This window comes from Myroides profundi (assembly GCF_000833025.1).
Lineage (GTDB): Bacteria > Bacteroidota > Bacteroidia > Flavobacteriales > Flavobacteriaceae > Flavobacterium > Flavobacterium profundi_A.
In genome coordinates this window covers 2,537,542-2,595,212 of record NZ_CP010817.1, presented here as the reverse complement: position 1 = coordinate 2,595,212, position 57,671 = coordinate 2,537,542, and the positions used below count along the sequence as shown (strand labels likewise).

62 protein-coding genes (2 of these 62 only partly in view) are annotated in these 57,671 nt (G+C 33.8%); 50 read left to right on the top strand and 12 right to left on the bottom strand.

Going from position 1 to position 57,671, the window contains the following annotated elements; genetic code table 11:
- Positions 1-158, top strand: the 3' end of a protein-coding gene (locus MPR_RS11420; protein ID WP_041895448.1) for a CPBP family intramembrane glutamic endopeptidase. It extends 571 nt beyond the left edge of the window; only the last 158 of its 729 coding nucleotides appear in the window; the start codon falls outside the window, past its left edge; its stop codon occupies positions 156-158.
- A 477-nt stretch (positions 159-635) separates the two neighbouring features.
- Here the strand turns inward: MPR_RS11420 and MPR_RS11415 are convergent, their stop codons facing one another.
- On the bottom strand, positions 636-2,765 hold the full coding sequence (locus tag MPR_RS11415) for a TonB-dependent siderophore receptor (protein ID WP_041892717.1): 2,130 nt from the start codon (positions 2,763-2,765) through the stop codon (positions 636-638).
- Positions 2,766-2,986: 221 nt separating this feature from the next.
- Between MPR_RS11415 and MPR_RS11410 the strand changes: the two genes are divergently transcribed.
- The 9 genes from MPR_RS11410 (at position 2,987) to MPR_RS11365 (ending at position 10,839) form a co-directional block, all read left to right on the top strand.
- Entirely contained in the window at positions 2,987-3,469 is a 483-nt protein-coding gene (locus MPR_RS11410) for a hypothetical protein (protein ID WP_041892714.1), read from the top strand.
- 12 nt (positions 3,470-3,481) lie between these two features.
- Positions 3,482-4,042 carry an SMI1/KNR4 family protein gene (locus MPR_RS11405; RefSeq protein WP_041892712.1) on the top strand — a complete coding sequence of 187 codons (561 nt, stop codon included), beginning with the start codon at positions 3,482-3,484 and terminating at the stop codon, positions 4,040-4,042.
- 193 nt (positions 4,043-4,235) lie between these two features.
- The gene (locus MPR_RS11400; RefSeq protein WP_041892709.1) at positions 4,236-5,096 is read left to right on the top strand and encodes an alpha/beta hydrolase; all 861 of its coding nucleotides are present in this window, start codon (positions 4,236-4,238) and stop codon (positions 5,094-5,096) included.
- Between the two features lie 154 nt (positions 5,097-5,250).
- Positions 5,251-5,949 (top strand): hypothetical protein, encoded by a 699-nt coding sequence (locus tag MPR_RS11395; RefSeq protein WP_235280441.1) that lies wholly within the window; start codon positions 5,251-5,253, stop codon positions 5,947-5,949.
- A 55-nt stretch (positions 5,950-6,004) separates the two neighbouring features.
- Positions 6,005-6,898 carry an AraC family transcriptional regulator gene (locus tag MPR_RS11390; protein WP_041892705.1) on the top strand — a complete coding sequence of 298 codons (894 nt, stop codon included), beginning with the start codon at positions 6,005-6,007 and terminating at the stop codon, positions 6,896-6,898.
- Between the two features lie 128 nt (positions 6,899-7,026).
- Positions 7,027-7,335 carry a hypothetical protein gene (locus MPR_RS11385; RefSeq protein ID WP_041892702.1) on the top strand — a complete coding sequence of 103 codons (309 nt, stop codon included), beginning with the start codon at positions 7,027-7,029 and terminating at the stop codon, positions 7,333-7,335.
- A 73-nt stretch (positions 7,336-7,408) separates the two neighbouring features.
- Positions 7,409-7,783, top strand: coding sequence for a hypothetical protein (locus tag MPR_RS11380; RefSeq protein WP_041892699.1), 375 nt, complete (start codon positions 7,409-7,411; stop codon positions 7,781-7,783).
- Positions 7,784-9,765: 1,982 nt separating this feature from the next.
- On the top strand, positions 9,766-10,290 hold the full coding sequence (locus tag MPR_RS11370) for a DinB family protein (RefSeq protein WP_041892695.1): 525 nt from the start codon (positions 9,766-9,768) through the stop codon (positions 10,288-10,290).
- Positions 10,291-10,350: 60 nt separating this feature from the next.
- Positions 10,351-10,839, top strand: coding sequence for a MarR family winged helix-turn-helix transcriptional regulator (locus MPR_RS11365; RefSeq protein ID WP_041892693.1), 489 nt, complete (start codon positions 10,351-10,353; stop codon positions 10,837-10,839).
- Positions 10,840-11,083: 244 nt separating this feature from the next.
- On the opposite strand, the gene MPR_RS11360 is transcribed toward MPR_RS11365, so the two are convergent.
- Positions 11,084-11,686, bottom strand: coding sequence for a nitroreductase family protein (locus MPR_RS11360; RefSeq protein ID WP_041892691.1), 603 nt, complete (start codon positions 11,684-11,686; stop codon positions 11,084-11,086).
- Between the two features lie 94 nt (positions 11,687-11,780).
- On the opposite strand from MPR_RS11360, the gene MPR_RS11355 reads away from it, so the two are divergent.
- Both MPR_RS11355 and MPR_RS11350 read left to right on the top strand, forming a co-directional pair.
- Positions 11,781-12,149, top strand: a complete 369-nt coding sequence (locus tag MPR_RS11355; protein WP_041892689.1) for a winged helix-turn-helix transcriptional regulator — start codon at positions 11,781-11,783, stop codon at positions 12,147-12,149.
- A 99-nt stretch (positions 12,150-12,248) separates the two neighbouring features.
- Positions 12,249-12,926: a hypothetical protein gene (locus MPR_RS11350; protein WP_041892687.1), complete on the top strand. Its 678-nt coding sequence runs from the start codon at positions 12,249-12,251 to the stop codon at positions 12,924-12,926.
- 190 nt (positions 12,927-13,116) lie between these two features.
- Here the strand turns inward: MPR_RS11350 and MPR_RS18760 are convergent, their stop codons facing one another.
- On the bottom strand, positions 13,117-13,263 hold the full coding sequence (locus MPR_RS18760) for a hypothetical protein (RefSeq protein ID WP_006258234.1): 147 nt from the start codon (positions 13,261-13,263) through the stop codon (positions 13,117-13,119).
- Complete coding sequence (locus tag MPR_RS11345; RefSeq protein WP_041895445.1) at positions 13,241-13,834, bottom strand: ATPase; 594 nt, start codon at positions 13,832-13,834, stop codon at positions 13,241-13,243. The genes MPR_RS18760 and MPR_RS11345 overlap by 23 nt, the downstream gene beginning before the upstream one ends.
- A 542-nt stretch (positions 13,835-14,376) precedes the next feature.
- Here MPR_RS11345 and MPR_RS11340 point away from each other — a divergent pair.
- The 9 genes from MPR_RS11340 (at position 14,377) to MPR_RS11300 (ending at position 23,650) form a co-directional block, all read left to right on the top strand.
- The gene (locus MPR_RS11340) at positions 14,377-14,724 is read left to right on the top strand and encodes a hydrogenase maturation nickel metallochaperone HypA/HybF (RefSeq protein ID WP_006258232.1); all 348 of its coding nucleotides are present in this window, start codon (positions 14,377-14,379) and stop codon (positions 14,722-14,724) included.
- Positions 14,725-14,734: 10 nt separating this feature from the next.
- Positions 14,735-15,442 carry a hydrogenase nickel incorporation protein HypB gene (gene hypB, locus MPR_RS11335; RefSeq protein WP_006258231.1) on the top strand — a complete coding sequence of 236 codons (708 nt, stop codon included), beginning with the start codon at positions 14,735-14,737 and terminating at the stop codon, positions 15,440-15,442.
- Between the two features lie 7 nt (positions 15,443-15,449).
- Positions 15,450-15,899 (top strand): urease accessory protein UreE, encoded by a 450-nt coding sequence (locus MPR_RS11330; protein ID WP_041892685.1) that lies wholly within the window; start codon positions 15,450-15,452, stop codon positions 15,897-15,899.
- Between the two features lie 130 nt (positions 15,900-16,029).
- Positions 16,030-17,037 (top strand): ABC transporter substrate-binding protein, encoded by a 1,008-nt coding sequence (locus tag MPR_RS11325; protein WP_041892682.1) that lies wholly within the window; start codon positions 16,030-16,032, stop codon positions 17,035-17,037.
- A 7-nt stretch (positions 17,038-17,044) separates the two neighbouring features.
- Positions 17,045-18,043, top strand: coding sequence for a FecCD family ABC transporter permease (locus MPR_RS11320; RefSeq protein ID WP_041892680.1), 999 nt, complete (start codon positions 17,045-17,047; stop codon positions 18,041-18,043).
- Entirely contained in the window at positions 18,040-18,807 is a 768-nt protein-coding gene (locus MPR_RS11315; protein ID WP_041892678.1) for an ABC transporter ATP-binding protein, read from the top strand. The genes MPR_RS11320 and MPR_RS11315 overlap by 4 nt, the downstream gene beginning before the upstream one ends.
- Before the next feature lie 8 nt (positions 18,808-18,815).
- Positions 18,816-19,322: a GNAT family N-acetyltransferase gene (locus tag MPR_RS11310; protein ID WP_041892675.1), complete on the top strand. Its 507-nt coding sequence runs from the start codon at positions 18,816-18,818 to the stop codon at positions 19,320-19,322.
- Between the two features lie 212 nt (positions 19,323-19,534).
- Positions 19,535-21,961: a TonB-dependent receptor gene (locus MPR_RS11305; protein WP_041892673.1), complete on the top strand. Its 2,427-nt coding sequence runs from the start codon at positions 19,535-19,537 to the stop codon at positions 21,959-21,961.
- Between the two features lie 162 nt (positions 21,962-22,123).
- Complete coding sequence (locus tag MPR_RS11300) at positions 22,124-23,650, top strand: Fic family protein (protein ID WP_041895443.1); 1,527 nt, start codon at positions 22,124-22,126, stop codon at positions 23,648-23,650.
- Positions 23,651-23,819: 169 nt separating this feature from the next.
- On the opposite strand, the gene MPR_RS11295 is transcribed toward MPR_RS11300, so the two are convergent.
- The gene (locus MPR_RS11295; protein WP_175469364.1) at positions 23,820-24,290 is read right to left on the bottom strand and encodes an OsmC family protein; all 471 of its coding nucleotides are present in this window, start codon (positions 24,288-24,290) and stop codon (positions 23,820-23,822) included.
- 158 nt (positions 24,291-24,448) lie between these two features.
- On the opposite strand from MPR_RS11295, the gene MPR_RS11290 reads away from it, so the two are divergent.
- The 10 genes from MPR_RS11290 to MPR_RS11245 all read left to right on the top strand — a co-directional run bounded on the left by MPR_RS11290 (position 24,449) and on the right by MPR_RS11245 (position 32,021).
- The gene (locus tag MPR_RS11290; protein ID WP_025125060.1) at positions 24,449-24,835 is read left to right on the top strand and encodes a hypothetical protein; all 387 of its coding nucleotides are present in this window, start codon (positions 24,449-24,451) and stop codon (positions 24,833-24,835) included.
- 130 nt (positions 24,836-24,965) lie between these two features.
- On the top strand, positions 24,966-25,268 hold the full coding sequence (gene ureA / locus MPR_RS11285) for an urease subunit gamma (RefSeq protein ID WP_006258220.1): 303 nt from the start codon (positions 24,966-24,968) through the stop codon (positions 25,266-25,268).
- A 16-nt stretch (positions 25,269-25,284) separates the two neighbouring features.
- Positions 25,285-25,659 (top strand): urease subunit beta, encoded by a 375-nt coding sequence (gene ureB, locus MPR_RS11280; protein WP_006258219.1) that lies wholly within the window; start codon positions 25,285-25,287, stop codon positions 25,657-25,659.
- Positions 25,656-27,377 carry an urease subunit alpha gene (gene ureC, locus MPR_RS11275; protein WP_041892670.1) on the top strand — a complete coding sequence of 574 codons (1,722 nt, stop codon included), beginning with the start codon at positions 25,656-25,658 and terminating at the stop codon, positions 27,375-27,377. The genes ureB and ureC overlap by 4 nt, the downstream gene beginning before the upstream one ends.
- An 88-nt stretch (positions 27,378-27,465) precedes the next feature.
- Positions 27,466-27,963 (top strand): urease accessory protein UreE, encoded by a 498-nt coding sequence (locus MPR_RS11270; RefSeq protein ID WP_041892668.1) that lies wholly within the window; start codon positions 27,466-27,468, stop codon positions 27,961-27,963.
- A gap of 3 nt (positions 27,964-27,966) precedes the next feature.
- Positions 27,967-28,659 (top strand): urease accessory protein UreF, encoded by a 693-nt coding sequence (locus tag MPR_RS11265; RefSeq protein ID WP_041892665.1) that lies wholly within the window; start codon positions 27,967-27,969, stop codon positions 28,657-28,659.
- 12 nt (positions 28,660-28,671) lie between these two features.
- Positions 28,672-29,310: an urease accessory protein UreG gene (ureG, locus tag MPR_RS11260; protein ID WP_041892663.1), complete on the top strand. Its 639-nt coding sequence runs from the start codon at positions 28,672-28,674 to the stop codon at positions 29,308-29,310.
- Between the two features lies 1 nt (position 29,311).
- Positions 29,312-30,100 carry an urease accessory protein UreD gene (locus MPR_RS11255; RefSeq protein ID WP_041892661.1) on the top strand — a complete coding sequence of 263 codons (789 nt, stop codon included), beginning with the start codon at positions 29,312-29,314 and terminating at the stop codon, positions 30,098-30,100.
- Positions 30,101-30,141: 41 nt separating this feature from the next.
- Positions 30,142-31,053, top strand: a complete 912-nt coding sequence (locus MPR_RS11250; RefSeq protein ID WP_041892659.1) for an urea transporter — start codon at positions 30,142-30,144, stop codon at positions 31,051-31,053.
- A gap of 80 nt (positions 31,054-31,133) precedes the next feature.
- Positions 31,134-32,021: a helix-turn-helix domain-containing protein gene (locus tag MPR_RS11245; RefSeq protein WP_041892657.1), complete on the top strand. Its 888-nt coding sequence runs from the start codon at positions 31,134-31,136 to the stop codon at positions 32,019-32,021.
- A gap of 73 nt (positions 32,022-32,094) precedes the next feature.
- Here the strand turns inward: MPR_RS11245 and MPR_RS11240 are convergent, their stop codons facing one another.
- Positions 32,095-32,724, bottom strand: coding sequence for a TetR/AcrR family transcriptional regulator (locus tag MPR_RS11240; RefSeq protein WP_041892655.1), 630 nt, complete (start codon positions 32,722-32,724; stop codon positions 32,095-32,097).
- Positions 32,725-33,869: 1,145 nt separating this feature from the next.
- Between MPR_RS11240 and MPR_RS11235 the strand changes: the two genes are divergently transcribed.
- The 9 genes from MPR_RS11235 (at position 33,870) to MPR_RS11195 (ending at position 42,245) form a co-directional block, all read left to right on the top strand.
- A complete protein-coding gene (locus MPR_RS11235; protein WP_041892653.1) occupies positions 33,870-35,150 on the top strand; it encodes a T9SS type B sorting domain-containing protein in 1,281 nt (426 codons plus the stop codon).
- A 189-nt stretch (positions 35,151-35,339) separates the two neighbouring features.
- Positions 35,340-36,107 carry a sulfite exporter TauE/SafE family protein gene (locus MPR_RS11230; RefSeq protein ID WP_041895441.1) on the top strand — a complete coding sequence of 256 codons (768 nt, stop codon included), beginning with the start codon at positions 35,340-35,342 and terminating at the stop codon, positions 36,105-36,107.
- A 6-nt stretch (positions 36,108-36,113) separates the two neighbouring features.
- Positions 36,114-37,253: a hypothetical protein gene (locus MPR_RS11225; RefSeq protein WP_041892652.1), complete on the top strand. Its 1,140-nt coding sequence runs from the start codon at positions 36,114-36,116 to the stop codon at positions 37,251-37,253.
- A gap of 11 nt (positions 37,254-37,264) precedes the next feature.
- Complete coding sequence (locus MPR_RS11220; RefSeq protein ID WP_041892650.1) at positions 37,265-37,954, top strand: SMI1/KNR4 family protein; 690 nt, start codon at positions 37,265-37,267, stop codon at positions 37,952-37,954.
- A 113-nt stretch (positions 37,955-38,067) separates the two neighbouring features.
- Positions 38,068-38,664, top strand: a complete 597-nt coding sequence (locus MPR_RS11215) for a GrpB family protein (RefSeq protein WP_041892647.1) — start codon at positions 38,068-38,070, stop codon at positions 38,662-38,664.
- A gap of 153 nt (positions 38,665-38,817) precedes the next feature.
- Positions 38,818-39,300 (top strand): DUF7000 family protein, encoded by a 483-nt coding sequence (locus tag MPR_RS11210; protein WP_041892645.1) that lies wholly within the window; start codon positions 38,818-38,820, stop codon positions 39,298-39,300.
- A gap of 343 nt (positions 39,301-39,643) precedes the next feature.
- Entirely contained in the window at positions 39,644-40,360 is a 717-nt protein-coding gene (locus tag MPR_RS11205; protein WP_041892642.1) for a hypothetical protein, read from the top strand.
- Between the two features lie 4 nt (positions 40,361-40,364).
- Complete coding sequence (locus MPR_RS11200; RefSeq protein ID WP_041892640.1) at positions 40,365-41,078, top strand: YwqG family protein; 714 nt, start codon at positions 40,365-40,367, stop codon at positions 41,076-41,078.
- A gap of 138 nt (positions 41,079-41,216) precedes the next feature.
- Positions 41,217-42,245 (top strand): NAD(P)-dependent alcohol dehydrogenase, encoded by a 1,029-nt coding sequence (locus tag MPR_RS11195; protein ID WP_052472728.1) that lies wholly within the window; start codon positions 41,217-41,219, stop codon positions 42,243-42,245.
- Positions 42,246-42,453: 208 nt separating this feature from the next.
- Here the strand turns inward: MPR_RS11195 and MPR_RS11190 are convergent, their stop codons facing one another.
- On the bottom strand, positions 42,454-43,068 hold the full coding sequence (locus tag MPR_RS11190) for a DUF3267 domain-containing protein (protein ID WP_041892638.1): 615 nt from the start codon (positions 43,066-43,068) through the stop codon (positions 42,454-42,456).
- 146 nt (positions 43,069-43,214) lie between these two features.
- Between MPR_RS11190 and MPR_RS11185 the strand changes: the two genes are divergently transcribed.
- Positions 43,215-43,508: a thioredoxin family protein gene (locus MPR_RS11185; RefSeq protein ID WP_041892636.1), complete on the top strand. Its 294-nt coding sequence runs from the start codon at positions 43,215-43,217 to the stop codon at positions 43,506-43,508.
- Positions 43,509-43,681: 173 nt separating this feature from the next.
- Here MPR_RS11185 and MPR_RS11180 read toward each other — a convergent pair whose 3' ends face one another.
- The 4 genes from MPR_RS11180 to MPR_RS11165 form a co-directional block, all read right to left on the bottom strand.
- Positions 43,682-44,518, bottom strand: coding sequence for a hypothetical protein (locus MPR_RS11180; RefSeq protein ID WP_041892634.1), 837 nt, complete (start codon positions 44,516-44,518; stop codon positions 43,682-43,684).
- A 6-nt stretch (positions 44,519-44,524) separates the two neighbouring features.
- A complete protein-coding gene (locus MPR_RS11175; protein ID WP_041892632.1) occupies positions 44,525-45,127 on the bottom strand; it encodes a hypothetical protein in 603 nt (200 codons plus the stop codon).
- A 205-nt stretch (positions 45,128-45,332) separates the two neighbouring features.
- Entirely contained in the window at positions 45,333-45,938 is a 606-nt protein-coding gene (locus MPR_RS11170; protein WP_041892631.1) for a hypothetical protein, read from the bottom strand.
- Positions 45,939-45,988: 50 nt separating this feature from the next.
- Positions 45,989-46,615, bottom strand: coding sequence for a hypothetical protein (locus MPR_RS11165; protein WP_041892629.1), 627 nt, complete (start codon positions 46,613-46,615; stop codon positions 45,989-45,991).
- 249 nt (positions 46,616-46,864) lie between these two features.
- Here MPR_RS11165 and MPR_RS11160 point away from each other — a divergent pair, with 249 nt between their 5' ends.
- The 7 genes from MPR_RS11160 to MPR_RS11130 all read left to right on the top strand — a co-directional run bounded on the left by MPR_RS11160 (position 46,865) and on the right by MPR_RS11130 (position 54,131).
- Complete coding sequence (locus MPR_RS11160) at positions 46,865-47,428, top strand: YqiA/YcfP family alpha/beta fold hydrolase (RefSeq protein ID WP_041892627.1); 564 nt, start codon at positions 46,865-46,867, stop codon at positions 47,426-47,428.
- Between the two features lie 316 nt (positions 47,429-47,744).
- On the top strand, positions 47,745-49,322 hold the full coding sequence (locus MPR_RS11155; protein WP_041892626.1) for a calcineurin-like phosphoesterase C-terminal domain-containing protein: 1,578 nt from the start codon (positions 47,745-47,747) through the stop codon (positions 49,320-49,322).
- Positions 49,323-49,556: 234 nt separating this feature from the next.
- Positions 49,557-50,399, top strand: coding sequence for a nuclear transport factor 2 family protein (locus tag MPR_RS18185; RefSeq protein WP_052472726.1), 843 nt, complete (start codon positions 49,557-49,559; stop codon positions 50,397-50,399).
- Positions 50,400-50,500: 101 nt separating this feature from the next.
- Positions 50,501-51,337 (top strand): helix-turn-helix domain-containing protein, encoded by an 837-nt coding sequence (locus tag MPR_RS11145; protein WP_041892625.1) that lies wholly within the window; start codon positions 50,501-50,503, stop codon positions 51,335-51,337.
- 65 nt (positions 51,338-51,402) lie between these two features.
- A complete protein-coding gene (gene rclC, locus MPR_RS11140) occupies positions 51,403-52,005 on the top strand; it encodes a reactive chlorine resistance membrane protein RclC (RefSeq protein ID WP_041892623.1) in 603 nt (200 codons plus the stop codon).
- Between the two features lie 324 nt (positions 52,006-52,329).
- On the top strand, positions 52,330-53,304 hold the full coding sequence (locus MPR_RS11135) for a 3-oxoacyl-ACP synthase III family protein (RefSeq protein ID WP_041895433.1): 975 nt from the start codon (positions 52,330-52,332) through the stop codon (positions 53,302-53,304).
- A gap of 119 nt (positions 53,305-53,423) precedes the next feature.
- Entirely contained in the window at positions 53,424-54,131 is a 708-nt protein-coding gene (locus MPR_RS11130; protein ID WP_041892621.1) for a carboxylesterase family protein, read from the top strand.
- Between the two features lie 135 nt (positions 54,132-54,266).
- Here the strand turns inward: MPR_RS11130 and rhuM are convergent, their stop codons facing one another.
- Positions 54,267-54,485: a RhuM family protein gene (gene rhuM, locus MPR_RS11125; protein WP_052472724.1), complete on the bottom strand. Its 219-nt coding sequence runs from the start codon at positions 54,483-54,485 to the stop codon at positions 54,267-54,269.
- A 488-nt stretch (positions 54,486-54,973) separates the two neighbouring features.
- On the opposite strand from rhuM, the gene MPR_RS11120 reads away from it, so the two are divergent.
- Both MPR_RS11120 and MPR_RS11115 read left to right on the top strand, forming a co-directional pair.
- Positions 54,974-57,388 (top strand): TonB-dependent receptor, encoded by a 2,415-nt coding sequence (locus MPR_RS11120; RefSeq protein ID WP_041892619.1) that lies wholly within the window; start codon positions 54,974-54,976, stop codon positions 57,386-57,388.
- Positions 57,389-57,551: 163 nt separating this feature from the next.
- Positions 57,552-57,671, top strand: partial view of an RNase H family protein gene (locus tag MPR_RS11115; protein WP_041892617.1) — the beginning only. Its footprint extends 831 nt past the window's final position; the window shows 120 of its 951 coding nt (coding positions 1-120); its start codon is at positions 57,552-57,554; its stop codon lies beyond the right edge, outside the window.

Sequence of the window (57,671 nt, the reverse complement as noted above, 5' to 3'; positions counted from 1 at the left end):
AGTATGTAGTGTCTTTTGATACAGTTTATTTTGTACAGACTGCTTTTGCAGGGTATGTTTATGGATGGATAGTTATCAAGAGTAGAAGTGTGCTGTTTCCTATACTAGCACATAACGGGAGTAATTTTTTTGGGACGTTGACGATGATGATAAAATAGGTATGGCGTATTAATTAAGAATTTAAAATTAGGAATTAAGAATTGTTTGCCTTCGGCATGGGGTATACACGGCACAGATTACAAATCTGCGCCAACGCAGTAGAGACGTCAATATTTTGCGTGTCACATTCTGTTGGCACACAACGTTATGTACATGGCACGGATTGCAAATCCGCGCCAACGTAGTAGAGACGTCAATATTTTGCGTGTCACATTCTGTTGGCACACAACGGTTATGTATATGGCGCGGATTGCAAATCCGCGCCAACGCAGTAGAGACGTCAATATTTTGCGTGTCACATTCTGTTGGCACACAATGTTATGTACATGGCACGGATTTCAAATCCGCATCAACGCAGTAGAGACGTCAATATTTTGCGTCTCACGTTCTGTTGGCACACAACGGTTATGTACATTGCACAGATGACAAATCTGCGTCCATACAAGTTACAAATCTGCGCTAACACAAGGAGTCTCTTAAAATATTTTATAGTTTAGAGATAATGATACAGTTCTTAGACCTTGAGGGTTAACTGTGGAGTTGCCTGTGAAATGTTTTTTGTTTGTAAGATTGTCTATTTTTAATATTGCATTGAATTTTTTCCAATCATAACCGATGGCTGTATTGTAGATCGTGTAACCTGGTAACGTGAATACTCCTAGGGTAGAGCGGTTGATTGTTTTTTGTTCGCTTACTGAGTTTACTCCTATTCCAAAGCTTAGGTTTTTGAATATGCCTGATTGTAATTTATAGTTGGTCCATAGGTGGAATAGATTAGCAGGTCCTGCTTCTTCTGGTCTGAAACCAAGGTTGCCATCAGCAGGTAAGGATTTGGTTACTACATTATAGTTATGACTAAATCCTGTGATAATATCCCATCCTGGAAGAGGTGTTCCTGTCAAACTAAGTTCTATTCCTTCACTTTTGACTTTCCCGCCTTGTGTAAAACTGTTTAAAGAGTTTAGGTCTGTCATTAGTTTATTGGTCACTTTTATGTGGTAGTAGCTTATCGTTGCAGATAATTTATCACCTAATAGATTTGTTTTTGCACCTATCTCGAATTGGTTTGCTTGTTCTGGATCAAAAGGTTGAATGGTTTTATTGGTTCCGTCTGGATCAGAGATAATAGCAGGATCTAGGAATACGAAACCATTTAGATAGTTAGCAAAAAGTGCTAGTTTATTTTGGATAGGTTGATAGACTAATCCAAATTTAGGAGAGAGGGTAGTCTGACTCGTCTTTTGATCGTTTACTGTTGAAGTACTTCCTTCTAGATAGTCAAATCTTAAGCTTGCCATGAATGAGAAGTTAGGAAGAATATTAGTTACATTAGATACATAAGAACTGAAGGTCTGCGTCTTCGCTTTGTTATGTATATAATTACTCGTTGATAGAGCATTGTCAATAGCTGTTTTCGATAAATCTCCTGTGTCAGACTGATTGATTAAGGAGATGATACCGTGCTCTATATAATCACCATCTATACTAGAAAATTCTTTAGATAAATAGTCTAATCCGAATAATATAGTGTTGTCTAATGAACCAATATTATACTTACCTGTTATATTCTGTTGGATACTAAATATATTGGTTTTTGAGTCTATTTTAGAGACATAACGAGCGAACTCATCTGTGGTACCAATGTCTTCAAATAGTAGGTCATATCCCTTACTCTGTGCGTTGTTTTTATTGATAATGGTATTGGATGTCCAGTTGTTATTGATTTTATATTCTAATTTGGCTTGTGCTGTAAATGTTGGATTTTTTAAGGTTAATTCGTTACTAGTGTATGCTTTTTTGTAATTAGCCTCAAATAGGTCTAATGATTCAAAACTTACAGGCATATATCTAGATATAAAAAACATCGGGGTATTAGCTCCTTCATTAGCCTTGTACTGAAAGTCAACGTATAGTTTTAGTTTTTCATTAATATTGTATTGGACAGATGGGGCTACAAAGAAAGACTCTTTATAGCCAGCATCTTGAAAAGCATGTTGTTTGTGATATGCTGTGTTTAAACGTATAAAAAGCTTTTTATTAATAGGGGTATTGATGTCTAGTGCTACTCGATTAAGATTATTTGACCCACCAATATAGTTGACTTCACCCCCTAATTGTTCGTAAGGTTTTTTGGTTATTACATTGATTAATCCACCATAAGAGACCACATTACCTCCATAAAGTGTTCCGTTCGGACCTTTGACTACTTCGACTTGTTCAATATTAGCAATGTCTAATGTGTTATTAGTAAAGCTAGGCATACCATTAAGTAAGTTAGGCTGGAATGCAAACCCTCTCATCGTATAATATTCTCCTCCAGTGACTCCTACACCTGTTGATTCCCATACTCGCACTAGTCCTGTAGCATTCTGTAATACGTCTTTTATGTTAGTCGCTACTTGGTCTTTAGCTGTCTGATATTTGATAATGTCATAAGACTGAGGGTTCTCAATATAAGTGAGGGGCATTTTAGATGAAAAACCTTTTTGTTGTTGGGTAGTGGTGATCACTACTTCATTTATTTTTTGGTTGCTTAAAGTGTCATTTGACTGTGCAAACAAGGATGTATAACAGCATAGTGATGCTATTAAAAAAAGGTGTTTCATTACTTAAGTGTTGTGTTGTTTTTGGCGTGTAAATATAAGATAATAAAAGAGTGTACAAATTGAGAATAACTGATTTAAATATATTTACTAGATATTTAGGTTGATTCTATGGTCTCCAGCGAGCGCAATATTGTTTTTATACTATAAATAAGAGTTGAGATGGATGTATTGTATTGATAAAAAGCTAATTTTGTCATTAGAAGATAATGTGAATAGATATTATGGAAAAAGAAAGTAAAGTGAATGTTGTTCTTTTTGATCAGGCAGTTGAGCTGTTAAGCAAAGAGCATGAACTAATCAAATGGCCGTTAACAAAGACAGCGGAAGGTAATTTTATCAAGAACTTCGGTGAGGAGATAGGGGCTTTTTTTATTAGTCATTCATATCGTTCAGGGTGGCGTTTTGGTATCAACACTTTTGATCAGGTATTTCATTTACATAAAGTGAACTTCAAAAAACACAATAGAGACATCTATAAGCAAGGGTACTATATTATAGGTACAGGTCTTCACGAGGATTTGATTGTTCTTAATCTGAATACTGCGACACTAGGATATGTAAGTTCTGAAGCGTTCTACAGAGGAGAAGCGGAGGTAGATATTAATGTATTGTTTAAAGATACAGGATTAGATATTGGGACATTTTATTATCGATCTATAACTGAGGAGGATAGTTTTTATCGCTGTGCAGAGGATGTAAGGTAAATTGTTTGTAATATGAAATTGTTTGAAATAGAAGAAGTAAGTGTCTTTCTCGAAAAGAAATTTGCTGATGTTGATAAAGATATTATCTCAGAACTATTATTAATACCTTATAAAGGAAGTAAAGAAGAAGTTTTAAGGTTAAAAGAGTACTTAAATATTGCTATTTTGCCAGAAGAATTTGAAGATTTTATAATGAGATATAATTTAGGAAACTTAACCTTGGCTAATATACAATTTGGTAGTGGAGGAAATTATATTAATAGGTTAATAAACCTCAATAATAAAGATAACTATTGGTATCAAGATTGTTTAAGTATAGATGCTATGGTTGTTGGTTTGGGAGATCCTTATACTATACTTCTATCTTTAAAAGAGGGAGTTGTTTATGTTGTCTCTTCTGAAATATCTTTTGATGATAAAGTTATAGTAGCCCCTTCATTTGATAGTTTTATTCAAGGGTTAGGTACTTCTGTATATGTTAAAGAAAGTGGTAAGGAAGAGTCTTTTTTATCTTTAATAGAAAATGAATTTGGTGTTAATACACGTTTTTTTTGGGAAGAAATACTTTATTAAAGCTTTTACATAGAGATTATAAATTTAGTAATTGTCTTAATTATACTAATAGATGTTCTAATAATACAAAAAGATAAATAATCTTCATTTTATCTTGTTAATACTATACTGTTTAAGGGTGTTTTGGTATAAAAAAACTTTTGTAGCTCAATGATTTATTTATCTTTGAAGCCAACAAATTAACTAACCAAACATGATAAATATAAAAGCATTATTAGTAACGGGTATGTTACTACTAGGCGTATCTGGTATTAGCCAAACGAATAGTAAACCTCTTACATTCGGAACAACAGATCAACTACATTCTACTATCCTAAGTGAGGATAGAACGATTAATATCGTTTTGCCACCAGATTATAATGCGAATGATACTATTAAGTATCCTGTCGTATATATCTTAGATGGAGGGGTGGAAGAGGACTTTATACATCTGGCAGGGTTAGTGCGTTTTAATTCATTACCTTGGATAGCGCGTTTTCCTAATTCTATTATCGTAGGGATAGAGACGATCAACCGTAGAAAGGATATGACTTTCGCAGTAGATAATTTAAACTTCGTGGAGAAAGCAGGCTTTAGTAAAGATATGTTTCCAGAGTATGGTAGAGCAGAGGCTTATACGGCATTTTTAGAGTCTGAATTGATTCCATATATAGAGAAGAATTATAAAGGAAGTAGTACTCGTACTGTGATAGGAGAGTCGCTAGCGGGGTTGTATTCTACGTATGTATTAGAATATCATCCTTATCTATTTACAAACTATATCATTATCAGTCCTAGTCTATGGTGGGGTGATGAGAAACTATTAGACAAGACACATACGTGTCTGATAGAGAAGATAAAACAACCTGTGAATGTATATGTAGGGGTGCCTAATAAGGAAGAGGATGTGAAGATGTATGAGTATGGGGAACAACTATATAAGACACTTCAAAAGAACAAGAATATCAAGTCTCACTTCGATTATCTATCTCAAGAAATACACTCAACAGTGATCCATCAGGCGGTGAATAACGCATTTCAAAAGTTATATCCAAATACGTATTTCTCTAAGTAAGAGCATATAAATAGACTAAAGCTACTCGATAAGGGTAGCTTTTTTTATGGGATATTGTGTTGAAATACTTATCTTTAGTTTTTTGTAATTGATAGTAATTATGGTGAGATATTGTTTTTTAGTTTTATTTGTGTTGGTGGCGTCTGGCAATAGTATGGCTCAGAGTTACGACAAAGTATATATAGAAAAAAAGGATGTAGATGTAGACAATACTATCTATAAGGTGGGACGTACTTTTTATTATTCTTATAAGATTCAAAACAAGGAAGGAGATAGTTTATTTATAGATGCAAAGGATGCAGAGAACTTGACTTCTGTTAAAGATGAGGCACTGCCTGATCAGTTTAAAATGGAGGTTATAGCTCCTGAAAAGGGTAAAAGAACGAATAAAAGACAGACTGAAATAAGATATAGCTTTGAACCTATGACTGATTTTAGATCTTCAACAGGATTGGTAGAGAATGAACAGAATGTATGGTTACACCCAATACGTTCCCATTTCTTTAAAGCATTAGAGACAGCTCCATTTCCTTATGTTCACTTAGGTAAGTCTGTAGGTTATACTTGGTCAGATCAGATGATTATAGGTGATTCTTGGTCTAATCCAGTGTGGGGAGAATGGAAAGGAAAGCTCTTGTTAGACTATACTTACAGGATAGAAAAACAAGAGATGGTTTCTACAGCTTTAGGAGATTTGTCTTGTCTTAAGGTGGTTTCTACAGCTAAGTCTACTTTAGGGGAAACAGAGTTAGTGTCTTATTTTTCTGAACAATATGGATTTGTGAAGATGGAGTATAAGTTGCTAACTGGGCTAAAAATAGTAATAGACTTAGTAAAAGTAGATGGCTTCTAATGGGATAATAGAGCGTATATCAAGTAGGATTTCTCTATTTTTGTAAATAAAAAAGATGAGTAATGCTGATCAGATACACGACTATACCATAAAAGATATCCTCCGATTATTAGATCAGGAGTATCAGGATAGTGGTATCTATGTAGATGTACAGACTTCTTTTACAGATAATCCTTTAAAACATCCTTATCGCAATGAGAATTATACTTTGCTCTTTGTGACTCAAGGAATGATCACCGTACAGGTAAATCTGATAGAGTATCGATTAGAACCTGGCACTATAACGATTATTCCTCCACAGATGGTTATTCTGTTTAAGGAATTTAGTCAAGACATTAACTTTATTGCTATTAGTTTTGATCGGGCTTTTGCGATAGAGAATACACATACCCAAAATGAGAAGAGTACTTTCGTCTTATTGACCCCCAATACAGTGACTAAATTAGTGCTGAATCAAGAGCAACAAACTTCTTTATTAAGTCTGTGTACTTTACTCAATCATAAGAATATCCAAAAAGGGAAGTCTGCTAATCAAAAAGAAGCTATTAAGCATTTATTTGCTTTGTTTTTATTGGAATTAGTAGATGCAAGTCATTATAATTATAAGGAGTTGAAGAGTAATTTGTCTCGTAAGGAAAGCCTGACTATTCAGTTCTTAGAGCTTCTTCAGCTTCATTTTAAATCAGAGAAATTGGTTCGCTTTTATGCTGATAGGCTTTGTGTCTCTGAGAGTTATTTAGCCAAAGTGATAAAGGAGATTACAGCTAAGACTATTGGTGAGTTAATAGATGATGCTGTAATAGTTGAGGCACAGTTACTTTTAGCTAACTCGACATTGAGTATATCAGAAATAGCAGAATCACTTCACTTTAATACTACTTCATTCTTTGGCAAGTTTTTTAAACGAAAAGTAGGTTATTCTCCTCGAGAATATCGAAAGAGAGTTTGATTATAATATACAATAGGAGTGAATAAGAACAGTTTTGGGTAGTAAATGTTCTTTTTTAAGCCTTTAGTTTGTTTGAACTTTGTCCTGTTTTTATAACATAGGAACGTTTATTGATAAAACAAACTGAAATGAGTAAGCATTATATCACTTGTCAAAAGTGTAAAACAGAGAATGTCAATAGTGATTATTGTACGAATTGTGGAGAGATAATCAATGTGGTTTTACGCCGTCAAATGGAACAACAAAGAGTTGTCAATGAAAGAATACAAAAAGAAGTAAATAGGGAACTTACTAGTTTTGAGAAATTTACTCGTAGAATGTTCAAGCATCCTAATCCTTTTATCAGAGTACCAGCTATGATAGTCAATGCTATATGGGTGGTAGGGGTATCTATTATGGCTGGGATAGCTTATCTTATTGGATTTATAGCAGCATAGTAAGTTGTTTATTTTTTTAAATTAGAATTAGAGGAGCTGTTACAACTTGTAATCGTTCCTCTTTTATACTTGTATGAAGAAAACACTTTTTTATATAGCCTTTGGTATTTCTGTTGTTATCTATGTTTTACAGAAATCTCATATTGTTTTGCCTGCTTGGGTTAATAATTATGTCAATGATTTTCTGACTCTACCGTTGGCATTAAGTATTTGTCAATACATATTGAGGAAGTTAAAGAAGCAGGCAGATCTTCTATTATCTCTATCGCTTATCCTTTTTGTGGCTTTATACTATAGTGTTTACTTTGAGTGGTATTTACCCCAGCACAATCCTCGTTATACGGAAGATTGGTTAGATTGCGTGATGTATTTTAGTGGAGCAGGTGTGTTTTATCTTCTTAATAATACTGTTTTATTTCGCTTTCGAAAAGAGAAATGCTATAAATAGCTAGCTATTATATGTGGATATTTCTTTATTTTGTATAAGTAATAGTTGGGATAAATTCCTAAACATTGATATCTATAAATTCGTCAGTATGTTTTATTATCTCAATCCATTAGTGACCATTATTTCAGTCTTAGTAGTTCAAATATTAGGGTATTTAATCTTCTATAAAAAGGGGATTAAGAGGTGGAGATATGCATTATTTGCTCTTGTTTTTTTCTTATTTCTGATTGTTTTTCCTTCTGTATTTGTCTCAAAATTATATCCAATAGATGAGCTCTCTGGCTCTCGATGTGGTATGGTTGACCTAGGTGTATACCTGTTTTTTTGGTTTATAGGGATAGGAGGAATGCTAGTAATTCATCTGTTATTTTGGGCTTCAAACAAGTTTTTTTGTACTAATAAGGGCTAGAAACTACGCCAAACTAACCTTTCTTTTAACTAGCTTTACTTGTGTTAGTTATCTTTTTTTATATTTAGTTGTATGCTGTATTTTTCTTATTTACAGTGTTTTGTGTAAGTGTGTTGTTTTGATTATGGAATGACTACTCTTAATGTATTTAGAGCATTTTAAAGCCTTCTAATGAAAGATTTTCATTATTACACTTCCTAATAACTCTTGTGAGGTGTGGTGCTTTTAGTGTTCTTTATAATACTTTTTACTGTTTTGTTAATCGTTTTGAGAAGTAAAATGAGGTGTTTTGAACCTCTTTTAATACTATAATAGCTGTCTTAGTATGGCTTTTTAATACAATCACACTTCCTTTTTTGCGTCTCCTTTATGTTTTAAATAACCCTTTTTTGGTAGAGTAGCTAGAGGTGCTTTACACTTTTTTGTACTTCTATTTAGCAAAATTATAGTTGTAGTATAATTCCTTTTTCATCTCTGTTTACTTTATCAATTAGGAGAGGTCTATTCATTTTACTAAGTTGAGAATTGTTGTTTTTTGTCATTTTATATTTTCTTGTTTAGGTCTTTATATGTTGTTTATACTATGAGTCTTTTTTACAATATAAGTGAGTCTTATTTTATATGCCTTGTTGTTTTGTTTTTTAGTGTAATAAAGACATCTTGTTTTATGTCGGTGCTGTTTTTATCAATAAATTATTCTGTTGAAATTGTTATTGATGATTTGTGTTGCCCCTTTAGTGTTTGTGTAAAATAGAATATATATAATTTGTTTTGTTGTGTAAATTATAACTATTCTATTTGATGTATTGGATGTTTTTTTATTGTATAAGGTGGCTAGTTAAGGTGAGTTTAAGCTTTTTAGTCAGGTAGTTTCTTTGAGGTATTAATTTTATGTGATGGTAATTCGGTTGATTTGACTTGCTTTTCTAAAGATTGTTATTTTCTTTTATTGTGGTAAAAAGTACTATTTCGTTGCTAGATCTGTTGTGTACTAATCGTAGTTCTTTTTATTTGATGAGCTTTAGCGATAAGCAATAAAGAAGGAGGGAAAGTATGTTTTTTTTTGATACATATATATAAGAGAAGAGTGGAGATTGTGTCTGGTAGTTTTGTGAAAAAGAAGGTGTTTTTGTGTTCTTATACCAATGCTTTTTTGTGTTAGATAAGGAGGTGTTTTGTACTCTATTTAAGAAGGGGAGTGAGTGATTTGGTTTATTGATTTACGTTGATTATATAAAGTATTACTTTAAGTATTGTTTGGCTCAAGTGAAGCTTGATGCGTTTTAGGGGAGTGGCAAATGTCTTGTTTTTAAGGAAAAGGGTTTTTGTCAAAATGGCAGTCTTTTTATGAGATATTTTAATGTCATTTTTACTTGTTAAAAATGCTATTTTTAAAGTGAAAATATTTTTTGTTTGAATAAATAGGTATTTAAAGTAATATGATTTAAAACTTTAGATAATTGTTATAAGTATCTGAATATTAATAATTAATAATTTATTATTTTGTTTTGTTTGTTTTTGTGTTTGATATTGTTGTTGTGATTACTATATTTGTAACAACAATATTTAAGTGATGAGTAGTATAGAGAAGAGTTTTAGGGACTATGAGAAGGTTTCAAAAGTATGGAAAAAAGCATTAGAAACATATTCTGAAGGGGAAATTTCTAAAAATGGATCAGTAGATCATTGGTCTTTAGGGCAGATTTATTTACATCTAATTAATTCTACATTGTATTTTCATGGCAAGCAAATTGAGTGTTGTGTGAAGACAAGAAGTAACTGTGATAAGAGAAAGAATTTTAAGGGATTTATGGTCTATACTATATTAGGTAAATTTCCTCCTGTGAAGATAAAAGTACCTGCGTCGGATGATTGTACTCCTATTGCTCCACTTAGTAAAAAAGAAGTCGAATTAGGATTACAGAAGGTTGATGAGATGATGTGTGTTTGGAAGGAATTATTAAAAGATGATTTGGGTGGAAAAACACCACATCCCGGCTTTGATTATTTAAACGCTAGCGAGTGGTTTAGATTAATACCGATGCATTGGACGCATCACTTAAGACAAAAATCAGATAGAGATAAAGAATCTGTTTAGTGTTTTAAGTGCTTTTATGTTTTGTAAAAAAATGTAATAATTATTAATGATTAAAGTAATATGAGTGATCAAGTAAGCTTCCCGTTTAATACTCCTGAAGAAAGTTCAGGATATTTATTGTGGCAAGTAACGATGTTATGGCAACGTACTATGAAAAGAGAATTGGATAAAATAGACATTACGCATACTCAGTTTGTTTTGATGTCTGCTTTGGGGTGGTTGTCAAAAGAGGGTAATAGTGTTACACAAATAGATATTGCTAATCACAGTAATACGGATCGTATGATGGTGTCAAAAGTACTTCGAACCCTCGAAGAGAAGAAGGTAATTAAGCGTAAAGATCACCCTGTGGATACGCGTGCAAAAGTGATTACTTTGACTCCCAGTGGAGTGGAACTTTTACAAAAAGCGTTAGTGGTTGTTCAAGAAGTTGACAATACATTTTTTAATGTATTAGGTCCTTATCGTCCGATTGTCGATCTTAATTTAAAATCATTGTTTGAGAATCACAATCATTCAGAGGGTACTTCAGCGAGCGATGAAAAGTAATATTTCTTAGTGAGTTTTTTTGTGCAATTCAAAATAAGCTGTTTTAAGAGTTTGTTTTTATTTGAATGAGTAAATATTCGGTGAGTGTGTAAAGTGTTTTAAAACATCCTTTAAAAGGGTGTTAAAGAGGTGTGTGATGTGAATTCTGAATTGAGTTTTAGAAGACAATTGTGTAAAACAAAAAAGCCAAGGATAAGATTTCTTGGCTTTTTTGTTGTTAGAAGTAACATGAGTTGTAGTTTAATTATCTAACTTCTATTGTAGTTTCTTTATCTAGGCGATTTTTAGGAGTTACAGATGGTTGGTTAGTATCTTCAGAATTTCTGTATCCTATTGCTACAGCAAAAACACTTTTGTAAACTCCATCTTCATTGATAATCTTATCAAACTCTAGGGTATTAATACCCTCCATTGGTGTTGCATCAATTTCCATTGTACCACAAGCTGCTAAGAAGAATCCTAATGAAATATATACTTGATTTTTTAACCAAGCTGTAACCTCTTCTTCCGATCTAGGTTTTAGAAAATTATTGTAATATATTTTAGAACCTTCAGCCGCATTTTCTAAACGCAATTTCTCAAAGTATTCTTTTGTACTTAGTACATTGAACACAATTAGGTGACTAGCATCTTCTATCTTTGTTTGATTAAAAGCTGAGTTACTTGCTAATAGATTTTTTACTTCTGTGCTTTCAACAATAGTAAATTTCCATGGTTGGCTATTAATCGATGAAGGACTTAGTTGTAGTATATCTTTTAATTGTTCTATTTTGTCACCACTTATTTTTTTAGTAGAATCATATTTTTTAGTTGTGTATCTACTCTTAGCAATTTCTAAAAAGCTCATTTTTCTAATATTAAATTAAACTATCATTTTTATAGTTGCAAACTTAAGTATAGTGATTTATATTTGCAATAACGGTCAAAAAGTATAGTAACTGATGTATAGTATAGATGATAAAGATTATCCTTGTAGTACGAGTGTGACGATGAGGTTTATAGGAGGTAAATGGAAAGCTGCAATTATAAAGTACCTTGCCGAAAAAAAGAGATATAGTGAGCTTAGAAAAGATTTGGTCAATATCACAGAGCGTACTTTGAGTTTGCAACTTAAAGAATTAGAATCAGACGGTATTGTGATAAGAACAGTGTATACTAGTAAGCCTCCTCTAAGAGTGGAGTATGAATTGTCTGATTTTGGAAGAACATTGCTTCCTCTTATCCAGACTATTTCTGATTTTGGAAAAGAGATTATCAAGAATAATGACAGGGTGCAAGTGGTGAGTCCACCTCCTTGTTCCTTAGAATAATTTAGAAAGGATATTACAGAGAGGTAGTATCCTTTTTTTGATTCTATGTTTAGGAAAAGAGAATAAGTAGTATTTTAGTTGTGTAAAAATAAATTGGTTATGGAGGAAGTGAAAGAACCTTTTGTGTTTAAAGGATACCAATATGAGGATTTAGACTATGCCATTGAAAACTTTGTGAATGAATATAACTTGTCTTTAGATCCTCAGAAACTTGCGGAAGTAAGGAATGTGGCTGAGATGTTAGATTTAATAGTTAGCTATTTTAAGCAAGAGAAAAAAGAAGACTGTACTTCTCAACAAGCTTTTTATAAACTAAGAACAATTCTTCACAAGTATACAAACGAGTCTGATATAAAACCGAATACTCGATTAGAAGAATTATTTCCTAAGCAGAATCGCATTGAGAATATCAAAAGAGTAGAAGAAGATTTAGGTTTTAAATTAAAGGTATTTAAACCCAAGGAATACAAAGTTTTAATGTTGTGGTTGTTCTTTTTTGTTTTAGTCATTTTTGCTTTTTTTCAACAATTTCTTCTTGTGACATTAGGTATTGTGGTATTATATTTTTTAAGAGGAATTATATTTGAGAATGGAGAAGAGTTTAAAGTAGAGACGGTAGGTGAGTTGGTCAAACTAATGGTTGAGAAAAACTATTTTAAGAGTAGAAGAGATCCTGATACAATGAATGAACAGGAGCTTAGAGAAATGATTGCTAAGTATTTTGCAGATTGTTTAGGTTTAGAAAGAGAAGAGTTCTTAAACGCTAAGTTCGGATAGGGTAACTTAGTACAATATGTAAAAAGACAGGTATCGTTAAATATTCGGCTTTTTTGTTTTCTTTTTAGATTATAGGTAAGGTTTTTTATTGCATTTGTCCTGAATATAGATTTACGTAAAACGATTACTGTAAACTAAAAAGGCTATCCGAGTAATCAGATAGCCTTCATCTATTATATTCAATCAAATACTAAGGGTTTAACTTGACGATTTTCCCATCTCGTATTACAACTATTTTACTCTTTTTTTCTTTCTTAAAAGCGATCATATTCTCATAAGCAAGTTCTAATCCTTTTATGATCTTTTCTTTTCTTTTAGCTCTTTCTTCTGCTGTCATAATATTGTTTTAATGCATTAAACTTATCAGGATTGTGAATAGATATCAATTCTCTAATATGTTTTTCTGCGATTAGCAAATGATTCCCTTCTGAATTATCAAATATAAGACATTCATCCACTATATCTAAATAAATATCAAAAAGATTTATAATTCCATTTATGTAACGACGTTCAATCACATCTACTGGGATATTATGTCCACCTTCCTTAACCCTTTCTTTTACCCTTTCTTTCGCTAATTGAAAATCCTTAAGCCAAAAAAATAATAGTGTTACATTATATCCGTTTTCTTTTGCATATAAAATCTTCTGTTTATAGCTTTTGGTTGCTAGAGTTGTCTCAAATGAAAAATCTTCGTTATCCTTAAAGAGCTCGTTAATTCTATTAAGCATAATTCTTCCTGCTTCAAACGCTACTTTTTCTGGCTGAAATGGAGATAAGCCTTTAGCTATTTCATCAGCATTTACAAACTCTTTACAGTCTAAAATCTTTGGTAAAATGGTAAAAGAAGCAGTTGTTTTTCCTGCTCCATTACAACCTGCTATTATATATAGGTTCTTTTCCCTCATTCTCTTAGTTTTCATAAAGATACATTTACCAATTATTTAAAACAAAAGAATATTTACACTAAAATACTTTGTCTTATTCAATTGTGTTTGTAAAGAAAGTATTTCACAGTCAACTTTGTGAGGTTTTTATGTGTCTTCCTCGTTCCCTCATTCTCTTATATTCACTACTCTTAAAGAAATGTGAATGCCTATTTTATGGTAGTATAGTCAAGATTTGTGCTATTCTTGATAGAGAAGTGTTTTTACATTTGTACCGTTAATAAAGGGGGCGTGGCTAGTATGTGATTGGTTTTGATTTATTAATAACAGCAATTCTTAGAAATGCCACTTTAAAGTATTTTGTAAAGAAAAGTGAAATTAGTGTCTATTCAAACCGAAAAGAATAGTACTGACCTAATCAGCGAGAATCCACACTAATCAAAAAACAGTTTAACTGTAAAGAATTACTTCAAGTTTCACAGTTAAACAAAAAAGGGTCTAAAAATTGTAGATACCTTTTTATCTGTTATAGTAGAGTATATATAGAATTAAAATGTAAAGCGATGCATGAATTGTCAATCGTGAAAGATATCTTTTCTACACTAGAAGAACACTATGAGGCTAAAGTAGAAGATATTCAGAAAATACAGGTCACAGCAGGGTTGTTATCTAATGTACAGCCTGTGCTGATACAGAACGCCTTTGATGCCTTTATCATCGATAATGAGGTCTATAGAGACATGGAGTTAGAGGTGGTGGTCAATGATATCATAGCGCACTGTCACAGTTGTGATAAAGACTTTAAGGTAGAGTATCACCGATTTGTTTGCCCATGTGGTACTCCGTCAGCTGATATTGTACAAGGCAACGAATTATATATTTCAAAAGTAATATTTAAACAATCATTATAAATCATTATTTATGGCATCGAATCCAAAAAGTTTAGGAAATCGCGTAGGTTCATTACAATGTGATAATACCACATTACACTTGTTAAAAGCAAATGACTTTGTAGCTAATGCTATTAGAGAACGCTTAAAGAATGTTTGTGTTATTAATGTTTGTTCTTCTCCTGGCTCTGGTAAGACGACTTTAATGCAAGAAACAGGTAAACGTCTAGGAAAAGACTTAAACATATCAGTATTAGTAGGAGATCCAGAGACTGATAGAGATGCTGTTCGTATGAAAGAAGTAGGCTTAAATGCACTTCAAATCGTAACAGGAGGAATGTGTCATATTGAAGCACAGATGATTCTTCAAGCTCTAGATCATATTGACCTAGAAGGAACGGATTTATTATTCATAGAGAACGTAGGGAACTTATTATGTCCATCTGCTTTCGATTTAGGAGAAGACTATAGAGTTACTTTATTAGCGACTACAGAAGGAGATGACAAACCGAAGAAATACCCGCGTATGTTCTTGACTAGTGAGTTAATGTTAGTGTCTAAAGCCGACTTACTTCCTTATGTTCCTTTTACAGTAGAGAATGTGACGAAAGATGCTAGAGAGGTTAATCCGAATATCGAAGTATTGACGATTAGTACAACGAATGGAGAGGGGATAGACGAGTGGTGCGAATGGTTAAAAGAACGTGTAAAAGCTAAAAAAGCAAACGCAGCTGAGTAACTCACTTATGCAACAAACAATTTATATAGATGATATTCAACCTCGTGAACGAATTGTCGAGGGAATAGATGTGTTTGAAATCGAATGGTTCGAAACACAAAAGCATCTATTTCATCGATTGACTACTAACGGGGTTGAACTACATCTGCTGAAAGAGGATAGAGACTGGCAACATGGAGATGCATTGTATTGTCAAGGAGAATTAATAGCTCAACTAGTTGTTAAACCAATTTTAGCAATACAGTTTAAATCGGATAAAGGGCATGAGGTAGCTGACTTCTCTTTTTATATAGGCAATAGACATCTACCTGTGTTTATAGAAGGAGACAACACCTTCTTAGTGCCTTATGACGGTAATCTATATGAACAATTAGTAAGCAAGTTTGCAAATAATATTGTATTAGAAAAGAGACAGTTGTTCACACAACATTTGCTTAAAAAAAAATACAGTAAATAGGGAACTGAAAACAGGGAACGGGAAGCAGAAGGCCGATTGTACTGTAAACTGTAAACTATAATCCGTTAACTGTAAACCGCAACTCAGTTGTCTCGGATTTGCAATCCGTGACGAGTAAATTCTAAGAATTATGAAATTAAGATATTTATTAACTGTATTGTTTTCACTTGTATTATTACAATCGTGTAAACAAAGTACAGAGCCAACACAATCTACAGAACCAACCTCAACAGAACTTGTAACTATAGACAGTAGAGGTAAAGAGGTTCGTTTATCTAAGCCTGCTACTAGAGTAGTAGCTTTATACGAGGCTCTGGTAGATGATGTATTTATGTTAGATGCACAAGAGAAGCTAGTGGGTATTCCTCAACAAATTTATTTGAATGAAGATACTTTCTCTTTTCTATCTACTTTAGATAGTCGTATGGCTAAGAAAGAGATTGCTACACCTACTTTCGGTGGAGGGTCTTCTAATGTAGAAGCGATTATAGGACTTCAGCCAGACTTAGTCATCACTTTTGATCAAGATGCAGAAGCTGTAGCGCAACTAGAAGACCTAGGTATCGCAGTATTTACCATTGCAAGTGAAGACCAAAAAGGAATTATCAGTGAACTTAAGGGAATAGGAACACTATTGGGGAAAGCTGATCGCGCTACTAAAATCACAGATTATATAGAAAAAGAAGTAGCAGAAATGGAAGCTTCTAAAGTAGAAAGCCCAAAGAAAGTATATTACGCTTGGTCTAAAGGACGAGTACTTTCTACTTCGGGTAAAGGTACTTTGATGGATATGGCGATTACATTATCCGGTGCTATTAATGCATGCCCTTTAGAGATGCAAGCTCCTAATGTAGGAGCGGAGATGCTGTACAAGTGGAATCCTGATATCATTCTTCTGTGGAACTCTAATGAACGTGATGTATATGGGTTAAGTGAATTAGCTAATCTACCAGCAGTAGTAAATAAACAAGTAAAGGTCATGAAACCTTCATTCTTATACGATCCTCACACAGTGAAGTTTTTATTATTTGCCAAACAAGTTCGTCAATGGAGTTACCCTGAGTACACAGAAGATGCACTAAGAGCAGAGATAGATGAAGCGATGAATATATTATACAATACAAAAGGTCAGAAATAAACCATATATGAGATATAGCATTAAAGTTGGGTTATTGTGGATTATCCCTATTTGGTTATTAATAGGGTCTCTTATGTTGGGAACTACGGGGACTTTATCTCCAGCAGAACTATTTAGCCATGCTGTGAAGTGGTTTAGTAGTTCAGAACTTTCTACAGACCCGATAGAGACTATTTTGTGGAAAGTGCGTTTGCCTCGTATTATCTTAACCTTTCTAGTAGGAGCTTCTCTTGCTGTATCAGGAGGAGTGTTACAAGCCATCTTTCGCAACCCTATAGTAGACCCTTTTACTTTAGGTATCTCTTCAGGAGCTGCCTTCGGAGCTGCTCTAGCTATGCTATTTCCTTTTATATCGATTAATCTATCTGCCTTTGCCTTTGGGATATGTGCTGTAGCATTGACTTATACAGTATCTTATGCAGGGAGTCGTACTTCTATAGTAAGTATGGTTTTGTCAGGAATTATCGTATCAGGAGTATTTACAGCTTTACTAACCTTGTTACAATATATGAGTGACCCTTATAAACTACAAGCTATAGTGCAGTGGACAATGGGAAACTTACACACTGCTTCTTGGTCTAAAGTATACACTGCATTTGCACCTATACTTTTGGGTTTATTTATAATTGTATTACTGCGTTGGAAGCTTAACCTTTTGTCGTTAGGAGATAATGAAGCTTTAGCGGTAGGAGTTAATCCGAAGTATTTAAAGCTTGTTCTTATCTGTGTAGCCACGATGATTACAGCTTCTTCGGTAGCCGCAGTTGGAGTGATTAGTCTATTCGGACTGATCGTGCCTCACATGAGTAGAATGGTATTCGGACCTAATAACAATATTGGTGTTTGGGCCAATATCAGTATAGGAGGGTCTTTTCTATTGTTGATAGATGATTTCTCTCGTGCTGTAATGCCTTTTGAGATTCCTGTAGGCGTGTTTACCATGATTATAGGAGCACCTATATTTATTTATTTGATGAAAAAGAGTTTAACCAATTGGAGCGCATGAGACAGTTGATAGAAATACAAGACTTAGTGTTCTCTTACGCTAAAGAAGTAGTCTTAGACAGGGTGAATGCGTCTTTTGAGCGAGGAAAACTCTCTATTATACTAGGACGAAATGGAAGTGGTAAGTCTACGATGTTTAATATTCTAGCAGGTTTAGAAAAGAAGTATCACGGACAGGTGTGCTTTGATGGACAAGAACGCAGAGCGATTAAGTTAGGAAAGGAGCAATATATGCGTATAGGATTCTTAAATCAGTTTCATCAGACTACTTTTCCTTTTACGGTGAAAGAGGTTATTCTAACAGGAAGGGCTTCTTTTGCAAAGTTTGCTCCTGCAGAACAAGATTTTCAAGAGGTAGTCGATATATTATCTCGCTTTCAGTTATCTCATTTGATAGATAAGCCTTATACCTCACTTTCGGGTGGAGAGCGTCAGTTAGTCTTATTGTGTAGAGTATTAGTGCAGAAACCAGAGGTGTTGATGCTCGATGAACCAACGAACCATTTAGATTTACACTATCAGGTAGCTGTACTAAAGTGTATTAAACAGTTGGCGGAAGAAGGTACTACTGTACTCTGTGTAATGCATGACCCCAACCTTGCGTTTATGTATGGAGAGCGATTCTACTTAATGCAAAACAAACAGTTGATAGATATTCAAGAGGTACAAGGGGAAGAGTTACACCGATTGTTAGAAGAGACTTATCAGTTGCCATTACACCGTATAGATAATCAAGGCAAACCTATGTTTATGCCTTTAATATAGTTGGTATTATGAATATTCAGATCAGTAAAGTAGAGTTACACCAAGCTCAAGATATAAAAGAATATGTCAAAGCATTTAGAAAAGGTCTTTTTCCCATGTTAGATAGTACTATAGTCCCCCGAGACCTTTTACACTTTGAACAGACTTATCTTTTACACCCTCATGGATGTTTTCTACAGGCAAGAGATCATGATGATAATATCATGGGCGTGATAGGAATGATGCCTTATGATTATCGTTTTGACTATTTAGATTATAGAGATAATCGTACCGTAGAGGTCGCTCGTCTTTTTGTAGAACCTGCTTATCGAAGAACGGGATTAGCAACCATGTTGTTTAATGCTTTATTAGAAGTAGCCAAGGAGAAAGGGATAGATATGTTGTATTTACATACGCATCCTTTCTTAACAGGAGCTTTTGAATATTGGCAAAAACAAGGTTTTCAACTCATTAAAACGACGATGTATGGTGAGTTTGAGACACTACATATGGATAGAACGGTTAGGGATAAATAGCCAGGATTGTAAGTTTTTACTACCATTTTACAATACCTCTGTTCCGAATAAGAATAGAGTAATTATAATATAAGTTTATGGTGAGTCCGTTATTTTATCCAAAATAACGGACTCACTACGGACTCATAACGGACTTACTACGGATTCATTCCCAAGTAATAATAAACTTGAGAATACCTATATAGGATATAAATTAAGAAACACATTTACTAATGAAAATATATTTACATAAATCAGGAATAATAGCATTGTCTCTATTACTTCCTTATCTCTCTAATGCCCAAACTTCTCAGAAGGTATCGGGTAGAATATTAGGAGAGAAGAATAATCCCATAGCTTATGCTACTGTTACGATCGGTACTGATCATGTAGAAGAGAGTGATGAGCGAGGGGAGTTTACAACAATAGATCAAGTACAGTTTCCTCTTTTACTACAGATTAATGCTTTAGGATATAAGCAAAAGTCAGTAGAACTTACAGAAGCGAGCTATAAAGAAGGTTTTGTTGTTAAGCTTGAAGAAGATGTGAGTCAATTACAAGAGATTCTAGTAACGGCAAGAAGAAATAATTCTTATTTAACCAACTCTACAGTATTAGGAGGAAAGTACAATGGGAGAATAAAGGATTTACCTCAGTCTATTTCTATTGTGTCTAGTGAGTTAATGGAGGACAAACAAGTGTTCCAGGTAGCAGATGTAATTCCTGATTTGGCAGGTGTAACACAGGCGTCAGTCTATGATGAGTTTGTTATCCGTGGATTTAAAAGTGGGTATGACAATGGTATTCGTCTCATAAATGGAATGCGTTCTGCCTACGGTTTTGGAGAGAGTTACTATCGTTCGCCGATGACGATTAACTTTGAGAGTATCGAAGTTCTTAAAGGACCTGGAGCTTCTTTATTTGGAGATATTGCCCCTGGAGGAACAATTAATATGGTTACTAAAAAACCATTAGAAAATCACAAAGGGTTAATTAATTTCTCAGCTGGGAGCTTTGAGACTTTAAGAACTACTATTGATGTAGGAGGACCTATTGATAAAGATAAGAAGATATTATATCGCTTAAATGCAGGGTACGAAAGTTCTAAAACCTTTAGAGATATTAATAACCGCAAGAACTTTGCAGTAGCGCCTTCATTCACGTTTAAACCAGTGGAGGGAACGACCTTTGATGTAGATCTAGTATTTGATCAATTCAATGGTTATTTAGATAGAGGTATGAGTACTAAGGGAGGAGATTTATATGCTTTGCCACGTACCTTTACCTTGAGCCAACCTTCAGATTACTTTAAGACCAAGACTACTACACTTAGCGGACGCTTAACACAGCGTATTACAGATAATGTAAATCTGCATGTGAATTATATGAAGTCTATCTATGAAGAAGACTTAAATGAGCACAGAACACTAAACACCTATGCTAACCCGCCAGAGAACACAGTGGTGAATCTACGCTTCTTTGATCGTCATGGTAAGGAGTATACGGATAACTTCGTATCTTATTTAAAATGGGATAAATATGGCAAAAATATCGACCACCATATCGTAGTAGGAGTAGATTATGCTCAGTATAAAGGAGATAAAAATAGCTACCAACGCGAGGCGCGTAGTAAGAAAGAAAATGGAGAGGTAGTCGCTTTGACTTTTGACATGAATAATCCTGTATATCAAGGTGCTGATATTACTAGTTATGTATGGAGATCAAACACACAATATCCTTTTATGAGCCCTTACAAGAGCACAGGAGTTTATATCCAAGATCAGATCTCTGTAGGAGAAAGATTAAAAATGGTATTGGGATTGAGACATGAGAGTTATAAGTCAGAGAGCACAGATACTAAGGTTCCTTTTACAGCGACTCAGAATGCTTGGCTACCTAGAGTTGGGTTAACTTATTTAATCAATGATAAGATTAATTATTTCGCTAGTTATTCTCAGGGGTATGTGCCAGTGGCTGCTAACTTTGTAGCTAATTATAAGGATTACGGAGCGGATAGTGCCTTTAAGTCAGAGAAGAGTTTCCAGGTAGAGACTGGGCTAAAAACAGGTTTCTTTGATAATCAGCTGCAAATGGATTTCTCTTTATTTAGAATCGAAAGAAGAGATATGCTTATCGGTACAGGACAGTTGACAGAAGCAGGATTACCTATGTATAGACAGTCAGGTAGAGTAATCTCTCAAGGGGTAGAGTTAGATATGAGAGGGCAGCTTACAAAAGAGTTTCAAATTATGGCCAACTATACTTATAATGACACAGAGGTGAAGGAATCTGCTATCGCTTCAGAAGAAGGACAATTGTTACCTGGAGCTCCTAAGAACTCAGCTAGTATTTGGTTAAAGTACGTATTTTCAGATACAGCACTTAAAGGGGTGGGATTCGGAGCAGGAGCCTATTATGTAGATCAGCGCAGACTAAGTGAAAGCGTAGGTAAAGATGCTCAAGGGAATGCTCAATGGGGATATTTACCAGCTTATATGACTGCTAATGCAGCAGTATATTATCACTTAGATAAGTTTAAACTGGCTGTGAATGTGAATAATATATTTGATAAATATTACTTCCTTGGAGGTTTTGATTATACCAGAGTGTTCGCAGGCGCACCTCGTAATGTGATGGTGTCTTTAGGATATAATTTTTAGATATTTATATCACAGATTTTAAATTTGTGACAATTAAAGAACCTCAATAGATGCATTCTATTGAGGTTTTTTATTTGCTAAAAAAGATTAAGCTTCTTTGAATTGATTTATTTTATTGGTTTCGTAATCAGTATTTTAGTTGTGGTTAATAATGCTAAAGTTATGTTCGAAAATAAGCATCTAGAATTTAAACAACAGCTAACTTCAGATTTAGAAAAAGAAGTTGTGGCTTTTTTAAATAGCAATGAAGGGGGTGTACTCTATATAGGTATTAATAATAAAGGTACCCCTATAGGAGTAAAGAATCTTGATCAGGATCAACTAGTTATTAAAGATCGGTTAAAGACTAATATACTTCCTTCCTGTTTAGGGCTATTTGATCTAGTTGTTGAAAATACAGAGTGCAAGAACGTTATAAAAATTATTATAGCAGGAGGATCTGAGAAACCTTATTATATCAAGAAATATGGAATGTCAGAGAAAGGAGCGTTTATTAGAATAGGAAGCTCTTCAGAACCTATGACCACTAAACTAATAGAAGACTTATATAGTAAACGGACTAGGAACTCTATTAGTAAGATTAGATCTCCTAAACAACAATTACAGTTCCAACAACTACATATCTATTTTCAGTTTATCAATAAGACATTGAATGAGCAGTTCGCTACTAATCTAGAGCTTTTAACTGAGAAAGAAGAATATAATTATGTCGCTTATCTAATGAGTGATAGCAATAGTGTCTCTGTTAAAGTAGCTCGTTATATAGGGCTAGATAGGGTAGAGTTAGAAGAGAGTAATGAGTTTGGTTATGAATCATTGATAAAAGCAACTCACCAAGTACTAGATAAGTTAAATGTAGAGAATCGGACTCTAGCTAAAATTACAGCAAAAGAAAGGAAAGAAAGGCGTTTATGGAATGTAATCGCTTTGCGGGAAGCTGTTTTAAATGCCTTTGTACATAATGATTATACTCGAGAGATCGCTCCTAAGTTTGAGATATTCGATGATCGACTAGAGATTACTTCCTATGGAGGATTGCCTGACGGACTGTCAAAAGAAGAGTTTTTTTATGGTTTTTCTGTACCTCGAAATAAAGAAATCATGCGAATATTTAAAGACTTGGATCTAGTAGAACAATTAGGGTCAGGTGTACCTAGAATATTACAGGCTTATGGTACAGATTGCTTTCAGTTTTCTGAAAACTTCTTGAAGATTACCCTTCCTTCAGCAGAACCTCTTGTACTTATTGAACATGATACCGTGCAAGATACCATCCAAGATAACGTGCAAGATACCATCCATGATACCATCCATGATAACGTGCAAGACACCATCCATGATACCATCCATGATAACGTGCAAGACACCATCCATGATACCATCCATGATAACGTGCAAGACACCATCCATGATAACGTGCAAGACACCATGCAAGATACCATGCAAGATAGTCCCCAAGTTATAGAGCTTTTAAAAGCTTTTATTGATATACACAGTAGAGAAGAATTACAAGAGAAATTAGGGCTATTAAATAGAGATAATTTTAGAAGAAATTACTTGCAAGCAGCTCTTGAAAGAGAATATATTGCTTTGACAATTCCTGATAAACCTACAAGTCGTAACCAGAAATACTATTTAACTGAAAAAGGGAAAGCAACAGCAAAGAGTTTACTTAAAAAGAAGCGATAGTATAAAGTAAAGAGTTGATTTTATTCTTTAGTAGTGATTATAGGATATTTGATTTTCTTTAGAAATATGTATTAGTATTGTGGAGTATCTAGTAAGAATAATTATTTCTTTAGGGTTTCAGTATTATTGTTTTGGATTAAAACAATGCCGTCGAGAACTTCTTAGATGTCTATTGTTGTACAAGGATAGTAGGATTGTGTTTGATAGGGAAGTTCACAGAGTTAGCGATGAAGCAATATTCATTGGCTTTATGATGTAGTTCTTTTGCTTTTTCGACCATATCTTTATTAGCTACAACTACCGTAGGATGGAGTGTTACTTCAGTGAATTTACCTTTGCCATCTACTTCTTCTATCATTACACCAGTCACATGATCTGTATATGCTACTACAATAATATTATTTACAGAGCAGAAGTGTAAGTACCACAACATATGGCAAGAAGATAGAGAAGAAATAAGCATATCTTCAGGGTTGTGTCTGGTCTTATCTCCTCTAAAAGCAGGGTCAGATGAACCTAATATAGCAGGTTTATAATCAATTGTAATAGTATGATCTCTTTCATAGTTCTTGTAGTTATCAGTTCCTGTTCCTTTGTTACCTGTCCACTCTATGGTAGCTTGATAGTTATGTGTTTTCATTGTTGTGTGTTTTATGTCCATAAAGATAAGGACAAGTTTAACGATTTATGTTCTCAATTGCCTATTTTATGGTAGTATAGTCAAGATTTGTGCTATTAGATGGAGTATATAGATTTTATCTTTGTGGCATAATTAAGAACAAGGTATATAACGCTGTTATGAAAGCATTATCTCGAATTATCGTTTTGTGTTTTTTTCTCTTTCATTTTGGATTTGTATTTGCAAGCCAACGTGTAGAGACAGGGAAGAATTATGCCGTATCAGGTAAGGTTTTGTTATCTGATCAAGTTAGCAAGAAAGAAGCGTCTAAAGTTTTTTGTCAAATAGAAGTAGAGGTGGAATATGTAAGTTCCTTAGACACTAAGGACTTCTCTACTGATAAAATAGATTTAGGTGATGTACTACACTTTCTGCATACATACGTTTTTAATGAGCGTTTTACTACACCCGTTTTAAGTGAGGACAATGTATCTGCTTATCTGCAACAGCATAGAGCGAAATATTTGCTATATCAGTCACTTAAGATTCCTCATGGGATAGTTTAAAAAAAATAATGACTACAGGGTAATTGTGGTCAAATCTTTGCTACTTAGTTAATCAATCAATATGTAGCCAATATAGTTAAATCTATGTTGGAGTGTTATTCTATTTTTTCAATTTTAATTAAAAATATATATGCATTTATTACCGAGAGAAACGGAAAAGTTGCTTTTGCACTTGGCTGGTGAATTAGCCAAAAAGCGTAAGGCTAGAGGGGTAAAACTAAATTATCCAGAATCTATAGCCTATATCAGTAGTGAGCTTCTAGAAGCGGCACGAGATGGAAAAACAGTAGCAGAGTTAATGCAGTATGGAGCTACACTATTAACACGTGAAGATGTAATGGACGGAATTGCCGAGATGATTCACGATGTACAAATAGAAGCTACTTTCCCTGATGGAACAAAGCTAGTGACAGTACACAACCCTATTCGATAATTTAATACGAAAACAAATGGTTCCAGGAGAATATTTTATTAAAGAGGAAGATATCATCTGTAATGAAGGTAGAGAGATTACTACCATTACAGTAGTTAATAAAGGAGATAGACCTATCCAGGTAGGGTCTCACTATCATTTTTTTGAAGTTAATAAAATGATGGAGTTTGACCGTGCTGCGGCATTTGGTAAACGATTAAATATTATTGCTAGTACAGCTGTTCGTTTTGAACCAGGAGAAGAAAAAGAGGTAGACTTAGTACCTTATGCTGGTGAACGTAAGATATATGGACATAACGATTTAGCTAATGGAGAGACTATCTCTGAAGAAGCTAAAGCTATAGCGATGAAAAAAGTAGAGAAACAGTACTTTAAAAACAAATCATTATGAGTTTAAAAGTTGGTAGAGCAAACTACAGTGCAATCTTTGGTCCTACAGTAGGAGATAGAGTGCGTCTAGGAGATACAGAGATTATCATTGAGGTAGAGAAAGACTTTGCAAGTTATGGGGATGAGAGTAAGTTTGGTGGAGGAAAAACTGTACGTGATGGAATGATGCAATCTTCTAATCATCTTAGTCATGAAGGCGTGTTAGATATGGTGATTACAGGAGCTATTATCATTGATCACTGGGGTATCGTGAAAGGAGATATCGGTATTAAAGATGGTAAGATAGTAGGTGTAGGTAGAGCAGGTAACCCTGATACGATGGATGATGTGAGTCCTAATATGATTATCGGGGCTTCTACAGAAGTACATGGAGGAGCAGGGTATATCGTTACAGCAGGAGGTATAGATACTCATATTCACTATATCAGTCCTACACAGATAGAGACAGCCCTATACAGTGGAGTGACAACCATGATAGGAGGAGGTACTGGGCCAGCAGATGGAACAAATGCAACAACTGTGACTCCTGGTAAATGGAGTATTAGACGTATGATGCAAGCTGTGGATCACTTACCTATGAACTTTGGTTTCTTCGGAAAGGGAAATGTAGGTACAGAACAGCCTATTATCGAACAGATCGAAGCAGGAGCTTTAGGAGTAAAGATACACGAGGATTGGGGAGCTACTCCAGCTACTATCGATAGAGCGTTATCTGTAGCAGATCAATATGATGTGCAGGTAGCGATACATACAGATACGTTAAATGAAGGAGGATTCTTAGAAGACACAATGCAAGCAATTAATGGACGTGTAATCCATACATTCCACACAGAAGGAGCGGGAGGAGGACACGCACCTGATATTATAAAATCTGCAATGTACCCTAATGTATTACCTGCATCAACTAACCCGACAAGACCATTTACAAAGAATACAATCGATGAGCACTTAGATATGCTGATGGTGTGTCACCACTTGAGTAAAGATATTCCAGAAGATGTAGCTTTTGCAGATTCACGTATTCGCCCTGAGACTATTGCGGCTGAAGATATCTTGCAAGACCAAGGAGTATTTAGTATCATGAGTTCTGATTCTCAAGCTATGGGACGTGTAGGTGAAGTAGTCACTAGAACATGGCAAACAGCTGATAAGATGAAGAAACAAATCGGTAGTCTAGCAGAGGATGAAGGAACAGGGAATGATAACTTCCGTGCAAAAAGATATGTAGCGAAGTATACAATCAATCCTGCTATTGCTCATGGGGTATCTAATTATATCGGGTCAATAGAACCAGGTAAAATAGCCGATTTAGTGATATGGAAACCAGCATTATTTGGTGCGAAACCAGAGATGATTATCAAAGGAGGAATGATAGCGGCTTCTAAGATGGGAGATGCAAATGCGTCTATCCCTACACCACAACCTATTATCTTAAGAACGATGTATGGTGGATTAGGAAAAGCAGTAACTAATACTTGTTTTAACTTCGTCTCTAAGGTATCTCTAGAAAAAGGTATTCAAGAAGAATACGGGGTCGCTAGAACATTACTTCCAGTGACTAACTGTCGTAATATCTCTAAAGCAGATATGATTCACAATCATGCTACACCAGAGATTATTGTGAATCCAGAGAACTATGAGGTAAGTATAGATGGTAAGAAAATCACTTGTAAGCCAATAGATGAGGTAGCACTAGGACAGAGATATTTCTTGTTTTAAACTATAAGAAACAACAAACAAATAAACCAACAACAAGAGAATACAAGGTTTCTTAACCCTGTATTCTCATTTTTAAGTAAACGTAAGAATGCTAGTAACTCAAGCGATAAGAAATTGTAAGTCAGAAGAGATAGAGAAGCATATCGATTATTTATACATCGAATGGTATCAAGTAGAGAAGCGTATTCAGCGTCTAGTGACAGCTGATGGGGTATCTATTGCTATTCGTTTTTTAGGTAAAGGGCAGAGTTTAAAAGATGGAGATATCCTATATGAAGACCAGCAAAAAGTAATCATGGTATCTATTTTGCCTTGTGAAGCTATTTCCTTTACAGCATCTGATATGATTACATTAGGTTTAGTGGCTTATGAAATAGGAAATAAGCATATCCCTCTTTTTGCTGAAGGTAATAGCTTGTATATGCCTTATGAACGTTCTATGCAGGAGTGGTTTGATAAAAATGGATATACAACAGAGGCTATAGAAAAGAAGTTGCGTTGTCCACTAAATGCAAATGTTGACTTTGAGCAACATAAGAAGTTTACGTTTACACTGCCTAAAGGTAGTTTATCATTAAAATTATAGAATATGCAAGAGTCATTTTTAGGAAGGTTATTGCATTTAGCAGATCCAGCATTACCCATAGGGGGATATACACATTCTAATGGGTTAGAAACCTATGTACAAAATGGGATGGTGTGTGATAAGATATCAGCAGATCAGTATATAAGACATAATCTATGGTATAATATTAAGTACAATGATGCAGCACTAATGAAGTTAGCCTATGATGCTACTGTGTTAGGAGATATCAAAGAATTAATCGCATTGGATCAAGAGTGTAATGCACTAAAAGGGCCAATGGAAATAAGACAAGGTAGTCAGAAGTTGGGGTTGCGTCTATATAAGATATTTAGTAGATACAGTGGAGAACATACTGTAGTACAACAATGGGAACAGTTGATTAAGGCAAAAGAGACTTATAATCACTATTGTATTGTCTATGGAGTCTTTGCAGCAGTAATGCAAATCCCTTTAGTAGAAGCTATGCATGCATATTACTACAATGCAGCTATAGGTATGGTTACCAATGCGGTAAAGCTAGTACCATTAGGGCAATTAGATGGGCAAGATATTCTGTATTACTTACACGATGATTTATTGAAACTAAGTGAAGAGTCGTTAGTAATGGATAGAAACCTTGTCGGTCTGTGTAATATTGGTTTTGACATCAGATGTATGCAACATGAACGCCTTTATTCAAGACTTTATTTATCATAAGCAAATAACAAGATGGAAAATAGAAAATATATTAAAATAGGAGTAGGAGGACCTGTAGGGTCAGGTAAAACAGCTTTATTAGAACGCTTGAGTCGTCGATTATTAAATGAATATGATTTAGCAGTGATTACCAATGATATTTATACTCGTGTAGATGCAGAGTTTATGGCTAAGAATAGTCTATTGGCAAAAGATAGAATCATCGGTGTAGAAACAGGAGGATGCCCTCATACTGCTATACGAGAAGATGCGAGTATGAATCTGGAAGCTGTAGATGAGTTAGCTAATCGTTTTCCTGATTTAGAGTTGATTTTTATCGAGAGTGGAGGAGATAACCTATCATCTACCTTTAGCCCTGACTTAGCGGATATTACCATTTTCGTATTAGATGTAGCAGAAGGGGAGAAAATGCCAAGTAAAGGAGGACCAGCCATTACACGTTCTGACCTATTGTTAATCAATAAGAAAGACTTAGCCCCTTATGTAGGTGCAGATCTAAATGTGATGGAGACAGATGCAAGACGTGTTAGAAAAGGAGCCCCTTTCTTATTCTCTAATTTAAAAACAGGAGAAGGGTTAGAAGAAATAGTAGGTTGGATTAAAAAATATGCCTTGTTAGAGGATATTGAAGAACCAAATTTATTGAGATAATATGATTTCATCATTAGATATAAAAGTTGAGCAACGTGAGGGAGCTTCTTATTTGAAAGACGCTTACGTTACTCAACCTTTTCGAATTGTACCAGTAGGGCAATATAAGAGAGATAAGGCAGCTTATCTGATGATTATGAGTTCTTCCCCAGGACTCTTAGATAACGATGATCATCGCATCTCTATTCACCTTGCAGAGTACACTAAACTACAATTACAGACACAAGCGTATCAACGTCTTTTTCACATGAAGAATAAGTCGATGCAAACCACTGTAATAGATATGAAAAAGGGAAGTGCCTTTGCCTATGTTCCTCATCCAGTAGTCCCTCAGAGTTCATCTACTTTTATCAGTCGTAATAAAGTAGAAATGAAGGAAGATTGTCACTTTTTACTTTCTGATATTATTACTTGTGGAAGGAAGTTATCAGGAGAAGAGTTTGAGTACAATCACTTTCAGAATTTGACGGAGATCTATGTAGAGGGAAGGCTTACAGTAAAAGATAATGTTCTATTACAACCTGATTTAATGCCTATTAAAGAGATAGGTATTTTAGAGGGGTATACTCATCAAGGAACTCTGATTTACTATAATACAGCTAATGTATCTGTACTAGAATACATAGAGTACTTCTATGAACAGTATGGACAGCTCGATCATATAGAGTTTGGTATTAGCTTACTAGAAGGAGATGGTTTTATGATTCGAGTTTTAGGACAAGGAGCAGAAAAGCTATTTACTATATTTCAAACAATTCAACAGAAGCTATGGGATGAGTTGTTTTTATAACAGCCTAAGTAGATTTTAATTAAAAACTCAAAAATAAAACCATGAAAGAACTTATAGTTCATTGTTTTAAGGCCTTTTTTAGAGGTTTTGGACAGATTATGTTACAAGCCAATGCAATAACAGGAATACTTTTTTTAGCAGCTATATATTACGATTCTACTAATATGGCTTTAGCCGCATCTCTGAGTAATATCGTTGCAATAGTGACAGCTAAGTTATTGAGATTTGATAGGCAAGACATAGAGAAAGGGCTATACGGGTTTAATGCATGTCTAATAGGAGTAGCTTTAATATTTTATTTTGAACCTAGTATTTGGGTATATGGCATGATGATTATTTCATCTGTTTTATCAACCATTATAATGGGATGGGCAATAAAAAAGGAATTACCAGCTTATACATTTCCCTTTATTCTTTTTACTTGGGTTTCACTGTTTATTCTAAGTATACCTGATTTAGCGATTCGTTCTGTACCTGAGCACTTTGTAGATATAGAAGAGCTGGATGACTTTTTAATTCAAGGTCATGCTTTTGGACAAGTATTATTCCAAGGGAGTTTTGTAGCAGGAGTTGTATTCTTTTTGGGAGTGTTTATCAGCCGACCTATACAGGCGTTATATGGTTTTGTAGCAGTGATAGTCAGTGTGTATATTTCGCATAGTAGTCATGCCTCTAATGCCCTAATTAGTGAAGGGGTATTTAGTTTTAATGCTGTATTATGTGGTATTGCTATGGGAGAGGATAAAGTACGCGCAGGCATGTATGTCTTGATCAGTGTAATTATCTCCACTTATTTCGATATTTTTATGATTAAGTATGGATGGACTACCTTGACATTTCCCTTTGTATTCGCGATGTGGGTGATGTACCCTATCAAGCAGTTAGACAAATGGATAGTGAAGAAATTAGAAGAATTAGGAGTTACTAGTTTTATCGCTAAAATATCTAAGTAATATTAGCAAAATATTAGCTATAGACTATTGATAATGATCTATTTATTTTATAAAATTTGCCTTAATTATTTGGTTGAAATATGTCGAAGCCGTCTATTGAAATATTGAACAACTATCAGTATAAGAAGTTGTTTTTGCCTCATCTAGATCACAGTTATTTAGAGAATGATAGCAAGATTCAAGTTTATCGTTTAGAAGACTATTTAAGAGGTATTTTAATGCCTGTTATCCCGTATCGTACTACATTTAATTTTATGATAATGTTGACTATGGGAGAGATGACACAATATTTAGATAGTGGAGCTTATAGTTTATCTAAACATGAAATAATCAATGTAAAGAATGGAAATATAACCGCCACTCTTTCTATATCAGATGATATTAGAGGATATTTTGTGGTCTATGAGAATGATGTGGTTACAGATATATCATTAGGGGCAACTGATTTGAAGTTTTTTGCGATGAATCCTCATGTAAAGCTTAATGAGATGAACGCGAGTTGGGTAAGTAGAACATTAGATTTATTAGAAGAAGAATCTTTAAGTGAGAATAGGGACGTGGAGATTTGTGTTACCTTGTTAGAGACTATATTAATGAAGGTAATTCGTGTAGATATGGAAAAGAAGACTCCGATGAGTAGACAATTAGATATTGCCTTTCGATTTAGGGAGTTAGTTCAAAAGTTTCATATTGATCATAAGAATGTACTGTTTTATGCTAACCTTCTTCATATTTCAGAGAATTATCTCAATAAATGTGTCAAGGAAGCTACTAATAAACCACCTAAACAGTGGATTAATGAAATCAGTATCTTACATAGTCAGATACTCCTCCAAGATAAAACACGAGATATCGCTGGTATCGCTTTTGAATTAAAATATAATTCGCCTTCCTATTTTACGAGGTTGTTTAAAAAGGTGACAGGGTATTCACCGAGTGATTATCGAAAACATAAGTTTATATTATAACTCGCCTTTTATTGACGATATTTATAACAACAAAGAGAATAGATATAGGCTATACTATTCTCTTTGTTGTTTTTTACTTTTCGAAGGCCTTGTCTACAATAGAATTCATTGCCTCCTTTATCTTTTGTCTTCCTTCATTACTGTGGAGGTCTATACCACAGAAGTACCTTCCATTGTGTTCAGCGTATAAGTTGAGGTAATATGCCCCAGATACAAGAATAGCCATTAAAGCGCGATAATTATCTGCTTTATCCCCGAAGTGATGATCAGATACATTCTTAAATAGCACTTCTCCTATATCTTCCTGCTTAGCTATAATTTTCTTTAAAGAATCTCTGTCTTCAGATAATTGCCAAAGCATTAGTTTTTGAAACTCCTTATTCTGTTGAACGAAGTCGTATTGTTCAGCAATTAATGCTTTACCTATCTCTTTTCCACCATCTTTGGATGCTTCATCTAATAATAAATCAGGATCTATATTGTTCCAGAAATATTGAGAATTAATATATTCATCAAGTAATTGGTCTACTCCTCCAAAGTAGTTATAGATAAGTTTTTTGTCTAATCCTGCTGTTGCAGCGATATTATTAACCTTAAGAGCAGAGTAACCTTTTTCCTTTAAGATTATTCCTACTGCTTGAAGTAAGGTTTCTTTACTTTTTTCTTTATTTCTCTCTCTTGGTTTTTCCTTTTTCTCTGACATAATGAAGTAAAAAAAATATTTTATCAAAAGTACTAAATATTAAGTCACCATTAAGTGATTTATTTTATATTTGCCCTGTGAAAGAAGCTTAGTAGATATTGAAACCTAAGTATTAATGGAGGCGAAATTAGTGTTTTGTATTGATTACGTTCTTTTTATGAAGAAGGATTAGTCTGATAATATTTTTTATAAAAATAATATTAGAGTCCATATTCTTTTTTTATAGAATGTAAGAAAGCAATTAAAAAATTAGGTATAACCCTATAAATATAAGTATTATGATAAAATGGTTGTTAAGTGCTGTTGTTGTGATTTATTCTCTTGTAATAGAGTTTATTAAGCATCTGTTGTAATGCTATTTTTATAGTTGTATAATAAAATATAGTTCTGGCCGAATTATTGACACGTTGTTTGTAAAAGGATTCTAGTTAGTGTATTAACTAACTAGAACCTTTGTTTGTTTAACAGAAGGATATGATCTACCTTTTATTAGTATTCTATATACAAGATAAGGTATTATATATATGAAAAAGAAAATTAGTAATAAGAGTCAAGTACCTTAAGGTATTTGACTCTTATTTTTTTTAAATACAGTTTTAATGATCATATAGGCATAGAACATAGCTGAATAAATGATAAAAATAGTTGAAAACAAAATATTCACAATTAGCGATTATTTGTTTTGAAATAAGATTGTAATTTAACAATTAATCACTAGAAGTATAAATGATGTATACATATCCTATATGGTACTCACTAGAGGTGAATAGTGGTGTTTTATAAATTAGTTTTTGTAATTGTTATTTTATGAGTATTAATCGTGTATCTGTATAATATTTTTATCTATTGTGTATAAATATTTGTATAGTATTAAATATTGTGAGTTAAGTATTATTTTTGTATTTCTAATAATTATGATAAAGTAAGAAATAGTATGTTGGTTTTATAAGTATTTAAAACTAGTGAAATTGCTAAAAATATCTAATGGAAGTATAATTAGTAACAAAATTTTATACAAAATAGATTAATTGGTGCGATTTTTGGTTTTATTGTAAAACGACCTTGTTGGGATAAGGTTAAAAACCAGAAATTGAAAGTAAATATTGCTTTTAAAGCTGGGAATAAAATGAATAAAAAGAGTAGTTATGAAAAAGAAGAATATCAGTTTAATAGTTCTTGGACTAGTGCCATGTATTGCTTCAGCACAAACTGTAAATGAAGGAATATTATCCGTTTTGTCAGGTACAGAAATGGGTACTGTAGCGGAGTTTATTAACGAAAAGAAAGGTGACTTTACAAATGATGGTACTGTTTATTTCTTTAATGATTTCACAAACGAAGGAATCTATAGTATTAGTAAAAATGCTAAGACAGGTAAAGTTGTGTTTAGTAGATACGAGGATGAGACAGGAGTACAGACTATTTCGGGTAACTCATTTACTGAGTTTTACGATGTAGTTCTAAACAATCCACAGACAGCAGGTGCTTTTGATCTTAAAGCAAATATAGATGTATATGGAACAATGGATTTCCAAGACGGAATTGTAAAGATAGATTCTACACTGAATGCCGTAACAGGACTATCAAAAGGTATGATCAGTTTCCAAAAAGGAGCAAAGTCAAAGAATGTAAGTGATAAAAGTTTTGCTGATGGTGAGGTAGAGAAAATAGGTAACGATGAGTTTATGTTCCCTCAGGGAAATAAAGGTAACTTTAGATATGCTAAAATCTCTGCTCCTAAGAGTGATAAATCTGTTTATGTTAGTAGATATATTTATGATGATAAACAGTTTTTTGAATCGCATAGTAATAAATCTGGAGTAATTAATTTATTAAACACTAAGGAGTTTTGGTTAGTAGATAAAGGAAACAGTACAGAAGGAGATATATTATTAACATTGAGTTGGAGTGAGAACACTACACTTAAGGAGATATTGGCAAATCCAGAGAAAGATCTACATATCATCCGTTGGGATTCACATAACCTTATTTGGGTAGATGAAGGTGGAGTAGTAGATGTCGCAAATAAAGAAGTAACAACAGCTACTGCTGTAAAGGGGTATGGGTTCTTTACACTAGGGACAGTAGATACTGATATTATATTAGATGGTGATGTGGTTGTATATAACGCTGTTTCTCCTAATGGAGATGGTAAGAATGATTATTTTATCATTGATAATATTACTCGTTATCCTAATAATAAAGTACAAATTTTCAATAGATGGGGAGCTAAAGTATATGAAACAACCAATTATGATAGTAATGGTAATGTGTTTCAAGGGTACTCAGAAGGACGTGGAACTCTTAATAAAAATGCTAAGTTACCAACAGGTACTTATTTCTATGTGTTAACCTATGAATATTCTGATGCTAGAGGTTCTAGAATTATCAAAAAACAAGGTTATCTACACTTAGAGAATGAATAGCGTTAAAAAAAAATGATTAATATAGTTATTAAGGCCTTATTGACATAAATGATCTTAATACAAAATGAAAGAAAACCACTAACATTTGTTAGTGGTTTTTTATTGGCTAGTGGTTTTAAGATAAAAAAGGAAAAATACACTTTAGAAGATAAAGTAATACTTTTACATTTGTGTACTTATAAAACACAAATGGAATTAGATATCTTATTGTATTTAGGAATAGTTGCTTTCTGTGCAGGGTTTATAGATGCCATCGCAGGAGGAGGAGGACTAATACAAACACCACTAGGCTTAGCCTTATTACCTCAAATACCCGTGTCAACAGTAATAGGTACACTTAAGATTCCTGCTTTTTCGGGAACGGCAATAGCTGTTAGACAATATCTAAAGCAGACTAAGATAAATTGGATGTACTTTGCCCTATTGGCATTGATTTCTTTTGGAAGTGCTTTTGCAGGTTCTTATGTCTTGACAATAGTGAATAACGACTTTATGAAGCCCTTGTTATTCATCATCTTAATAGCCCTATGGATATTCACTTATATTAAAAAGGACTTCTCTAGAAAAGCGATTACTAATATCACAGATAGACAGAAGTACATCTGGGGAGTTATCATTTCGGTAGTAGTAGGTTTTTACGATGGTTTTATTGGGCCAGCTACAGGTACTTTCTTTATTATGGGATTTGTTTTTCTAATTGGTTTTGACTTTTTTAAAGCATCTGCTTATGCAAAATTGATTAACCTAGTGACTAATTTTGGTAGTATCTGCTTATTTTTATTAAAAGGAGCTATTATATGGAAAGTTGCTATCCCAATGGCTGTTTGTAACGGTTTAGGAGGGTATTTTGGAGCGAAGATGGCTATTCTAAAAGGACAGGTATGGGTGAGATATATCTTCTTATTCATCATGTTCATCGCTATTTGTCGATTTGGATATGAAGTGTGGTTTAAATAAGAAAATATGGAAAGAGATAAACCATTTTACTTATCACTGACTAAAGAGAATAGTCACAAAGTAAAGATAACAGCAGGACAAGGTCGTTTTGCGATAGGTACTAAGGGAATTACAACGTCTAAATGTGATGCTTTAGTAGAGAGAGAAGATGTTATTAATTGGGACGTATTTAATGAGTTTCAAGTTCCTGCAGGCGGTAATTGGCCTCGTGTGATGGAGTACCACGGAGATGATACGTCATTTATCCAGTGGAGCGCTACTCGGGAGATGGAACAGCTAGATTGGGCGCCACTAGACTGTACAGAGGCTGATTTTAGTCAAGCAGCTTTCAGAAGATTAGTAGTGACTATTGATCATCCTATTCGCTTAATATTAGGCAAGGGAGTGAAAGACATCTCTGTTAGAGGGAAGGTCAGCAATCTAACTTTAGAGAACTATGAGCACCTAGAAACTTTGTCTTTTTCGTTTGTTAATGATAATGTATCTCCCTTGAGATTACAAGTACTTAAAACGACAGCACATATCAAGGAGATCAATATTTATACTAAAGTGAATGGACAACCTTTTGATTGCAGTAGTTTATTACAGTTTTCTAATCTGAAAGCCCTAGCATTATCTGGGCACTTATGTAATCTAGATGTTTTAAGTCAATTGAAGGGATTAGAGAGACTAGAGTTGAGATACGCGCCTACCTTAGAAGGTATCCCAGCATTGAATAGTTGGGCTAATCTAGATTACTTTATTGGTTGGAATATAGAAGATAGTATAGGAAAACAACTCAAGAAACAATTAACTGAGCTAGAGAAGGAAAGAACCTTTAAGTACGCTTCTGTTTCTAATTTAAAGAAGCCTGAGTGGTTTATTACAGAGTTTAGTATTCCATTTGGCTCTTGGGTAGGGAAGAACAATAAAGTGGCTGTAAAAGCGTATAAAGAGGCTCTCAAGGTAATTAAGAAAGCTAAAACGAAAGAGGAGGTCAAGGAAGCAATCAGAGTTTTAGTAGAGATTGTAAATGATCTACCGAATATCGAGACTACAGAGAGAGAGGATACTTGGGAAGCAGTCATGCAATTGGTTTCTTTTAGCTCTTTAGTAATAGCGGAAGAAGAAGCTAATAAGTGGTTTGACGAATATAGAGACTTTTAAAATGAATAGCTATGACTATAACAGAATTAGAACAGAAATATAATATCGTTTATCCTGAGCTTTATAAACAGTTAGAACAGGATAATATGTTAGAAGTAGGAGAGTACAGCCAGATGTGGTATGCTACGACATTTCCGAAGTTAAAAGATAATCCACCCTTATTGTTATTTAGTGATGATTTTGAATTAACGCCTTTAAAGGATGTTGACGAAGATATAGCCTGGCTAAGAGATCCTGATAATTATATGGAGATAAAAGAAGAGTATAACTTTATTTCGTTTGCTAAGAATGGAGCAGGTGATATGTACTGTTTTTTTATGAGTGAAGAGACTGATGGTGATTATCCTATCGTATTTGTATGGCACGATGATATTGAGGCTACTTATGAAGCGAAGAATCTAAGAGACTTTATCTTTAAACGCATCGTATCAGATATGAGTCAGCTAGATACGTATAACAATCAGTCTGACGAAGAGTTTATAGAGAACCTTAGGGCTACTCTAAAGACACATACACAATATCTATCAGATGATAAAGTAGCTCTTCTAAAGGAGTTAATAGAACGTCCTATTATCGATTATACGATAGAAGGATGGAGTGAGAAATGTAGGGGAGTATTGACTGATATAGAGTATAAAGAGATATTAGAGAAGTACATTCCTTATGAAAAGATGAATGTATCCTTTCCATACTCTGAATAAGATAGTTGAAGCACCAATATTGTTTATTGGTGCTTTTTTTTGCTTTAGTTTAAAGTGTCTTAAAGAGTGAGGAGTATCTTTGTCATGAATAGACCCCAATATGTCAAAGAACAATGAAAGTTAGTTTCGAGAAATACAATCCTCAGTGGAGAGAAAAGTTTGACTTTATAAAAGGAGAATTAGCTTCTGTATTAAGTTATCTAGAGGTACAGATAGAGCATATCGGGAGTACTGCTGTAGAGGGGTTATCTGCTAAGCCTATTATCGATATTATGATAGGATTAAAATCGGAGGAAGATCTAGATAAACTGCCAAGTCTTATGACAGCAAAAGGGTATATCTATTATGAACTATACAATGAAGATATGCCCTACAGACGTTTTTTCGTTAAGCTAGATCAGGAGCCTAGTGTATATGGATTTCCTACTGAGATAGGTATAGGAGAAGAAGTACCTGAAGGACTGCACAATCACGATATAAGAGTAGCGAACATACACGCTATCCCAGTGGATAATATGAACTGGATACGGCATATCGCTTTTAGAGATTACTTAAGAGCACATCCTGCTGTAAAACAGGCATATCAAGAATTAAAAGAAAAACTAAGTACAATGGAGTGGAGAGATGGTAATCATTATAATGAAGGAAAGGATAGTTTTATAAAAACAGAAGAAGCTAAAGCTATAAAATGGTTTTTAAATAAAAAGTAATAATAATGTTTCTTTAAATGTTAAAATTATTTACTATATTAGTAAATGTTAAAAAACAAAAGAAAGTTTATTATTAGTTCGCATAAAAGCCGTAGCCTTATTTAAAGACCACGGCTTTTTACTTTATATATATCTTAATCTAAAGACAATACGATGAATAATAAAATAAGAGCGTATCAACAAATAGTAAAAGGAGGGGAAGTACCTACAGTATATAAACACCTGTTATCCCTAGTAATGCGTATAAAAGCTCACTTAGAAAAAAGAGATAGTCGCTATGCGGGGTTTAAGTTTAGCAATGTATCTCCGGGTTATATGGATTATACCTACTTTCCTTTTTATAACGAGTATTTAAGAGGAGAGTTATTGCGTTTTGGGATTGTCTTAAATCATGCTGAGATGCGTTTTGAGTTATGGCTCATGGGACAGAATGCTGAAATACAAAATAGATATTGGCAGTTATTAAAAGATAGTAAGTGGAATCAGGGAGTGGAGCAGATGCCTATGTATAGTGTATTAGAAACAGTATTAGTAGACAATCCTGACTTTGAAAATAAGAAGGAATTATTCGAAACGATAGCTATTCATGCAAAGCGTGATATAGACGAAATCATGGACTATCTGCAAGCATTATAATCTTGTGATACTTGTATGTAGTTGGTATTTTGTTTTGGATGAGCGTAAAGTAGTTGTAATATCATTCTGTAGTGAGTCCGTTTTTTTGCCTAAAATAACGGACTCACTACGGACTCACTACGGACTCACTACGGACTTATCCTGCCTCGTCCTACTATAACTGTACAGTTTCTTTGATCTCCACTAACTGTATTGTATGTTTTTAAGAAGAAAGTACACTCTTCAGAAGTAGTTAGACTGGTGTACTACTGTGGTAGTACTTCTCTAAAATAGCTGTTTTCATTAAGGTGAAAGCAGATTTAAAAATGTATTTTCGTGTTTTATTATAGAAAAAAGAAAGTCAATGGAAATCGTGTTATACCCTAAATTTGAAGAGGTTTTTATAGATGATACAGTAAGGGGAATCTTCTATCCGCTGTGTACAGTGGAACTAGCTTCTGGTAAGAATGTACACTTTGTCTCTCATAATGGTATCTGGACAAATGATGAAAGTAATTCTGATCAGAACTCATTTGATCATTTTTGTTTCTCACTAAAGGAAGGTAAGTATGTATTTAGTGGAGATATCACCCTATATAAAGGACATAAAGTGGCTCAGGCCGTATCTTCTGTATTAGAAGAAGAGTTCTGGACAAATGCAGACTATTATTTTAAAGCAAAGATGTCTTTAGGAGACTATACTGAGAGGGTAATGCCTTTAGTGGCCGATTTAGCTGATGATGAGCTAGATCTAGAGACCTATATAGAGTTCTTCTATGCCTATTCTTTAAACAAATTAGTTTTTCAGAAAACAGGACAATTTGCTAAATATAGACAATTAATAGATGGCTTTGGCAAGGCAGATCCTAGCCCTTATGTGTATAAAGTGGGAGACGAAGATTTTGATACTACCTTGCGTTATAACGAACTAAGTGAGATAGCTCCAGCTTCTTTAATATCAAAAAATTATCTCCCTATAGGGATGACGATAGGATGTGAGTTCTTTACAGATGGCAATGACTGCGTACTTTATTATAATGAGAAAGAGAAAACCGTCATTTGCCTTAATACTTATTCTTAAGATTATGAAAACAATAGAACAACTAAAACAAGAGATAGGACGCACTATCACAGCCTTTGAAGTAGGAGGCTTTCGTCCGCTAAATACCATTGAAGAATCATGGATTGCTCGTGTTACGGCATATAAAGAAGAAGAGGGAATACCGCTAGATGATCATGGGAGAGAGATGATTCCTTTGTTACAATTGTATTTACCTACTCTGCCTTTTGTACCCAAGGCTTTAGAGGGGATTGTATTACTGACTGTATTTATGTCTTATGAATTTCCTGAACAATTAGAGCAGATGGGAAATAAATGGGTGATTAGAACCTATGATTCCTTAGAAGGTGTTGTTCAGAAGGAATTGACTAATAAGGATTCTATTTTACATCCATTTCCTTTAAAATCTCGATTAGAACAGGTAGATTATCCTATCTGGGACGGAGGAGGATTAACCTTAGAACAAGAGGATCGAATCTGTGAGATGGAGGATGAGGGGGTGATGGAGAGCTACTACGATGTGTTTGACGCACATTGTTATGACACTAAGTTAGGAGGGTATCCTTCTTACTGTCAGTCGGGTATCGGAGTAGATGAAGAGTATGGAGAGGGATACGAATTTGTATTCCAAATCTCGACTAATGAAAAAGTGAATCTGAATGTAGTAGATAATGGAAGTTTTATGTTTGCTTATAATAAACAATCAAAGGGTTGGAGCATCTATTATGATTTCTATTAATGTATTGCGTATTGTGTAGTTGTGCTGTGAATTAATAAGCATATTGATAGATTACTTGTGTAATGTATAGAGAACGGATATAAACTGACTCTTTTAATTCATTTTTGTAACTTAGTGAGTATACTTAAAACCATAATTATGAAAATGAAAGCAGTACGTTTTTTAGGACTACACGATGTGAAAATCGTTGATGATATGCCTATTCCTGTACCTACAGGAGAGCAAGTATTAATTAAAGTAGCAGGTGCTGGAGTCTGTCATTCAGATTTGCATGTGATAGATGACGGTATCGTACCTGGACCTTTTACCTTAGGTCATGAGAATGCTGGTTATGTAGAGGCAATGGGTGAAAGTGTAACAGGATTTAAAAAAGGAGATGCCATAGTAGTCTATGGTCCTTGGGGATGTGGACATTGTAAGCCATGCAAACAATCTTCTGAGAACTACTGTGATAACCATGCGAGTCAGTCTGCAGGAGGAGGATTAGGATTAGATGGAGGGATGGCAGAGTATATGCTAGTACCTTCTTCTCGTTTATTAGTGCCGATAGGGGACTTAGATCCTGCTATAGCTGCGCCTATTACAGATGCGGCTTTGACACCATATTCTGCGATTAAGAGATCGTTGCATAAACTGTCTCCAGATTCTTATGTAGTTGTTATCGGTATTGGAGGCTTAGGGCATACTGCTTTACAGATATTAAAGGCCATTAGTAGCGCTACTATTATTGCATGTGATATTACTCAAGACAAATTAGATTTCGCTAAGAAAATGGGAGCTACTTATACTGTTAATTCAGCAGATAAGGATGCTGCAGAGCAAATCATAAAGATAACAGGGGCGAAGAAAGCTATAGCTGTACTTGACTTTGTAGGAGCGACCTCTACTATCGAATTAGGAGCAAAAGTAGTGGGATTAAATGGAGACCTTACCATCATAGGACTGTCAGGAGGTAACTATCCTTTTGGCTTCGGAAGAGTTCCTTTTGGAGTGAATGTATCTATACCGTATTGGGGATCTGAAGTAGAACTAATGGAAGTTATAGAACTAGCTAGACAAGGGCATATCCATATCGAAGTAGAGAAGTTTCCTTTAGATCAGGCTCTAGAGGTATATGATAAAATGAGAAAAGGAGAACTGAAAGGTAGAGCCGTATTAATACCTTAAAAGACAGACAGTATATTAAACCCAGAATAAGCGTTAGCCAAATACTACAAAGCAATTCTACTTCATATCTCTTTTATTAGCTCTAAAACCATACTATAGTATGCTTGTATCACTAATTCAGAGCTATTTTGTATAATTACTTTTCGTTTATATGTCTATCACTGATTCTGGGTTAAAAAGACAGCTAATAGGCTGTCTTTTTGTTTAGTTATCGTTTTAGTAAGTAGTATCCCGCTTCTGAAGGGTGATCTAGTACCCATGTATCTTTGTCTTCTTTATGGATGAGGTAAATAATCATAAAGTCTCCCATAGCTGATACAGTAAAAAATATGCCGAATAATAGCATTCCTAAGCTACCTGTCCATATAGCGAGTATAGAAGGGATAAAGCCAAGTATAATAGCTGGCATGATCGCGCCTATACTATAGGCTCTGACTTTAAGTGGCTCTTTACAATGACAGTAAGGAGTGAGATATTCTTTTAGAATACCAAACTTCATAGACTTAAACCCTTTCTTTGTAAAGATAGCCCATGTAGCTCCATGTATAAGCTCATGTACTACGATTCCGAGAATCATAACGACTATGTATAAGAAGCAATAGCCCATGACTAGTAATGGATGTATTCCTTTTAGTTTAGAAATACTAATTATTTCTCCCCAAACGAGATAGTATACAGCAAAATTAACTATCGCAATAGGGATTAAGCTGAATAGTGCATACCCATTTGCTTTTCCTAGATCAATGGTCTTCTTCTCTATGGTATAGTCTTCGAATCCTTCAGGCTTAGGTAGCTGAATAGGAGTAGTGGTATTTTCTTCCAAGGTCTGTTAGTTAGGTTATTAGGTATGTAAATTAAGAAAAAAAACAATATAATGTGCTTTGTACTGTTTAACCTCCCATTCGTATCTGACTTTCTGATAGAATCATCTCTAATTTTGCTTTAGTCAAACGAATTAAAAAAAAAGAAATGAAGTTAACTGAGATTTTAAAAGAAACAGATAAACCAGTATTGTTACAGTTTTTTGCAGAATGGTGTGGACCCTGTAAGATGTTGACTAGGATAATAGATGAATCTGTAGGAGAGGTTACAGAGCATGCCTATTTGCAACGTATAGATGTAGATCAGCATCAGGAGATATCTGCTCAGTTTCACATACGAGCGATTCCTACTATGGTACTTGTAAATCAAGCAGGAGAGGTATTGTGGAAACACACTGGAGTGATGGAGGTAAGAGATATCGTAAAAGAGATAACGAAGTAATTGATTATAAAGAGTTAGCCTAGTGTATATACTTTGGTATATCAGAGTATATAAAGGTTATAATTGCATTTTATATTATATGAGCAAGTAGGCTGATGGTCTACTTGCTTTTTTGATGTTATAAACAAAGGAGCTCATGGAGCTCCTTTTCTGTTTTTATTTGAACATATATATTATTTCATTAATTCGCTAGTAAATAGAGAATTGTCTTTTAAGTGTATTGCCTCGTATTTAATAGGATATAAATAATCTTCTTTAGTAAGAGGACTTGTAATAAACTTGATATAAGCTAGTATTAATTCTTCATTTGTTAAATCAGATGTATCAATAGAGTTTTTACCAAAGAAAAGAACATGTACAGATGCATCAGCTAATATTTCCCTAGCTTCATTATATCGGTTTGTATCTTTATCTTTATATATATTAAATGCTGTTCTTATATTTTCACCTTGTTGCGCTGACTCAATAAGTAAATCCGCTCTTCTTCCAAAATAAGTACTAGCAATTAAAATAGGAGATTGGTTTTTGATTTCATTATATTTTTCATCGGTGATATAAGATCCTGGAATATTCATATCTAGGGAATAAGCTATTCTTTCTTCTATACTTCTATAAATTTTTTTAGAGCTTTTCTCTATACCATAATAATGCTTAGCAGCATCATAGGTATTGTAATATTGATCTAAATCTTTTAGAGCAACTTCTGAAGGAGTGTTAAAAATAAAAGAGATGTTTTGTTTCTGTTGTGCTATAAGAGGATATAATTCTTCTAGTTTTTTTAGCCAACTTTCTTTTGAAGTATCTGTTATCTCAAAACTTTTGATAGCAACAGAAGGAACAATAACTAAAGTCTTATTAGTAATAGCTATTTTTTTTACATCTGAACTTGTTAATGATTTTTCACTGAAGATGGCACCTTGATAGAACTCATCTGATTTTATAAGATAGGATTGGGCGAAAGTTGCACTACTAAAAGCTAAGGCAACTAGAGTATAAAGTATTTTTTTCATGATGTCTTAGTTTTTTGATTCGTATTCGAAGGCAACTTCTAAATATTTGCCACTAGTATTCTTTAAGTAATCATATCTCTTTTTGAATGTAGTGTAGTCTACTTCTCCGTATTCTTGAAGAGAAGCGACGTTGTTTACATTTAATGTCTTATGTGTTCCCTTAATACGGAAGAACGAAGAGTATACAGATAGACTCTTTTTGTCCTCTGATATTTTAGCGAAAGTATAAGACGGATGGTCTTTAGTCGCTTGGATTACGATATTGTTATTCTCTATCTTAACAGTATATTCTTTTACTTTACTTTCGTTATAAGTAACCACTAACTTTTCTTTATCTAAAGTTAGTTGGATAGGTTTTAAGTAGGCTAGAGTAGGTTCCCATTCTTTAGAGACAGTAGTTCCTAGATCTGTAGTCGCATTGTCTTTAAAAGATACTTGCTTAACAATATTCTGAGTACTAAAATCAAAAGTAATTGCTGTGGCAGGCTCAGGTTTCTCTGGGTCAACAATAGGTGGCTTTACTGGGCTGCTGTCATCACTACTACAAGAAGCAGTAATAACTCCTATAGCTAGACACAGGCTAAATAATTTTGCAGTGGTACGTATCATATCAATTCGTGTTTGTTACAAGGTGTAAGATATGTGTTTTTGTTAAAATTAACAATGTTAATTATCCTCAATTGTGTGATTTATACCGTAAAGAAGATTGCGTAAAAATATGTGTAATACTATTTAGTTGATGTTGATATAAGTACTGATGATTATGTCAAAATATGTCTTTTGAATAATAATGAAAAAGCAATAAAAAAGGAGCTCATGGAGCTCCTTGTACTATTTTATATTCAAGTGAAATGCGTAAATACTTTCCTTTAATATCTTTTAGATGATCGAATTGTTTGGTAAAGGATAATAAATCGATTGCTTGATAGTCGTGTATTTCTTCTTTTTGTGTCATTAATGAGACCTTGTCTAATCCATCTATTTGATAGAAAGAAGAGTATAGTGTTATACTTTTATTATCTTCAGCAAGTGTAGCAGCTGGTAGAAGAACGCCATCACCTCTGATAAAGTAGATAGTATGCTCTATCAGTTTGATCACATAGTTTGTATCCTTACCATTGTTTAGTATTACACGTAGGCGCTCTCCATCTAATGTCATGGATACAGGTCGGATAGCTTCTATTTCCTTTTCCCAACTTTGGTCCAAAGTTATTGTCCCTTGATTGGTAATTGCTTTATCTATGAAGGTACTTTGCTGTTCTATAAATACAGAGTTAAAACTATAGGTATGAGGCTCCGTTAGATCAATAATTTTCTCTTCTACAGGTGGAGTGATTTTGATATCATCATCACTACTACAGCTAATAGTAAGAAGACCTAGTGATAATAGCGGAATAAATAATCTACTGAATTTAATCATTTCTAAAAAACATTAATCATAAAGTAAAGATAGACAATACCTAGATATATTTATTCTTTTATTTCATTGCTAAGATGTGTATTTTGATCTGCAAATGATTTGCCACAATTATGACATACACCTTTGCTAGGATCTACATCTTCTTCTTGAGTCTCCCATATATAAGTAGTACCACACGAGCATTCTATAACATAGAAGGGCTCTTGATCAGGTGTTGTTATAAATTTATGGAATACCCCAAAGTCAAGGTTCAACTTACTTATCTTTTTGAGTTCTTTTTTCTTGATTACTCCTATATAATAAGCTTCATCTCCTCTCTCTAAATTGCAGACCGTATAATTCTTAGGTAGTTTCTTACGGATTTGATTAATCATATAAGCAAGAGCTTCCTCTTTGTCAATCTTTTCTTTTTTTACAGCTTTAGAGACTTTTTTGTCTAATTTCTTTTCATTGATTACGAAATCTTCCCCTAGTGTATTCATTCTTTGGCTGATAAAAGAAATGGCATCACTATCTAGATGCGGAGCATTAGCATTGACTTCATATAAGATTTTGTTCTTAAGCAAGAAGTTAAATAAGGCATCTTCAGGTATGGTATCTTTAGTACTTTGTAGAATACGCGTGTACTCCTCAGGAGATAGTAATGCATTTAGCACTTGTTGATTCGCTTGTTTCATAACGGTTTTGTTTTTTCGGTTACATTATCGTTAGTTGAGTGGGTAAGAAATCTTCCTCCAAGATACAAATTAATTTAAGTAAGAAATGTTAATAATGCGAATAATATTTCTTTGTGCATTGATGAAAACGTTGTTTATCGTGTGTTTTAAAATGTTTTTTATAAAAAAAGCTTGTATATGTAATGGATTACTGTACATTTAGCCTGCGATAGTATAGATGATTACTATTGACTAATTAAATAATAAACAATGGACAACCTTTTTTTACTATATATCCATGGATATGGATCAAACAGAGAATCACGTAAATTTTATAATATAAAAGAATCTTTGCCAGACTTTCCAGCTGCGGTTTTTGAATGGGATGAGAACACAGACTTTAAGTTGTTATTACAAACCGCTGTAAGACAGACAGCAGAGATTGAACAGATCATTTTAGTAGGAGACTCTACTGGAGCTAATCTAGCGTACCAAGTAAGAGAAGCTCGTAAAGCACTAGGGTTAAAGACAATATTAGTACTAACAAGTCCATTGCTAGACTATGATAAACGTCTTAATGCTGATCTACAGTTTACAGAGAATCTTCAAGAGAGTTTAATAAAAATAAACAATGTAGAGGATGCATTAGTAATTATGGCTAAAGAAGATGAGGTAATTGACTTTAGTAATTTTGATGTAAAGAATAATGCTTCTAATAGTACTGTGATCTATGTAGATGATAATCATAGGTTAGAAGGGTTTATCAATTATGTTGGCTATATAATAGGTTATATTGTCAATAAAAGTGTAAGACCGGAAGTAGAAGTAAACTAAAATAGCAAAGCAACCCTAGGGTTGCTTTTTTTATGCTATAAAATCAAGGTTCATTATAATTAAGGGTATGGTGATAGATATGCATAGCGTAAGTTTTTTCGTTTATAGGCTTTTTGTAATAAAGATGCCACAAAACACAGAAGTTACCTAAGCTTAACAATAGCGTAAGATTCGTATAGGAAGACATCGCTAATTTTGGGCATTGAAAAAAAGTGACATTCTGAACAGTAAGAGGATATTATTAAACCATTAAATATTCTTTTTAGTAACGAAATACTTTAATACGCTCTATTTATAACAACATAAACCATATATAATGAAAAAAAGATTCTTTACTGTTGCCTTCTTATTTACGGCAGCATTAGCGATAGGACAGACTAGTGTTCGTGGCTATGTATTTGAGGATGCTAATAAGAACGGGAAAAAAGATAGAAGTGAAAAGGTATTAGCTGGGGTAAGTGTATCTAATGGCGTGGAGGTCGTACAGACTGATGATAAAGGACAGTATGAGCTACCTCTAACGGGAGACAATCAAATCTTTGTGATTAAACCAAGTCAATACGCTACTGTATTAGATCAATATAATCTGCCTGCCTCTTATGTAACCCATAAACCTAAGGGATCACCAATAGGAACTAAGTATGAAGGAGTAGCTCCTACAGGGAAATTACCAAAAGAAGTAAACTTTGGGCTGATCGCACAAGAGGAGTCAGCAGATTTTAAGGCTTTTATCTTTGGAGATCCTCAACCATATAGTCTAGAGGAACTAGATTACTTTAAAAAAGCAGTAGTAGATGAGGTAAAGAATAAGACAGAAGGAATCTCTTTTGGTATCAGTCTAGGTGATCTAGTAGGAGATAAATTAGACTTGCATACGCCTTATAAAGAGGTGATGAAAGAAGTGGGGCTACCATGGTATAATGTGATGGGAAATCACGATATGAACTATGAGGCAACAGAAGATATCTATTCTGATGAGACCTTTGAGAAGAACTTCGGACCAGCTAATTATGCCTTTAATTATGGCGATGCTCACTTTATCGTATTAGATGATATTCTATATCCTCACCCAATTAAAAAGAAAGGATACCTAGGTGGTTTTAGACAAGATCAATTAGACTTTGTGAAGAATAATCTGAAGTTCGTTCCTAAAGATAAGTTAGTGGTAATCTCTTTTCATATTCCATTATTTGTAGGAAACGAAAAACACTTCGATCAAGAGTCTAGACAACAGTTGTTAGATATTTTAAAAGAGCATGAGAATATCTTACTATTATCTGCACATACTCACTATCAGATGCATCAGTTCTATACGAAAGAACAGGGATGGTCAGGTATAAAACCATTACATGAGTATAATGTTGGGACAACGTCAGGAGACTGGTACTCAGGAGAGTTTAACGAGTTAGGCGTGCCTGCTTCTACTATGAGAGATGGGACTCCTAGAGGGTATGCTACTTTAGTAGTTAAGGGGAATCAGTATGAGTTAGACTATAAAGTATCGGGAGCATCAGATGATTATAAAATGGAATTGTTTATGCCTAAGGTCATTGCGGATAAGAAATCGAATAACTATCAGGTATATACAAATGTCTTTATGGGAACAGAGAAAGATCTAGTACAGTATAGAATAGATGGAGGAGAATGGAAAGAGATGAAGAAAGAAGAGAGTTTTGACCCAAGCTTCTACGCAGCAGTTCAAAAGTATGATTTGACAGAGAAACTATTAACTGGAAAGAAACCATCTCACCCGATTAAGTCATCTCATTTATGGAGTGCTAAGCTACCTTTTAATATTGGGTTAGGAGAGCATAAAGTAGAGGTGAAGGTGACAGATATGTTTGGTAGAGAACATATAGAACACAAAACCTATAGAATAGAGAAAAGTAAATAGTATAGTTTTTTATAAGGTTTAGATTCTTCATCATTATAGCGAGCTCGCTTATAATCGAATCAGAATTTAAATTAAGTGTGTTGAAAGGGCTCAGTATCGTTAGGTACTGGGCTTTTTCTGTTTGTGTAGAGTAGTTATAAGAAGACCTTCTGCTATATCTATTCTTAGAAGAATCATAAAATGTTTTCAGAGCGTTTTCTTCCTATTATCTTTACTAGACATATAAAATGAAAAATGAATATGACTAATTTAGAACTAACGAAAGCGTATTATAATTATATAAATCAAGGTGAATTTGGAGAGGATACTTACTTTAAATTATTTGCAGCAGATGTAGAAATCTTTTACCCTAAGTTTGGCTTCGGCAAAGGAAGAGAAGGGATAGATAACTTTACAAAACAAATAAAACAAGTCGTCAATTCATTAGCCTTTGACCTAGAGAAGTTTAACTTTATAGAAAGAGATAATTACGTTATTGTAGAAGGACATGAGTACGGACAATCTAGTAATGGAATTACATTTCCTAATCACAATACCTCATTTGGTAAGTTCGCCTCTGTATTTGAGTTTAGAGCCCATCAGATTATTCGTATGCATAGTTATGTAGATCCAGATCTGGCAGGACAAGATGCGTATATCTCTAGCTTGCTTAAAGGGCAGGGGAACAATATGACAGAAGAACAGATAACTAGGGCTACTGTTATTCAGTTTTACGATATATTATTAGGTAACACGAAGGGTAATATACTAGATCTTTTCACAGAAGGAGTAGATTGGGATATTCCTGGTAATGAAGAGAAGTTTCCATGGTTAGGGAAGAAAACAACGAAGCAGGAGGTAGAGAAGGGCTTCTTAGAACTGCATCCCCTCTATGTAGAGCCTAAGAGCTTTACAGTAGACTTTATTGCTGTAGATGGTGTTAATGCTACTGCTGTAGGATATCTGTCCTCTAAGATTATGAAGAGTGATCAGGTGTTCGAATCTCCTTATGTTGCGATTTTTAAAGTGATAGAAGGGAAGATTACTAAGTATCACTTTTTAGAAGATAGCTATAAGTTAGATCAGACAATGATATAGATAAAATATTAGCTAGAGAATTGTCTTATGTTCTCTAGCCTTTGTAAGTAAAGTAGTTATATAGAGTTCTTTTTTGAAACACAATTATTACGTTATTTATTATGCATTATCCTATAAAAGTAAGTACACAGCAGTTAGAGGGAGCGTTATCTCCTATAGATAAGCCTTATTATTTTGCTATTCTGATAGATGGTGAAGCTACTTTTTCTTTAGATTTTAATAGATATTCTTGTTCTGGACAGTATATCTTATTTTTATCTCCTTATCAGTTGTTGACATGGGAGAAAGTAGATATTAAGTCAATGAAGACTATACAGTTTCATGGAGACTTTTATTGTATAGAATATCACAAAGAGGAGGTAGCATGTAATGGAGTCTTATTTAATACATTATTTGATGTTCCTTATGTTCCTATTCAGCCATCTTTATTTCTAGAATTGACTCAGCTTTTTGATAAAATAGAGCAATTAGAACACCAACAGTCTGCTTATGATATTCCGATTCTCAAGACGTATTTACAATTGGTATTAGCACTGAGTAGTAAAGAGAAACAGTTGATCAATAAGAAACAAAAGACTTCAGGGCTGTCCTTAGAAGATATAGCTAGCTTTCAAGAGATGCTAGAAGAGCATTTTATGGAGTCTAGAGCGGTAGCATTTTATGCAGAGCAGTATCATTTATCTGTTGATGTGTTTAGTAAAAAGGTTAGAAAGTATTATGGAAAAACACCTTCTAAATTAATCCAAGAGCGCCTTATTTTGGAAGCAAAAAAACAACTTCATCTAACTTATAAAAGTGTAAAGGAGATAGCTAAGTTATTAGGATTTGAGGATGAGTTTTATTTTAGCCGTTATTTTAAGAAAGAAGTAGGCGTATCTCCTAAGATATTCAGAGAACAAGTAGGAATATCAGTAGTGGCAAAAAAGTCTATGGAATAGAAGGAATAGTCCATGTTATTCCTCTGCTAAACTATCTAGTTTTGTTGAAAAATAAAATAAAACCAATGAAACAAATTTTAGTATTATTTAGCAGTTTACAAGTAAAATCGATTCATTTTCTTCGTTTATCTATCTGTATTGTCATGGTTTGGATAGGAGGGTTAAAAGCTTTTCAATATGAAGCGGATGGTATCGTACCTTTTGTAACGAATAGCCCTTTTATGAGCTTTTTCTATCAAAATTCAACAAAAAAAGTATTAGATGAATCTGGCAAAGAAGTATATGAATACACTCAACATAAAAATCCCGAGGGCAAAGTAGTGCAGAAGAACATTGATTGGCATAAACAGAATGGTACTTATGTGTTTTCGTATGTTCTAGGTGCAGTGATTGTAAGTATAGGGGTACTCGTATTATTAGGGATATGGTATCCTAGACTCGGTTTTTTAGGAGGGGTATTAACATTAGGCATGTCTTTGGTCACACTATCATTTCTAATCACTACTCCAGAAGTATATGTGCCTAATTTAGGAGGTGATTTTCCTACACCTAACTATGGATTCCCTTATTTATCAGGTGCTGGACGACTAGTCTTAAAGGATATTATCATGATGGCAGGAGGATTAGTGATCGCTGGTGATTCAGCACGTAATTTGCTTTATAAGTGATTAATAGGTTTAGAATATAAAATAAAGTAAAAATAAAAGCTTAGTAATTATCTAATACTAAGCTTTTATTTTTAGAGGAGATAATAATCTTTGAAAGTGTACTATTATTTTTAATAACCGAAATGTGTGTACTAGTTAAAAAGAATTAATTAATATGAGTTAAAATATTTTATATTATTACTGTTTTATGTTTTTATTATTTATAATTATTACAATTTAAATATGCTTTTTAGGTGTTGTTTTAAATATATATTATTTTTTATTTATAAAAAGTAATACTTTTATGAGTGGTTGAAAAAAGTAATAATCAAAAAACAGTTTAATATGAAATTGAAACACACGTATTTTTATCATCCCTCTAATGTCGAATGCAATGAGGGAGTAATTAAGCAATTCGAAAGCCAAGGTGTCTCTATGAAAAAGATACAAGAAGCACTTGGTAGGCATAATCGATTTGTAGTAGCTAAAGATTCAAAGGAAACTACGGTTTCTATGGGAATTGAGGCGGCAAAAGGAGTATTAAAGCAAAGTGGTATTTCAATAGAAGAAATAGATATTATTGTCTTTGTGACTTGTACTCCAGAGCATCAGATCCCTTGTGATTCTATCTTTATACACCAAGCTTTGCAAGGAAAGAATAATACAATGTGTTATGATATTAACGCTAATTGTATTGGGGCATTTGTAGCATTAGATCAAGTAGCGCATTATCTCAATAGCAGTAGTAGAGCTAAAAATGCTCTAGTAGTGTGTTCTGATCAGTTATCTCGTATTCTAGATAGTCAAAATCCTGTAACAGCTTTTTGTTTTTCAGATTCTGCTTTTGCATTTATAGTAGAGAAAGAGACTACTACATCTGGATTAGTAGACGTCATGTATCATACAGATAGTAGTTTTTGTGATACTGTTCTGTATCCTCCTCAAGGGCACTCTTGTTCTTTATCTGATGAATTAACAATGTGGGATACATCATTTGATGGAAGTGGAAGTGTAGAGTTTGCTTTAGATAAAATAGAAGTTTTCTTAGCAAAGAACAACCTGAAAATAGAAGATATCAGTTTATTCTTATTCTCTCAGTTATCACTGAAAAACATTAAGATTATTAAATCACATTATCACTTACCAGAAGAAAAAGTACCTTTTTATTCGAAAGAGTTTGGTTATTCAGGAGCTTCTAGTCCTTTTTTAGCTTTACATCAATACCAGAAAGAAGGAACACCTCTAAAAGAAGGAGATTATTTTTTAATGTGGACATTAGGGGCAGGGTATCAGGCTGGTTTAATGTTGTGGAAATACTAAGTGTTTAGATGTTAGTTATCTAACTTTATATAAGGGTAAACTCAGTAAATGCAATGCTTACAGTGATTTTTTTGTTTTGAATTTAACAGATTACAAGTATATTTACTTTCAAAAAAACTATGAAATTTCTTACGGTATTAATCTGTCTAGTCTCATTGACGACCTTTGCTCAACCCAAAGCTATTTTGGATAAAACGACTTATCAATTTTGGTTAAACGAACCTAAAGTCGTAGAAGAAAAGAACCCTCTTATTATCTTCTTACATGGGAGAAGTCTTTCGGGAACCAATATAGATAGGGTAAAGAGATATGGTGCGTTAAAAGGAATAGAGAAGGGACTAGATATCCCTGCTTATTTAGTAGCTCCTCAATTGCCTTCTGGGCCATGGAATGCGGATAAGGTGGACGAAATCGTAAGTTATATGATCGCAAATTATAATATCGATGAGAGTCGCATTTATGTAACTGGAATGAGCCTAGGAGGATATGGTACGATGAAATATGCTGGTAAGTATCCTAATCGTATAGCTGCAGCTATTGCTATCTGCGGAGGAGGAGAAGAAAGAGATGCCTGTGCAGTGACTAATATCCCTATTAAGCTTATTCATGGTGATAAAGACTTTATCGTACCACTAAAAGAGTCTAAGAAGATAATGACTGCTATTCAAAAATGTGATAAAAAAGCTCCTGTAGAACTACAAGTTGTCAAAGGAGGTACACATGGGAGTGTAGAAGATCTATATAGACACATGGAGGTATATAACTGGCTATTACAACACGTAAAAAGTGATGTATCAGTAAGTTCAGAAAATAAAGAAGAAATTTAAGTAGGACATTTAGTTATAACATAAACAAAGCACCCAAAGCCTTTTGACTTTGGGTGCTTTATCTATATATTATTGGCTAATATCTTCGTTGTTTTTAAGATATACTCTATAAAATCTTCTTCTACTCTGCAGATGTCATCTAGTTGCCCATTGTCTAAACTTAGTTCCTTGAATGCTTTTTACCCTATAACCTACAGATATAATTACATCTAGATTATAACACTTAACAGGTTTGTCTGAATTTGCAATGTGCAAATTTTGCACATTGGTTTGTTCTACTAGTTCACCTTCTTCAAATACATTTTTTATGTGTTTGGTAATGACAGTTCTATTTTTTTGAAATAATTCTGCCATTTAGACTTGAGTTAACCATAGTGTTTCGTTCTCTAAACGGGTTTCTATCTTAGTGAAGACATCTTTTGTCTGATAAATAAGGATACTTCCATGCTCTGCCATAACATTTTTTTTTAAGTTTATAAGTACTTTATATACCACAAAAAACATACTGTAAATTAACAACTTTATATTTATTTAGAGGGCAGTTTTATGTTTTATCCTTATTGCTAAAGTCTAACGTATTGTGTTTTGATAATGGGATAATGTATTTGTCTAAGTGTACTCACTTATAGAGTGTTTTATACTAATAAGTTGTGTGTGAGTATCAATATAGTATTGTTTGTTAATTACTGTGTTTGGTAAAAAAGGTTGTATTATTTGATTTTTTAACTAAATAGCTGTGTTTGTGTTTGTTTAGTTAACTAAAAAGCTTTCTGTTTTCGATGTTTTCTATTTAGAATCGTTTTAATTTGTATGTTATTAAAAATGATTATAAATAATTAGGTATGAAAAGAATAACTACATTGATTTTTACTATTGGAGGTGTAATAGCCAGTATAGCGCAAGTGTCTACTATCAAAGGACGTATAGTGGATAGTGCTAATAAGCCAATTCCCTTTGTGTCAGTACTCGCTGAGAATAATAATAAATATGCAGAAACTAATGAGAATGGTGATTTTGTATTAGAAGCTATTCCTAAGGGAAAAGTACTGCTTAAAATTATGTCGATTGGTTATAGTAGCTTAGAAAAAAAAGTGAATGTCCATAAAGAAGAAGAGTCTTATCATTTTACGATGACTTCGGATAGTCAATTAGAGAATATTACAGTTTATGGTAAAAGTAACAAAGATGTCAAGAAATTAGAATATATCACAAGATTACCTCTAGGCATACAAGATCAAGTACTAGCTATTAGTATTGTACCAGGAGAGGTTATTAAAGAACAAGGAGCTTTAACTATTACAGAAGCTAGTCGAAATGTAGCTGGAGTTACTCAGTTTGCTACTTATGGGACTCCTTTTGAGAGTATGTCTATTCGCGGATTTAGAGGAACTCCTGTTTTGAGAAATGGAGTAGCTATGGAGTCTGACTTTAGAAGAGGGTCTGGTATCGCTGACATGCAAGGAATAGAGAGTGTAGAAGTCATTAAGGGATCTGCTGCTGTAATACAAGGTATAGGTAATGGACTAGGAGCTGTAGGTGGAGTTATTAATTTAGTCACGAAGACACCGAATTTTTATAATAAAAGGGAAGTGGGGTTTAGAACAGGAAGTTATGGACATATTCGCCCTACTGTGGATATAGAGCAAGTCTTAGATAAGAAAGAGACTTTGTCGTTGCGTTTTAATGGATCATATGAACGAAATGATGGGTGGAGAACCTATGTGAATAATAATCATTATTATATAAATCCTTCTCTAGCTTGGAAGATTAATGATAAAACAAAACTGACAGTTGAAATGGATTTTTTAGAAGGTGATTATACTGTGGATAAGGGAACAGAGAATATAGGACCTGATTATGTAAATAGATTGTATAAATTACCTCATAATAAGTTTTTAGGCTTTAAAGAAGATAATATGCACTTAAAGTCACTAAATTATGTAGCTCGTTTTGAAAGACAATTATCTGATAAATTGTCTATGCGTGTATCATCTTTAAATTCTATAACAGATACTGACTTAGAAGATTCTGCTTTAGGATTATTAAAAAGACAAAATCAAATCACAGATTGGAAAGAGTTTGAGTTAAGAGAAAGAACAATAGGTAAATCTGTAAAGTCTGATAGAAGCACTGCTATACAAGTTGATTTTATTGGAAAAGATGTGTTTACAGGTGCTCTAAAGCACACTTTCCAATTGGGGTTTGACTTCAGAGAATATAAGACTAAGACAACAAATTATGATGGATATGTTGGAGGGAAGTTATTTAAAGAAACGATTAATGTTCTAGGTGAAGTAAATAACAATAGACCTGAAGGTTTAGAGTTTAGAATGACATCTCGTAAAGGTGGTGTATTAGCAGATGAAACTTCACCAACTTATGGGTTTATGGCACAAGACTATATTCAGATAGGAGATAAGTTAAGTGCGATGCTAGGGATTCGTTATAGTCGATTAAATGGTATTAATGTAAAAGATGTAACTGTAGCTAGATGGAATCCAGCTGTAGGATTAGTTTTTAAACCTCAAGAGAATATTAGCACTTTTATTTCATACACTACAACGACAAGTTTAAAACAAGCAAATTATAAAATGGCTGATGGAGGCTTTGCTGGGGCTGCGGATACTAAACAAATTGAATTTGGATTTAAAACCAATTGGTTAAATGATCATCTAGGAGTTAATTTTACTTATTTCTTTATTAATCAGGATAACTTGTTATATGAGGTATTTGATGAGAATAATCAACGTACTAATACTTATTTAAGAGCAGGTGACTTGAGAAGAAATGGTTTTGAGTTAGAAATTAATGGAAAAATCACTAATAATCTTGAGGTAATGTTAGGTTATGCTAATCTGTTAGCTAGATATCAAGATAGCCCTAACTATGTAGATGGCTCTGCACCTATGAATACACCTGAACACACAGCTAATGGGTGGGCTAATTATAAGTTTGATCAAGGTGTACTAAAAGGGTTTTCTGTAGGTATGGGAGTTTATTTTGTTGGGAAAAGACCTGTTAATGAATATGCTAGAGCATCAGATGGGCATGGCTCTTATGAAAATGTAAGACCATTCGATATGCCAGATTATACAACATTTAATATGCAATTAGGATATACGTATAAGAATGCAAGAATAAAATTATATGCAAATAATATTTTTGATAAGTTAGGTTATAATTCATATTTCAGAGCAGGATATATTAATGAAATCGCTCCGAGAAATATTGCTGCTCAATTACTATATTCATTTTAATATTAGGTATAGAGATTAGTTTTAAACTTATTAAGGAAAAAAGGGACAAGTGCACTTGTCCCTTTTTTTGTATTTATTATAGTCTTTGTTTTTCTGTTGTTATATTTTGTTGTGATTTACTCAGAAGTCATTATCTTTAAGTACTCAAATCCTCTTAATAGATATGAAATACAAAATAGACCTATATACTCGCGTAAAGATAGATACCTCTAGTGACGCTAAGGCTTATGCTAATATGTTGTGTATAGGTGATCAATGCAAAACATTTGCAGAGGGGTTTATA

Coding starts and splice junctions, on each gene's coding strand:
- MPR_RS11415 (WP_041892717.1), bottom strand. CDS start 2,765: ATGAAACACCTTTTTTTAATAGCATCACTATGCTGTTATACATCCTTG.
- MPR_RS11410 (WP_041892714.1), top strand. CDS start 2,987: ATGGAAAAAGAAAGTAAAGTGAATGTTGTTCTTTTTGATCAGGCAGTT.
- MPR_RS11405 (WP_041892712.1), top strand. CDS start 3,482: ATGAAATTGTTTGAAATAGAAGAAGTAAGTGTCTTTCTCGAAAAGAAA.
- MPR_RS11400 (WP_041892709.1), top strand. CDS start 4,236: ATGATAAATATAAAAGCATTATTAGTAACGGGTATGTTACTACTAGGC.
- MPR_RS11395 (WP_235280441.1), top strand. CDS start 5,251: ATGGCTCAGAGTTACGACAAAGTATATATAGAAAAAAAGGATGTAGAT.
- MPR_RS11390 (WP_041892705.1), top strand. CDS start 6,005: ATGAGTAATGCTGATCAGATACACGACTATACCATAAAAGATATCCTC.
- MPR_RS11385 (WP_041892702.1), top strand. CDS start 7,027: ATGAGTAAGCATTATATCACTTGTCAAAAGTGTAAAACAGAGAATGTC.
- MPR_RS11380 (WP_041892699.1), top strand. CDS start 7,409: ATGAAGAAAACACTTTTTTATATAGCCTTTGGTATTTCTGTTGTTATC.
- MPR_RS11370 (WP_041892695.1), top strand. CDS start 9,766: ATGAGTAGTATAGAGAAGAGTTTTAGGGACTATGAGAAGGTTTCAAAA.
- MPR_RS11365 (WP_041892693.1), top strand. CDS start 10,351: ATGAGTGATCAAGTAAGCTTCCCGTTTAATACTCCTGAAGAAAGTTCA.
- MPR_RS11360 (WP_041892691.1), bottom strand. CDS start 11,686: ATGAGCTTTTTAGAAATTGCTAAGAGTAGATACACAACTAAAAAATAT.
- MPR_RS11355 (WP_041892689.1), top strand. CDS start 11,781: ATGTATAGTATAGATGATAAAGATTATCCTTGTAGTACGAGTGTGACG.
- MPR_RS11350 (WP_041892687.1), top strand. CDS start 12,249: ATGGAGGAAGTGAAAGAACCTTTTGTGTTTAAAGGATACCAATATGAG.
- MPR_RS18760 (WP_006258234.1), bottom strand. CDS start 13,263: ATGACAGCAGAAGAAAGAGCTAAAAGAAAAGAAAAGATCATAAAAGGA.
- MPR_RS11345 (WP_041895445.1), bottom strand. CDS start 13,834: ATGAGGGAAAAGAACCTATATATAATAGCAGGTTGTAATGGAGCAGGA.
- MPR_RS11340 (WP_006258232.1), top strand. CDS start 14,377: ATGCATGAATTGTCAATCGTGAAAGATATCTTTTCTACACTAGAAGAA.
- hypB (WP_006258231.1), top strand. CDS start 14,735: ATGGCATCGAATCCAAAAAGTTTAGGAAATCGCGTAGGTTCATTACAA.
- MPR_RS11330 (WP_041892685.1), top strand. CDS start 15,450: ATGCAACAAACAATTTATATAGATGATATTCAACCTCGTGAACGAATT.
- MPR_RS11325 (WP_041892682.1), top strand. CDS start 16,030: ATGAAATTAAGATATTTATTAACTGTATTGTTTTCACTTGTATTATTA.
- MPR_RS11320 (WP_041892680.1), top strand. CDS start 17,045: ATGAGATATAGCATTAAAGTTGGGTTATTGTGGATTATCCCTATTTGG.
- MPR_RS11315 (WP_041892678.1), top strand. CDS start 18,040: ATGAGACAGTTGATAGAAATACAAGACTTAGTGTTCTCTTACGCTAAA.
- MPR_RS11310 (WP_041892675.1), top strand. CDS start 18,816: ATGAATATTCAGATCAGTAAAGTAGAGTTACACCAAGCTCAAGATATA.
- MPR_RS11305 (WP_041892673.1), top strand. CDS start 19,535: ATGAAAATATATTTACATAAATCAGGAATAATAGCATTGTCTCTATTA.
- MPR_RS11300 (WP_041895443.1), top strand. CDS start 22,124: ATGTTCGAAAATAAGCATCTAGAATTTAAACAACAGCTAACTTCAGAT.
- MPR_RS11295 (WP_175469364.1), bottom strand. CDS start 24,290: ATGAAAACACATAACTATCAAGCTACCATAGAGTGGACAGGTAACAAA.
- MPR_RS11290 (WP_025125060.1), top strand. CDS start 24,449: ATGAAAGCATTATCTCGAATTATCGTTTTGTGTTTTTTTCTCTTTCAT.
- ureA (WP_006258220.1), top strand. CDS start 24,966: ATGCATTTATTACCGAGAGAAACGGAAAAGTTGCTTTTGCACTTGGCT.
- ureB (WP_006258219.1), top strand. CDS start 25,285: ATGGTTCCAGGAGAATATTTTATTAAAGAGGAAGATATCATCTGTAAT.
- ureC (WP_041892670.1), top strand. CDS start 25,656: ATGAGTTTAAAAGTTGGTAGAGCAAACTACAGTGCAATCTTTGGTCCT.
- MPR_RS11270 (WP_041892668.1), top strand. CDS start 27,466: ATGCTAGTAACTCAAGCGATAAGAAATTGTAAGTCAGAAGAGATAGAG.
- MPR_RS11265 (WP_041892665.1), top strand. CDS start 27,967: ATGCAAGAGTCATTTTTAGGAAGGTTATTGCATTTAGCAGATCCAGCA.
- ureG (WP_041892663.1), top strand. CDS start 28,672: ATGGAAAATAGAAAATATATTAAAATAGGAGTAGGAGGACCTGTAGGG.
- MPR_RS11255 (WP_041892661.1), top strand. CDS start 29,312: ATGATTTCATCATTAGATATAAAAGTTGAGCAACGTGAGGGAGCTTCT.
- MPR_RS11250 (WP_041892659.1), top strand. CDS start 30,142: ATGAAAGAACTTATAGTTCATTGTTTTAAGGCCTTTTTTAGAGGTTTT.
- MPR_RS11245 (WP_041892657.1), top strand. CDS start 31,134: ATGTCGAAGCCGTCTATTGAAATATTGAACAACTATCAGTATAAGAAG.
- MPR_RS11240 (WP_041892655.1), bottom strand. CDS start 32,724: ATGTCAGAGAAAAAGGAAAAACCAAGAGAGAGAAATAAAGAAAAAAGT.
- MPR_RS11235 (WP_041892653.1), top strand. CDS start 33,870: ATGAAAAAGAAGAATATCAGTTTAATAGTTCTTGGACTAGTGCCATGT.
- MPR_RS11230 (WP_041895441.1), top strand. CDS start 35,340: ATGGAATTAGATATCTTATTGTATTTAGGAATAGTTGCTTTCTGTGCA.
- MPR_RS11225 (WP_041892652.1), top strand. CDS start 36,114: ATGGAAAGAGATAAACCATTTTACTTATCACTGACTAAAGAGAATAGT.
- MPR_RS11220 (WP_041892650.1), top strand. CDS start 37,265: ATGACTATAACAGAATTAGAACAGAAATATAATATCGTTTATCCTGAG.
- MPR_RS11215 (WP_041892647.1), top strand. CDS start 38,068: ATGAAAGTTAGTTTCGAGAAATACAATCCTCAGTGGAGAGAAAAGTTT.
- MPR_RS11210 (WP_041892645.1), top strand. CDS start 38,818: ATGAATAATAAAATAAGAGCGTATCAACAAATAGTAAAAGGAGGGGAA.
- MPR_RS11205 (WP_041892642.1), top strand. CDS start 39,644: ATGGAAATCGTGTTATACCCTAAATTTGAAGAGGTTTTTATAGATGAT.
- MPR_RS11200 (WP_041892640.1), top strand. CDS start 40,365: ATGAAAACAATAGAACAACTAAAACAAGAGATAGGACGCACTATCACA.
- MPR_RS11195 (WP_052472728.1), top strand. CDS start 41,217: ATGAAAATGAAAGCAGTACGTTTTTTAGGACTACACGATGTGAAAATC.
- MPR_RS11185 (WP_041892636.1), top strand. CDS start 43,215: ATGAAGTTAACTGAGATTTTAAAAGAAACAGATAAACCAGTATTGTTA.
- MPR_RS11180 (WP_041892634.1), bottom strand. CDS start 44,518: ATGAAAAAAATACTTTATACTCTAGTTGCCTTAGCTTTTAGTAGTGCA.
- MPR_RS11175 (WP_041892632.1), bottom strand. CDS start 45,127: ATGATACGTACCACTGCAAAATTATTTAGCCTGTGTCTAGCTATAGGA.
- MPR_RS11170 (WP_041892631.1), bottom strand. CDS start 45,938: ATGATTAAATTCAGTAGATTATTTATTCCGCTATTATCACTAGGTCTT.
- MPR_RS11165 (WP_041892629.1), bottom strand. CDS start 46,615: ATGAAACAAGCGAATCAACAAGTGCTAAATGCATTACTATCTCCTGAG.
- MPR_RS11160 (WP_041892627.1), top strand. CDS start 46,865: ATGGACAACCTTTTTTTACTATATATCCATGGATATGGATCAAACAGA.
- MPR_RS11155 (WP_041892626.1), top strand. CDS start 47,745: ATGAAAAAAAGATTCTTTACTGTTGCCTTCTTATTTACGGCAGCATTA.
- MPR_RS18185 (WP_052472726.1), top strand. CDS start 49,557: ATGAATATGACTAATTTAGAACTAACGAAAGCGTATTATAATTATATA.
- MPR_RS11145 (WP_041892625.1), top strand. CDS start 50,501: ATGCATTATCCTATAAAAGTAAGTACACAGCAGTTAGAGGGAGCGTTA.
- rclC (WP_041892623.1), top strand. CDS start 51,403: ATGAAACAAATTTTAGTATTATTTAGCAGTTTACAAGTAAAATCGATT.
- MPR_RS11135 (WP_041895433.1), top strand. CDS start 52,330: ATGAAATTGAAACACACGTATTTTTATCATCCCTCTAATGTCGAATGC.
- MPR_RS11130 (WP_041892621.1), top strand. CDS start 53,424: ATGAAATTTCTTACGGTATTAATCTGTCTAGTCTCATTGACGACCTTT.
- rhuM (WP_052472724.1), bottom strand. CDS start 54,485: ATGGCAGAATTATTTCAAAAAAATAGAACTGTCATTACCAAACACATA.
- MPR_RS11120 (WP_041892619.1), top strand. CDS start 54,974: ATGAAAAGAATAACTACATTGATTTTTACTATTGGAGGTGTAATAGCC.